At 66.9% G+C, this 57,671-nt stretch carries 44 protein-coding genes, 1 pseudogene and 1 riboswitch (1 of these 46 running past the window's edge); of the genes and pseudogenes, 28 read left to right on the top strand and 17 right to left on the bottom strand.

From position 1 onward, the window contains the following. Nucleotides 1-2,007: the 3' portion of an ATP-binding protein gene (locus N5J73_RS12135; RefSeq protein ID WP_049448740.1), read on the top strand. The gene continues 1,539 nt to the left of window position 1, outside the view; the window shows 2,007 of its 3,546 coding nt (coding positions 1,540-3,546); the start codon falls outside the window, past its left edge; it ends in the stop codon at nt 2,005-2,007. Between the two features lie 95 nt (nt 2,008-2,102). Continuing rightward, on the top strand, nt 2,103-5,630 hold the full coding sequence (locus N5J73_RS12130; protein WP_049448742.1) for a hybrid sensor histidine kinase/response regulator: 3,528 nt from the start codon (nt 2,103-2,105) through the stop codon (nt 5,628-5,630). Nucleotides 5,631-6,147: 517 nt separating this feature from the next. Here the strand turns inward: N5J73_RS12130 and mdtD are convergent. From mdtD to N5J73_RS12105, 5 genes are all read right to left on the bottom strand, one after another. Next, on the bottom strand, nt 6,148-7,557 hold the full coding sequence (mdtD, locus tag N5J73_RS12125) for a multidrug transporter subunit MdtD (RefSeq protein ID WP_049444752.1): 1,410 nt from the start codon (nt 7,555-7,557) through the stop codon (nt 6,148-6,150). A gap of 92 nt (nt 7,558-7,649) precedes the next feature. After that, complete coding sequence (gene hemE, locus N5J73_RS12120; RefSeq protein ID WP_049444750.1) at nt 7,650-8,732, bottom strand: uroporphyrinogen decarboxylase; 1,083 nt, start codon at nt 8,730-8,732, stop codon at nt 7,650-7,652. 26 nt (nt 8,733-8,758) lie between these two features. Continuing rightward, nucleotides 8,759-8,998 carry a WGR domain-containing protein gene (locus N5J73_RS12115; RefSeq protein WP_049444748.1) on the bottom strand — a complete coding sequence of 80 codons (240 nt, stop codon included), beginning with the start codon at nt 8,996-8,998 and terminating at the stop codon, nt 8,759-8,761. Between the two features lie 67 nt (nt 8,999-9,065). Beyond that, the gene (aroB, locus tag N5J73_RS12110) at nt 9,066-10,178 is read right to left on the bottom strand and encodes a 3-dehydroquinate synthase (protein WP_049444746.1); all 1,113 of its coding nucleotides are present in this window, start codon (nt 10,176-10,178) and stop codon (nt 9,066-9,068) included. Then, the gene (locus N5J73_RS12105) at nt 10,175-10,717 is read right to left on the bottom strand and encodes a shikimate kinase (RefSeq protein WP_049444744.1); all 543 of its coding nucleotides are present in this window, start codon (nt 10,715-10,717) and stop codon (nt 10,175-10,177) included. Before N5J73_RS12105 ends, aroB begins: the two co-directional genes overlap by 4 nt. Before the next feature lie 98 nt (nt 10,718-10,815). Here N5J73_RS12105 and N5J73_RS12100 point away from each other — a divergent pair, with 98 nt between their 5' ends. Then, complete coding sequence (locus N5J73_RS12100; protein WP_005410663.1) at nt 10,816-11,019, top strand: dodecin family protein; 204 nt, start codon at nt 10,816-10,818, stop codon at nt 11,017-11,019. Between the two features lie 6 nt (nt 11,020-11,025). Here N5J73_RS12100 and N5J73_RS12095 read toward each other — a convergent pair whose 3' ends face one another. Next, complete coding sequence (locus tag N5J73_RS12095) at nt 11,026-11,853, bottom strand: kinase (protein ID WP_049444742.1); 828 nt, start codon at nt 11,851-11,853, stop codon at nt 11,026-11,028. 40 nt (nt 11,854-11,893) lie between these two features. On the opposite strand from N5J73_RS12095, the gene pdxH reads away from it, so the two are divergent. The 3 genes from pdxH (at nt 11,894) to N5J73_RS12080 (ending at nt 13,485) form a co-directional block, all read left to right on the top strand. Next, nucleotides 11,894-12,493, top strand: coding sequence for a pyridoxamine 5'-phosphate oxidase (pdxH, locus tag N5J73_RS12090; protein WP_049444740.1), 600 nt, complete (start codon nt 11,894-11,896; stop codon nt 12,491-12,493). A gap of 9 nt (nt 12,494-12,502) precedes the next feature. Next, nucleotides 12,503-12,862: a hypothetical protein gene (locus tag N5J73_RS12085; protein ID WP_049444738.1), complete on the top strand. Its 360-nt coding sequence runs from the start codon at nt 12,503-12,505 to the stop codon at nt 12,860-12,862. Nucleotides 12,863-13,023: 161 nt separating this feature from the next. After that, nucleotides 13,024-13,485, top strand: coding sequence for a DoxX family protein (locus tag N5J73_RS12080; protein WP_049444736.1), 462 nt, complete (start codon nt 13,024-13,026; stop codon nt 13,483-13,485). Between the two features lie 74 nt (nt 13,486-13,559). On the opposite strand, the gene prpR is transcribed toward N5J73_RS12080, so the two are convergent. Beyond that, complete coding sequence (prpR, locus tag N5J73_RS12075) at nt 13,560-15,143, bottom strand: propionate catabolism operon regulatory protein PrpR (protein WP_049444734.1); 1,584 nt, start codon at nt 15,141-15,143, stop codon at nt 13,560-13,562. 154 nt (nt 15,144-15,297) lie between these two features. Between prpR and prpB the strand changes: the two genes are divergently transcribed. The 9 genes from prpB (at nt 15,298) to pbpC (ending at nt 31,072) form a co-directional block, all read left to right on the top strand. Next, nucleotides 15,298-16,191 (top strand): methylisocitrate lyase, encoded by an 894-nt coding sequence (gene prpB, locus N5J73_RS12070; RefSeq protein ID WP_049444756.1) that lies wholly within the window; start codon nt 15,298-15,300, stop codon nt 16,189-16,191. 36 nt (nt 16,192-16,227) lie between these two features. Next, nucleotides 16,228-17,385, top strand: coding sequence for a 2-methylcitrate synthase (prpC, locus tag N5J73_RS12065; protein ID WP_049444732.1), 1,158 nt, complete (start codon nt 16,228-16,230; stop codon nt 17,383-17,385). Between the two features lie 97 nt (nt 17,386-17,482). Beyond that, nucleotides 17,483-20,101 (top strand): Fe/S-dependent 2-methylisocitrate dehydratase AcnD, encoded by a 2,619-nt coding sequence (gene acnD / locus N5J73_RS12060; RefSeq protein WP_049444730.1) that lies wholly within the window; start codon nt 17,483-17,485, stop codon nt 20,099-20,101. A gap of 100 nt (nt 20,102-20,201) precedes the next feature. Continuing rightward, nucleotides 20,202-20,444, top strand: coding sequence for a type II toxin-antitoxin system ParD family antitoxin (locus tag N5J73_RS12055; protein ID WP_005410653.1), 243 nt, complete (start codon nt 20,202-20,204; stop codon nt 20,442-20,444). Beyond that, nucleotides 20,441-20,803: a type II toxin-antitoxin system RelE/ParE family toxin gene (locus tag N5J73_RS12050; protein WP_049444728.1), complete on the top strand. Its 363-nt coding sequence runs from the start codon at nt 20,441-20,443 to the stop codon at nt 20,801-20,803. Before N5J73_RS12055 ends, N5J73_RS12050 begins: the two co-directional genes overlap by 4 nt. A gap of 3 nt (nt 20,804-20,806) precedes the next feature. Next, the gene (gene prpF / locus N5J73_RS12045) at nt 20,807-21,985 is read left to right on the top strand and encodes a 2-methylaconitate cis-trans isomerase PrpF (protein ID WP_049444726.1); all 1,179 of its coding nucleotides are present in this window, start codon (nt 20,807-20,809) and stop codon (nt 21,983-21,985) included. Nucleotides 21,986-22,109: 124 nt separating this feature from the next. Then, a complete protein-coding gene (locus tag N5J73_RS12040) occupies nt 22,110-23,570 on the top strand; it encodes a bifunctional 2-methylcitrate dehydratase/aconitate hydratase (protein ID WP_049444724.1) in 1,461 nt (486 codons plus the stop codon). Between the two features lie 163 nt (nt 23,571-23,733). Continuing rightward, nucleotides 23,734-28,641 (top strand): alpha-2-macroglobulin, encoded by a 4,908-nt coding sequence (locus N5J73_RS12035; protein WP_049444723.1) that lies wholly within the window; start codon nt 23,734-23,736, stop codon nt 28,639-28,641. A 49-nt stretch (nt 28,642-28,690) separates the two neighbouring features. After that, nucleotides 28,691-31,072 carry a penicillin-binding protein 1C gene (pbpC, locus tag N5J73_RS12030; RefSeq protein ID WP_049444721.1) on the top strand — a complete coding sequence of 794 codons (2,382 nt, stop codon included), beginning with the start codon at nt 28,691-28,693 and terminating at the stop codon, nt 31,070-31,072. A 57-nt stretch (nt 31,073-31,129) separates the two neighbouring features. On the opposite strand, the gene N5J73_RS12025 is transcribed toward pbpC, so the two are convergent. Both N5J73_RS12025 and N5J73_RS12020 read right to left on the bottom strand, forming a co-directional pair. Continuing rightward, nucleotides 31,130-31,705 carry a ferritin-like domain-containing protein gene (locus N5J73_RS12025; protein WP_049444719.1) on the bottom strand — a complete coding sequence of 192 codons (576 nt, stop codon included), beginning with the start codon at nt 31,703-31,705 and terminating at the stop codon, nt 31,130-31,132. A 29-nt stretch (nt 31,706-31,734) separates the two neighbouring features. Continuing rightward, nucleotides 31,735-32,217: a peroxiredoxin gene (locus N5J73_RS12020; protein WP_049444717.1), complete on the bottom strand. Its 483-nt coding sequence runs from the start codon at nt 32,215-32,217 to the stop codon at nt 31,735-31,737. A gap of 261 nt (nt 32,218-32,478) precedes the next feature. Here N5J73_RS12020 and N5J73_RS12015 point away from each other — a divergent pair, with 261 nt between their 5' ends. Further along, on the top strand, nt 32,479-33,372 hold the full coding sequence (locus N5J73_RS12015) for a DnaJ C-terminal domain-containing protein (protein ID WP_049444715.1): 894 nt from the start codon (nt 32,479-32,481) through the stop codon (nt 33,370-33,372). A 115-nt stretch (nt 33,373-33,487) separates the two neighbouring features. Here the strand turns inward: N5J73_RS12015 and pilH are convergent, their stop codons facing one another. Then, the gene (gene pilH / locus N5J73_RS12010; RefSeq protein ID WP_005410644.1) at nt 33,488-33,859 is read right to left on the bottom strand and encodes a twitching motility response regulator PilH; all 372 of its coding nucleotides are present in this window, start codon (nt 33,857-33,859) and stop codon (nt 33,488-33,490) included. 88 nt (nt 33,860-33,947) lie between these two features. Beyond that, nucleotides 33,948-34,943, bottom strand: a complete 996-nt coding sequence (locus N5J73_RS12005) for a YhdH/YhfP family quinone oxidoreductase (protein ID WP_049444713.1) — start codon at nt 34,941-34,943, stop codon at nt 33,948-33,950. Between the two features lie 153 nt (nt 34,944-35,096). Between N5J73_RS12005 and hflK the strand changes: the two genes are divergently transcribed. The 5 genes from hflK (at nt 35,097) to N5J73_RS11980 (ending at nt 39,752) form a co-directional block, all read left to right on the top strand. Beyond that, nucleotides 35,097-36,230 (top strand): FtsH protease activity modulator HflK, encoded by a 1,134-nt coding sequence (gene hflK / locus N5J73_RS12000; RefSeq protein WP_049444711.1) that lies wholly within the window; start codon nt 35,097-35,099, stop codon nt 36,228-36,230. Continuing rightward, entirely contained in the window at nt 36,227-37,090 is an 864-nt protein-coding gene (locus tag N5J73_RS11995) for a protease modulator HflC (RefSeq protein ID WP_164078688.1), read from the top strand. The genes hflK and N5J73_RS11995 overlap by 4 nt, the downstream gene beginning before the upstream one ends. Before the next feature lie 66 nt (nt 37,091-37,156). Continuing rightward, complete coding sequence (locus tag N5J73_RS11990) at nt 37,157-37,342, top strand: DUF2065 family protein (RefSeq protein WP_049444709.1); 186 nt, start codon at nt 37,157-37,159, stop codon at nt 37,340-37,342. A 325-nt stretch (nt 37,343-37,667) separates the two neighbouring features. Next, nucleotides 37,668-38,960, top strand: a complete 1,293-nt coding sequence (locus N5J73_RS11985; protein ID WP_049444708.1) for an adenylosuccinate synthase — start codon at nt 37,668-37,670, stop codon at nt 38,958-38,960. Nucleotides 38,961-39,083: 123 nt separating this feature from the next. Continuing rightward, nucleotides 39,084-39,752: a hypothetical protein gene (locus N5J73_RS11980; RefSeq protein WP_049444707.1), complete on the top strand. Its 669-nt coding sequence runs from the start codon at nt 39,084-39,086 to the stop codon at nt 39,750-39,752. Here the strand turns inward: N5J73_RS11980 and N5J73_RS11975 are convergent. Continuing rightward, nucleotides 39,688-40,344 (bottom strand): M23 family metallopeptidase, encoded by a 657-nt coding sequence (locus tag N5J73_RS11975; protein ID WP_049444706.1) that lies wholly within the window; start codon nt 40,342-40,344, stop codon nt 39,688-39,690. The genes N5J73_RS11980 and N5J73_RS11975 overlap by 65 nt on opposite strands. Nucleotides 40,345-40,348: 4 nt before the next feature. Further along, nucleotides 40,349-41,311 carry a L,D-transpeptidase family protein gene (locus N5J73_RS11970; protein ID WP_049444704.1) on the bottom strand — a complete coding sequence of 321 codons (963 nt, stop codon included), beginning with the start codon at nt 41,309-41,311 and terminating at the stop codon, nt 40,349-40,351. Between the two features lie 235 nt (nt 41,312-41,546). Between N5J73_RS11970 and N5J73_RS11965 the strand changes: the two genes are divergently transcribed. Beyond that, on the top strand, nt 41,547-43,670 hold the full coding sequence (locus N5J73_RS11965) for a methyl-accepting chemotaxis protein (protein WP_049444702.1): 2,124 nt from the start codon (nt 41,547-41,549) through the stop codon (nt 43,668-43,670). Between the two features lie 151 nt (nt 43,671-43,821). Here N5J73_RS11965 and N5J73_RS11960 read toward each other — a convergent pair whose 3' ends face one another. Then, the gene (locus tag N5J73_RS11960; protein WP_049444699.1) at nt 43,822-44,301 is read right to left on the bottom strand and encodes a hypothetical protein; all 480 of its coding nucleotides are present in this window, start codon (nt 44,299-44,301) and stop codon (nt 43,822-43,824) included. A 22-nt stretch (nt 44,302-44,323) separates the two neighbouring features. Further along, nucleotides 44,324-46,413, bottom strand: a pseudogene (locus N5J73_RS11955) (catalase). 115 nt (nt 46,414-46,528) lie between these two features. Between N5J73_RS11955 and N5J73_RS11950 the strand changes: the two are divergent. From N5J73_RS11950 to N5J73_RS11940, 3 genes are all read left to right on the top strand, one after another. Further along, a complete protein-coding gene (locus N5J73_RS11950) occupies nt 46,529-47,251 on the top strand; it encodes an AraC family transcriptional regulator (protein WP_032127825.1) in 723 nt (240 codons plus the stop codon). 82 nt (nt 47,252-47,333) lie between these two features. Further along, the gene (locus N5J73_RS11945) at nt 47,334-48,701 is read left to right on the top strand and encodes an amino acid permease (RefSeq protein ID WP_049444694.1); all 1,368 of its coding nucleotides are present in this window, start codon (nt 47,334-47,336) and stop codon (nt 48,699-48,701) included. Between the two features lie 138 nt (nt 48,702-48,839). Beyond that, nucleotides 48,840-49,250 (top strand): VOC family protein, encoded by a 411-nt coding sequence (locus N5J73_RS11940; RefSeq protein WP_005410627.1) that lies wholly within the window; start codon nt 48,840-48,842, stop codon nt 49,248-49,250. A gap of 91 nt (nt 49,251-49,341) precedes the next feature. Here N5J73_RS11940 and gcvP read toward each other — a convergent pair whose 3' ends face one another. Beyond that, nucleotides 49,342-52,209, bottom strand: coding sequence for an aminomethyl-transferring glycine dehydrogenase (gene gcvP / locus N5J73_RS11935; RefSeq protein WP_049444692.1), 2,868 nt, complete (start codon nt 52,207-52,209; stop codon nt 49,342-49,344). Between the two features lie 62 nt (nt 52,210-52,271). Continuing rightward, nucleotides 52,272-52,374, bottom strand: a riboswitch (glycine riboswitch). A gap of 299 nt (nt 52,375-52,673) precedes the next feature. On the opposite strand from gcvP, the gene N5J73_RS11930 reads away from it, so the two are divergent. From N5J73_RS11930 to N5J73_RS11920, 3 genes are all read left to right on the top strand, one after another. Continuing rightward, the gene (locus N5J73_RS11930; RefSeq protein ID WP_049444754.1) at nt 52,674-53,900 is read left to right on the top strand and encodes a multidrug effflux MFS transporter; all 1,227 of its coding nucleotides are present in this window, start codon (nt 52,674-52,676) and stop codon (nt 53,898-53,900) included. A 141-nt stretch (nt 53,901-54,041) separates the two neighbouring features. Then, a complete protein-coding gene (locus N5J73_RS11925; protein ID WP_049444691.1) occupies nt 54,042-54,938 on the top strand; it encodes a siderophore-interacting protein in 897 nt (298 codons plus the stop codon). Nucleotides 54,939-55,021: 83 nt separating this feature from the next. Further along, a complete protein-coding gene (locus N5J73_RS11920) occupies nt 55,022-55,414 on the top strand; it encodes a hypothetical protein (protein ID WP_049444689.1) in 393 nt (130 codons plus the stop codon). A gap of 127 nt (nt 55,415-55,541) precedes the next feature. Here the strand turns inward: N5J73_RS11920 and N5J73_RS11915 are convergent, their stop codons facing one another. Next, nucleotides 55,542-57,506, bottom strand: a complete 1,965-nt coding sequence (locus N5J73_RS11915) for a M2 family metallopeptidase (RefSeq protein WP_049444687.1) — start codon at nt 57,504-57,506, stop codon at nt 55,542-55,544. Nucleotides 57,507-57,671: the final 165 nt, after the last annotated feature.

The following is a 57,671-nucleotide window of genomic DNA, read 5'->3' as shown; positions in this document are numbered from 1 at the left end:
GCCGGACGCTTCGAGCCGGTGCCGGGGGTCTCCCGTGGTCTGATCTACGATCTGGTGTGGATTGATCCGCAACAACTGTGGCTGGCCCGCCAGGGCGCGCTCGAGCGCTACCAGTGGGATGGCATGAGCCTGCGCCTGATCCAGCGCGTCGATGGAAGCGCCGGCGTGCCGCCAGTCAGCATGGGGGGCCTGGCGCTGGCCGACAACGGCCGCCTGTGGGCGACCACGCCGCGCGGTCTGCTGCGCTGGGATCCCAAGGCACGACGCCTGCAGTTGTTCAATGAACGCGATGGCCTTTCCGATGCCGAATTCACCAGCCGACCACCGGCGGTGAATGCCGATGGACGTGTGCTTGCGGTTGCCCAGACCGGCCTGGTGGCCTTCGACGTGAATGCCTCCGACGTTGTGTTGCCGGAATCATCGCTGGTGATCGCCGAGGTCCGCGTGCGCCGCGACGATGCGCGTGGCTGGCAGCCGCTGCCGAACACCGGCACGTTGCTGTTGGGACCGGATGATCGTGATCTGCAGATCGACGCCCGACTCCTGTCGTACGCCAACCCGCAGGGCAACCGCTACCGCTTCCAGGTACGCGGTTACGACCAGAACTGGGTGGAGCAGGGCGGTGACGGCCAGCGCACGCTTTCCCGGTTGCCCACCGGCAGCTATCTCATCGAAGTGCAGGCAGCCACCTCCAGTGGCGCATGGACGCCATCGCAGCAACTTCAGGTGAAGGTGCTTCCGCCCTGGTGGCGCAGCGGCATGGCGATCTTCGGCTACATTTTGATCGGCTCGCTGCTGCTGCTTATCCTGGTGTGGTCGATCCGGGCGCGCCTGCGTCGCCGCCAGCAATGGCAGTTGACCGTGCACAAGCAGGAATTGGCCGAACAGGCCTCGCAGGCCAAGAGCCGGTTCCTTGCCACGCTGGGCCATGAGGTGCGCACGCCGATGACCGGCGTACTTGGCATGAGCGAGCTGCTGCTGGCCACGCCGCTGGACCCGGTGCAGCGCAGCTACGCCGGTTCGATCCAGCAGGCCGGCAGCCATCTGCTGCGCCTGGTGAACGATGCGCTGGACCTCGCGCGCATCGAGGCCGGTCGATTGGAGCTGGACCTGCACCCGTTCGACCTGGTGGGCCTGCTCGACCAGGTACAGGCACTGATGCAGCCGATGGCGACGCAGCGCAAGCTGGAGTTCCAGCGTGGCGAAGATCCGCCTGGACCGATCAGTGTCAGCGGTGATGAGATGCGCGTGCGGCAGATCCTGCTCAATCTGCTGGGCAACGCGATCAAGTTCACCGAGCGCGGCCATGTTGGCCTGGCAGTGCGCCTGGAGGAGAACGGCGGTGGCCTTTGCTTCGAGGTGCATGACAGTGGCCCAGGCATCAATGCCGAGCAGCAGGATCGCCTGTTCCACCGCTTCGAACAGGCCGATGGCCCTCGTACGGCATCGCGCTACGGCGGCAGCGGGCTGGGCCTGGCGATCTGCCAGGAGCTGGCCGTGGCGATGGGCGGGCGCATCGAAGTGGACAGCCAACCGGGCAAGGGCGCGCGCTTCCGGGTACGGTTGCCGCTGCCCTGGACACGGCAGCCCGCCGTCGCAGCGGGCGATGTTCCGGCGCAGCCGAACCTGCCGCCGCTGCGCATCCTGCTGGTCGAGGACGATGTCACCGTGGCCGAGGTCATCGCGGGCCTGTTGCGCGGCCGCGGTCATGACGTGGTACACGTTCTGCATGGCCTGGGCGCGCTGTCGGAGATCGCCACCGATGGCTTCGACGTGGGCCTGCTCGATCTCGATCTGCCGGCGCTGGACGGCACCGCCATTGCCCGCCAACTGCGTGCCCTGGGGTACGAGCTGCCGTTGGTCGCGGTGACTGCCCGTTCCGATGCCTATGCCGAATCGCAGGTTCTGGCTGCCGGCTTCGATGGCTTCCTGCGCAAACCGGTTACCGGCGACATGCTGGTAGCGGCAATCGTCCAGGCCCGTGCAAAGCGACAGACGGCAACGTGAAAGCGTCGGCGCCTGGCGTGAACGGCGCTACTTTCGGTTTACCATGCCGACGCCCGCAGCGCGGGAATCATCAGGGCAGCGTGAGGAGGCAATCGGTGGTGTATCTGCGGGCGGCGATGCTGCTGCTGGTCCTGCTGTGCTGCCTGTCACCCGCTGCCGCGCAGCCGGTGCCGCCAAGCCCGCGCCAGGTGACGGTGTTCGACGGCCTGCCGTCCAACACTGTCAATCGGATGGCCGAAGATCGCTACGGCTACCTGTGGATCGCTACCAACGATGGCCTGGCCCGCTACGACGGGCGCAACTACCGGATCTGGCGTTCGGAGGACGGTCTGCGCGACAACCGCATCTGGACGGTACTGGTCGATGCGCGCAACCAGCTCTGGATCGGCACAGAGAATGCAGGCCTGGTGCGGATGTCGGCCGATCGCCGCCAACTGCATTTCTACGATCGCAGCAGCCAGCCGTTGATGGGCACCAACACGGTCTGGAGCCTGGCGACCACGCCGGACGGTTCGATCTGGTTCGGCACCCACGAGGGCGGGTTGTACCGCCTGGACAACCAGGACCGCCTGCAGCGTTTCCTGCCGGAAGCCAACAATCCGCGCAGTCTGCCGGCGGCATCGGTTCCGTATCTGGCGACACTGGCTGACGGCAGTCTGTGGGTTGGAACCAAGCACGGCGTTGCGCGCTGGACCGGCACCGATTTCGAGCGCATCGGCACCGACCTCATCCCCAGCCTCCTGATCAATGGCCTGACCGCCGAGCCCGACGGCAGCCTGTGGATCAGTACGATGGCCGGAGCCATCGTGCGCCGCCCCGATGGTCGCTTCGAAGCGCCGCCGTGGAAGCTGCCCGAGGGCGAGCAGGTGCTGGGCATGATGCTGCGCGATGAACAGGCCGGGTACTGGCTGGACACCCGCACAGGCCTCGGCCGTGCAGTCGACGGCCAGTACCAGACCGTCCCGTTGTACAGCGCGGTGGCACGCGGCCCGGTGCGACCGAACTGGACTGGCGCCTACGAGGACCGTGAAGGCGGCATCTGGTTGGCCAGCACCAATGCCGGGCTGTGGCACCTGCTGCCCCGCTGGTGGCAGTTCTCGGTGCTGTCGCGGCTGGAGGACGACCCCCGCTCGCTGCGCAACGCTTTCGTGCTGGGCACCAGCCCATCCAGCAATGGCGGCATCTGGACAGTAGGCAGCCATGGTGCGCTGGACCGCTTCGACCCGAACACCGGCAAGGTCGAGCAGCACCGTACCTGGGTGAACGGAATGCACTGGCTGACGTCGGTGCGCGAGGACCGCCGCGGACAGGTCTGGATCGGCTCGAATGACGCCCTGCTGCGTTACGACCCGAAGCGGCGCGATCTGCGACGCTGGGGCCGTGATGCCGGTGCCGACGCAACCATGGAAGGCGTCATCGAATCGATGACGACCTGTGACGGCGACAGCCTCTGGCTGATGCTGTCGTCGGGCCTGCAGCAGCGCGACCTCGATGGGCGCCTGCGTCGCCAGCTCAACAATGGCCAGCGTGGTCTGCAGCAGGGGCAGCTCAATCTTGATGTGGAATGCGGGCCGCAGGACCATGTGTGGCTGGCCAGCAGCCGCGGCCTGCTGCAGTGGTTGCCGGAAAGCGAGCGCTTCCAGCCGGTGCCGGGGGCTCCGGCGACCGCGATCCATGCCTTGCACGTCGGTCGTGATGGCCAGGTCTGGCTGTCCGAAGATGGGCGCCTGTCGCGCTATCGCTGGAGCCAGGGGCGGCTGGAACGGCAGACCGTGGTCGGCGCCGAGCAGGGCTACCCGGCGATCTCGGCGTCCGGGCTGGTGGTCGACGCGCAGGGCGTGGCCTGGGCGACCAGCGCGCGCGGCCTGGTGCGGGTCGGTGCCGATGGCCAGAGCGTGCGCCTGTATGGTGTGCACGATGGCCTGCCCAGCCAGGAGTTCCGCGAGCACACGCTGGTGATGTCGGGGGACGGCCATCTGGTAGCCGGCACGCCGGCTGGCGTGGTGGTGTTCGACCCGGAACAGGTGCGGCCCTCGGTACGGCGCGCGCCGCTGGTGATCGAACGGGTCGAAGTCCGCCGCAACGAGCAGGTGCTGGACCTGACCCATGACACGCCGTTGCAGATCGCCGATGGCGACCGTGACCTGCGCATCGTCGCGCGGCTGCTGTCGTTCGCCGATTCTGCCTCCAACAGCTACCGCTACCGGCTGGCCGGCTATGACCCCGATTGGGTGGAAGTGGGGCCCGCCGGCGAGCGTCTTTTCTCGCGCCTGGCCCCGGGCAGCTATCGCCTGGAAGTCCAGGCGCGCTCGGCCGACCACGTCTGGTCGCGGGTGCAGAGCCTGGAGTTCCGCGTGCAGCCGCCGTGGTGGCGCAGCCTGTCCGGGTTGCTGGTACTGGCTTCCATCGCACTGCTGCTGACCAGTTGGTTTGCCTGGCTGTACCGCCGCCGCCTGCAGCGTCGCCACGCCTATCAACTGGCATTGCACAAGCAGGAACTGGCCGAGCAGGCATCGGCGGCCAAGACCCGTTTCCTCGCCAATCTTGGCCACGAGATACGTACGCCGATGACCGGTGTGCTCGGCATGAGCGAACTGTTGTTGGCCTCGCCGCTGGATCCACAGCAGCGCGGTTATACGCAGTCGATCCGTCACGCTGGCGAACATCTGCTGCACCTGGTCAACGATGCGCTGGACCTGGCACGTATCGAGTCCGGGCGACTGGAACTGCAGTCCAAGCCGTTCGCGCTGAGCTGCCTGCTGCAGGATCTGGCGGCGCTGATGGGGCCGCTGGCCGCACAGAAGGGCCTGCGCTTCACCCTCGACAACCAGCTGCCGCCTGGCCTGCAGGCCACGGGAGACTCGATGCGGGTGCGGCAGATCCTGCTCAACCTGCTCTCGAATGCGGTGAAGTTCACCAGCCGCGGCACCATCACCCTGCATGCGCGCAGCGACGCTGAGCTGCGCGCGCTGCATTTCGAAGTGCGTGACACCGGTCCGGGCATCAGTCAGGAACAGCAGCAGCGTCTGTTCCGCCGTTTCGAGCAGGCCGACGGCGCCCGCACTGCCGCGCAGTACGGCGGCAGCGGTCTGGGCCTGGCGATCTGCCGCGAACTGGCACAGGCAATGCAGGGGCGTATCCAGGTGGAGAGCCAGCTGGGCCGAGGCACCTGCTTCGGCGTGACGCTGCCGTTGCCGCTGGTGGTCGATGCCAATGCCGAAGCGGATGGCGAAACGCACCGCGAGGACGCGGCCAACATGCCGCCACTGCGGGTGCTGCTGGTCGAGGATGACGCGACCGTGGCCGACGTGGTGCGCGGCCTGCTGAGTGCGCGTGGGCATGAGGTGGTGCATGCGGGCCATGCGCTGGCGGCGCTGCGTGAAATCAGTGCCGGCGATTTCGACGTCGGCCTGCTGGACCTGGACCTGCCCGGCCTGAGCGGTTTCGAACTGGCCCAGCACCTGCGCAACCAGGGCTACATGCTGCCGCTGCTGGCAGTGACCGCGCGGACCGATCCGGACCTGCAGCAGCAGGTGGAAGCGGCAGGCATCGGTGGCTTCCTGCGCAAGCCGGTGACCGGTGAGCTGCTGGTGGAAGCGATCGCCCGGGTGATGGGCAGGTAGGGGTTCGGCAGGGCCTGCGGCCCTGCACCCGCTACACGCAACGGCAACAGCTGAAGCAACAGCCGAAGCAAAAGCTGGCTTCCTGTGGGATGGCGGGGTGGATCCGGTGGCGGGAGACGCCGTAAACCCATCCATGGGGGCTTGGCCGCGGCATCCATGCCGCGGACACTCCCGCCACCGGACCCACCCCGCCTTCGACAGAATCCTGCGATCTGCGGTAGATCCACGCCATGCGTGGATGCGTTTCGATTTCAATTCGAAATATTCGATCTCGATGGAGATTCATCCATGCATGGCGTGGATCTACAGGCCACCGGGAAACTGTCGAAGGCGGGGTGCTGTGGGTTTGCGGGGTGTGAGCCGCATGGATGCGGCGACCAAGCCCCCATGGACGGGTTCACGGCGGCCCCGCAAACCCACGGTACCCCGCCATCCCACGGAATTCTGCTTTGGCTGTTGCTTCAGCTGTTGCCGTTGCGTGTAGCGGGTGCAGGGCCGCAGGCCCTGCCGAACCCCCTTATTCCGCTACGTGCTCGACCTGCCGTGGCTCCGGCTTGGTATCGGGCAGCTGCCAGAAGATCATCGTCGAGGTCAGGGTAATCGCGCCCACGCACAGGAACGTCGCATGCAGCGCCGCGGTCGCGCTGTTGCTGTCCAGGTGATTGCCGAACGCGGCCAGCAGGCTGCCGGCTGCAGCTGCACCGAAACCGGCGGCGAGCATCATCACCATCGACAGCAGGCTGTTGCCGGAACTGGCGAACTCGCGGTCCAGGTCACGCAGGGTCACCGTGTTCATCACAGTGAACTGCAGCGAATTGACCGCACCGAAGAAGGCCAGCTGCAGCAGGCGCCAGGCCAGGTGCTGGCCGGGTGTCATCAGGATGAAGCTGGCCATCGCCAGGCCCACCAGCACGGTGTTGACCATCAGCACGCGGCGGTAGCCGTAGTGCTCCACCAGCTTCACTGCCAGCTTCTTCGATACCATGCCGGCGGCTGCCACCGGCACCATCATCAGGCCGGCGTTCATCGGGCCCAGGCCCAGGCCGACCTGCAGCAGCAACGGGATCAGCATTGGCATGGCGCTGCTGCCGATGCGCGAGAACAGGTTGCCGAGGATGCCAATGCGGTAGCTGGGTACGCGGAACAGTGCCAGCGAGAACAACGGCGCCGTCGAATTGGCCGCGTGCAGCCAGTAACCCACCAGCGCCGCCAGGCCGGCCACGGTCATCAGCATCACCAGCGCATGTGGCGTTCCGAGCCCGGAGATGCCGTCCAGTGCCAACGACAGCACCACCATCGCGAAGGCCAGCATGATGTAGCCACGCAGGTCGAAACGGGTGCGATGGCTGGCGTAGTGGTCGGGCATGATCTTCATCGCGGCGATGAAACCGATCACGCCGATCGGCAGGTTGATCAGGAACACCCAGTGCCACGACGCGATTTCGACCAGCCAGCCGCCCAGCGTCGGGCCGATCAGCGGGCCGACCAGGGCCGGGATGGCGATGAAGCTCATCGCGCGCAGGAAATCTTCGCGCGGTACCGAGCGCATCACCGCCAGCCGACCGACCGGCAGCAGCATGGCACCGCCGATGCCCTGTAGCACGCGCGCACCAACCAGCTGGTGCAGGTGCTGGGCCAGTGCGCAGGCCAGCGAGCCAAGCGTGAACAGGATGATCGCCACCAGGAAGGTGCGACGGGTGCCGTAGCGGTCTGCGATCCAGCCGGAGGCGGGAATGAAGGTGGCCACCGCCAGCGCGTAGCTGAACACCACCGACTGCATCTGCAGCGGGCTTTCGCCCAGGCTGGCGGCCATCGCCGGCAAGGCCGTGTTGACGATGGTCGAGTCCAGCATCTGCATGAAGATCGCCAACGAAACCAGCCACAGCAGAGGGCGCTGGCGGTTGTAGGTCGATGGCGATGTGGACATGGGGTGCGGCCGGTGCAGCGTGGGGGCCACCATGATCGCGCACTGCGGGTCACGGCGCGATCAACATCGCGCCGCAACCGCGTGCGCAGTGTTCAGCGCTGGCTGTGCGCGTGCACCGCGTCGACCAGCACCTGCACATGTGCCGGGTCCATGTCCGGCGACATGCCGTGGCCGAGATTGAACACATGGCCCTCGCGCGAGCCGCCGTTGCCGGCAGCATAGGTGTCGAGCACGCGCGCGGCGGCTGCGGCGATTGCATCCGGCGAGGCGTACAGCGTGGTCGGGTCAAGGTTGCCCTGCAGGGCGACGCGGCCACCGGTACGGCGCATCGCCTCGTCCAGGTCCAGCGTCCAGTCCAGGCCGAGCGCATCGGCGCCGGTCTGCGACAGCGCTTCCAGGTGCAGGCCGGTGCCCTTGCCGAACAGGATCAGCGGCGTGCGCTCGCTGCCTTCGCCGCGCTCCAGGCCCTCGGCGATACGCTGCAGGTAACGCAGCGAGAACTCGCGGTACATCGCCGGCGACAGCACGCCGCCCCAGGTGTCGAACACCTGCAGCGCCTGCGCGCCGGCCGCGCGCTGCGCGCCCAGGTACGCAATCACCGCGTCGGTGGTGACCTCCAGCAGGCGGTGCAGGGCCTGCGGGTGGTTCAGTGCCATCGCCTTGATGCGCGCGAAGTCCTTGCTGCCGCCGCCTTCCACCATGTAGCAGGCCAGTGTCCACGGGCTGCCGGAGAAGCCGATCAGCGGCACCTGGCCGTCCAGCTCGCGGCGGATCAGGCGCACCGCGTCCATCACATAGCGCAGGTCCTGTTCCATGTCCGGCACCGCCAGCTTGGCGATGGCCGCTTCATCACGTACCGGGTGACGGAACTTCGGGCCTTCGCCTTCGACGAAGTACAGCTCCAGGCCCATCGCATCGGGAATGGTGAGGATGTCCGAGAACAGAATGGCCGCGTCCAAGGGGAACCGGCGCAGCGGCTGCAGGGTGACCTCGCAGGCAATCTCCGGATTCTTGGCCATGGCCAGGAAGCTGCCGGCCTTGGCCCGGGTCGCGCGGTACTCCGGCAGGTAGCGTCCGGCCTGGCGCATCAGCCAGACGGGGGTGCAGTCCACCGGTTCGCGGCGCAGGGCGCGCAGCAGGCGATCATTGCGGAGAGGGCTGGTCACGATGGGCATTCCTTGGACGAAAGTTGGCAGCGGCGTCAGTCGCCGTGCGAAAGGATCTGGAAGCCGCGATGCAGTTCGGCATCGCGGGCTTTCTCGAAAGCATGGTGGGCTTCGTCGGCCTGCAGGAACAGCTCGCGCCGCAGCTGCGAGCGGGCACCGACGCGGCCGCTCTCGCGCAGCAGCTGCCAGCCGCCGAACAGATCCGGCTGCAGGCTCAGGCGCAGGAAGCGCGGTGCCTGCGCACCGGCGTCGGAATGTTGCAGGTAGACGTGCATGGCGCCGATTGTAGCGGGGCCAGGGTGACCCCGGCCGCAACGCGGTCGTGCCGGCGGCTGGCCGGCACTACCGGGACGACAGCACCTTCAGCACCACCGCCTCATCCACATCCGGCACCACTTCGGCGCGGCCCATGCCGCGCCACAGCACCAGGCGCAGGCGGCCGGCCACGTTCTTCTTGTCCAGCCGCATGCGGCCGAGCAGGGCCTGCGGGTCCAGCCCGGCCGGGATCGCCACCGGCAGGCCGAGGTGTTCCAGCAGCGCCTGCAGGCGGGCGCGGTCGGCATCCTCGGCCAGGCCGAGCTCGGTGGACAGCCTTGCGGCCAGCACCATGCCGACCGCTACGGCTTCGCCATGGTTCAGCGCGTCGCGGCCCGGGGCCGCGTAGCCCTGCTCGGTCTCGATGGCATGGCCGAAGGTATGGCCGAGGTTGAGCAGGGCGCGCTCGCCCTTCTCGAACGGATCGCGCTCGACGATGGCGGCCTTGTGCCGGCAGCTGCGCGCGATGGCTTCCGAAAGCACGTTGTCTTCGCCGGCCAGCAGCGCATCGGCATGCTGCTGCAGCCATTCGAAGAACACGGCATCACCCAGCGCGCCGTACTTCACCACTTCGGCCAGGCCAGCACGCAGCTCGCGCGGCGGCAGGGTGGCCAGCACGCGGGTATCGGCGATGACCGCGCGCGGTGGATGGAACGCGCCAACCAGGTTCTTGCCGGCCGGAATGTCGACCGCGGTCTTGCCGCCTACCGACGAATCGACCATCGCCAACAAGGTGGTCGGCAGTTGCACGCAGTCCACGCCGCGCATCCAGCAGGCGGCGGCAAAACCGGCGAGGTCACCGACCACGCCGCCACCGAGGGCGAACACGCAGGCGTCGCGGGTGGCGCCGAGTGCGGCCAGCGCTTCGATCGCGCGGCCGAATTCAGCCAGGGTCTTGGAGGCTTCGCCGGCGGCCAGCACGTGCTCGCCGACGATCAGGTCGGGGCGGGCAGCCAACAGCGTCTGCTTGACCGACGCCAGATAGCGCGGGGCCACTTCGCTGTCGCTGAGCAGCAGCACGTGGCGGCCGCGAACATGCGAGGCCAGTGCAGCACCATCGGCCTGGGCTCCGGCGCCGATGGTGATGGAGTAGGGGCGGTCGCCGCCAACGGCGACCTGCAGCAGGGCGGGGGAAGTCATGCGGTCAGGTCCTGGCGCTGCCATTGCGTGGCCAGCTTGACCACCAGGTGGGCGGTCGCGTCGGCAGCGGTATACGGGTCGGTATCAAGGGTGAGGTCGGCCAGTTCGCGGTACAGCGGGTCGCGGTGTGCGGCAAGATCGTGCAGCACCTGCTCGCGGTCCGGGCGCTGCAGCAGCGGCCGGCCCTTGTCGCGGGCCAGGCGTTCCAGCTGCGCGGCCACGCTGACCCGCAGGTAGACCACGAAGCCGCGTTGGGCGATCAGTGCACGGTTGTCCGGATCCAGCACCGCGCCGCCACCGGTGGAGACCAGCTGGCCGCGACCTCCCAGCACGCGGGCAAGCGCCTCGCGTTCATGGCTGCGGAAGCCGGCTTCGCCGGAGTGCTCGAAAATGGCCGGAATGCTGGCGCCGGTGGCATCGACGATGGCCTGGTCGACATCGACGAAGTCCAGCGTGAAGCGCTCGGCCAGGCGGCGGCCGATGCAGGTTTTGCCGGCGCCCATCGGGCCGATCAGGATCAGGTTCGGAGCAGGATTCATGCCCTGTGATGCTAACACCTCCGTGCCCTGGCCTTTACGTCCTTCACGTCAGGGTAGGCGTTCCTGCGGGGTTTCCCGCGCCAACCGGAGTACAGGCCATGACGGTCGCCAAGGTTATCGAAATCACCGCCTCCTCGCCGAAGAGCGTGGAGGACGCCGTGCGCAGCGGTCTGAAGAAGGTCTCCGAGACGGTCAAGGGCATCCAGGGCGCCTGGGTGAACGAGACCAAGGTGGTCACCAATGGCAGCGGCGAAATCACCGAATGGCGGGTCAACCTGCGGGTAACCTTCCTGGTGGAATAGGCGCGCTCAGCGCACGTCCTGCACCTGTCGCTGGCCGTCCAGCATCACTACGTGGTCGGCCAGGGCGGGCAGGGTAGCCAGCGCCTGCCGGCTGACCCGTTCGTAGTACTGCACGAAGCGCTCCAGCTGCGGCCGGCTCATGCCGTGCCGGCCCGGCTGCGCGGCCTGCAGGTTCTGCTCCTGCTGCCACCGCCAGCGCGGTACCACCGAGAAATCCGGTGGCTGCAGGAACCACAGGCGGTCGCAGCGCTGCCACAGCGCCGGGTAGTCGCGGGCCAGCGCCTGGTTGCACCAGCGCCGCCAGCGACCATCGGCGTCGGCTTCGCGCTCCAGTGCGTTCAACGGGCTGTCCAGCGCGTCGTCATCCTGCGCAGGCGTGCCCAGGAACCAGCCTTCGAAGACCAGCAGGTCCAGCGGTTGCTGCAGCTGCGGCCAGTGGGCTTGCGGCAGGCGTTCATCGGCCAGCTTGTCGAAGCGCGGCATCGCGAACGGCTGGCGTGCGGCCACCGCGTCCAGCACTGCGTGGGCCAGCGGCAGGTCATGGGTGCCCGGCGGGCCGCGGGTGATCAGCAGCGGGTGCACCTGGCGGGCCAGTCGTTGGCGCTGTGCGCGGGTCAGGTAGACATCATCGATGGACAGCGTGGCCGCGTTCAGGCCGCGCGACTGGGCGCGCGCCACCACCTGTGCGGCCAGCGTCGATTTGCCGCTCCCCTGCAGGCCGCTGATCGCCAATACTGGAACCGCTGCACCGCTGCCCAGTGCATCGTCCAGCACCTGTTCGGCCAATGTTTCGGGGAATCCTTTCACCTGGGGCATATACGCAGCAGCGGCCATGCAGCCACAATAGCCCAATCCGTGTGAGAAGAACGCAATCATGAGCGACCTGTACGCCGAAGCCCTGTCCACGTTTGCCGACCTGTTCGAAGAAGCCAAACAGAGCCGCGAGGTCGAGCCGAACGCGATGACCGTGGCCACTGCCGATACGCACGGCCGTCCCTCGGCACGTACGGTGCTGCTGAAGGCGTTCGACGAGCGTGGTTTCGTGTTCTACACCCACCTGGACAGCCATAAGGGCCAGGAGCTGCAGGCCAATCCGCAGGCCGCGCTGTTGTTCCTGTGGCGCAGCCTGCGCGAGGCCGGTATCCAGGTGCGCATTGAAGGCCGTGTCGAGCAGGTCGCCGATGCCGAAGCCGATGCCTATTTCGCCAGCCGCCCGCGCATGAGCCAGATCGGCGCGTGGGCCTCGCAGCAGTCGAAGACGCTGGCAACGCGCGAGGAATTCGATGCGCGCGTGGCCGAGGTCGAAGCCCGCTTCGAGGGCAAGGACGTGCCGCGCCCGGAGGGCTGGAGCGGCCTGCGCGTAGTGCCCGACCGCATCGAGTTCTGGTACGGCGCGCAGTTCCGGCTGCATGAGCGCTGGTGCTATGAAGCCGGCGCCGAAGGGCGCTGGAGCAAGCGCCTGCTGTACCCGTAAGGCTGCCCGATGCAACGCCTGCCGCTGTACCGCGTGGTGGTGTTCGTGCCGTCGGCAGCACTGGATGCGGTGAAGCAGGGCATCCTGGCGGTGGACGCGCTGGCGGCCGGCGACTACGAACACGGTATGTGGTGGTCGGCGCCGGGGTTCGAGCAGTTCCGCCCGCGCGTGGGTGCGTCGCCCGTACGGGGTGAGGCGGGTTGCACCGAAGTGGTCGCCAGCGTGCGCTTGGAGTTCTGCCTGCCGCGTGATCCGCAGCGGCTGCAGCGCATCTTCGAACAGGGCATCGTGCCGCATCATCCGTGGCAGGTGCCTGTCGTGCAGGTGGAGGAGATCGAGCTTCTGCTTACCGACGCACGCTTTTTGTAGAGTCGAGCCATGCTCGACTGCTGTTGCTCTGGCGCGTAAAGCAGTCGAGCATGGCTCGACTCTACAAGAGCGGATTGTCGCATTCGGACCCATGCGCTTCATCTGCGGGCAATCAACCAACCGGCACACTCCAACGAATGTCCTCGACTTCCGGAGTTGCCATGCCCTCCTGGCGTTGCCTGTTTGCGGTGCCGCCGCCGCGTCACGGCGTGGAAGCGTTCCTGCTGTTGATCGCCCGCATCGTGGCCGGGGTGATGTTCTGCGTGTCCGGCTGGAACAAGGTGTTCACCGATGCGGGCCGAGAACGCATGGTGCATACGCTGGTCGATGCGGGGATCCCGTTCCCGGTATTCAGTGCGCCGGTGCTCGGCGGCATTGAATGGATTGCGGGCGGCCTGCTGGTGCTGGGCCTGCTCAGCCGGCCTTCGGCCCTGCTGCTGGCGGCGATCTGTGCGGTGGCGGCGCTTACCGATGGCATCGCGCGCATTCCTGCGGGGCTGAGCGTGCCGGATTGGCTGAGCTGGTTCTTCTACCTGAGCGAAGTGCCGCTGGGCGTACTGCTGCTATGGGTTGCGGCAGTGGGCAGCGGCCGGTTTGCGATAGAGGCGCGCTGGGCACGCTGACGGCACGCACCCTGTAGAGCCGAGCCCATGCTCGGCTGCTTCTGCGGGAAGATCAGCCGAGCATGGGCTTGGCTCTACAGGCCTTCAGCGCGCAGCCAGCGCCACAGCGTGGTGCGTGATACGCCCAGCGCCTGTGCCATCCCCTCGCGGTCATTGCGGTGTTCCTGCAACAGCGTTTCCAACTGCGCACGCGGCGGGCGCTTGCCGTTGCTTTCCACTGGTAGCGCAGCGGCGCCCTCATTCACCAGCTCGGGTGCCAGCTGCAGCAGTCGCGCGGCATCAATCAGCCCTTCACCGGGTTGCCAATGGATGCGCAGCCGATCCACCAGATTACGCAATTCGCGCACATTTCCGGGCCACTCGGCGGTGGTCAGCACCGCCAGTGCCTCCGCATCCAGTGGCGCGTCGATACCACGCAGCTGGCGGAAGAAATGCTGCGTCAACAGCGGGATGTCGCCGCGCCGGGCACGCAGCGCGGGCAGGGCAATACGCAGCGCGGCCAGGCGGTAATACAGGTCGCGGCGGAAGCTGCCGGCCGCCACGCGCTGCTCGAGCGACTGCAGGGTCGCGGCCACCACGCGAAGATCGACCGGGGTCGGTTCGGTGGCACCGACACGCAGTACCTCGCGTTCTTCCAGCACGCGCAGCAGGCGGGTCTGCAGTGGCAGCGGCAGTTCGCCGATTTCATCCAGGAACAGGGTGCCGCCGTCTGCAGCTTCAACCAGGCCGACGCGTCCGCCACGACGCGCGCCGGTGAAGGCGCCATCGCTGTAGCCGAACAGCTCCGCTTCCAGCAGCGATTCGCTGATCGCGCCACAGTTCAGTGCCACGAAGCGGCCACGGCGGCCGCTGGCGGCGTGCAGCTGGCGCGCCACCAGTTCCTTGCCGGTGCCGGTTTCGCCCGTGATCAGTACGGTGCTGTCATGCGGGGCGTACAGCGCGATCTGCGCGCGCACCTGCGCCATCGCGTCGCTGTCGCCGAGCAGGTCGTGGGCATCGCTGCGCGGTGCGGCGCGGCGGCGCGGCGCGGGCCGGCTGCCGCCGGAGCGGGCCAGGGTCTGGGTCAGTTCCAACGCATGCTCGAACGCTTGCCGTACCGAATCTGCCGAGTACAGCAGCACACCGGGCAGGCCGGCCTGTTCGGCATGATCGATGGCCATGCCGCTGCCGACGATCACCTCGATGCCGTTGGCGCGCAGGTCGGCGATGCAGTCGCGGGCGTCCTCGCGGGTGACGAAGCGGCGATGCTCGATATCCAGGCCGAAACTCTGCTGGAAGTTGCTGAACACCGGCACGTCGCTGGCGTGGGTGACCAGGCCGATGCGGCTGGCGATTCGACGCGCCCGCGCCAGCGCTTCCATCAGGTCGAAGCCGTTGGCCTGGATCGGCACCAGCGGCAGCTCCAGCCGGCCGCGCAGCCAGGCCGCGTTGGAGCCGCCGGCGATGACCACGTCACAGTGCTCGCGGCGCAGACGCTGGCCGATCACGTCCACCGCTTCCTCGAAGCCGAGGTTGATCTGCTCGATGCGCGCGCGGCGGTCGAACTCGGGAATGACGTCGCCGAGCAGGCCGGTCAGCCGCGAGACGCTGACGGTCCAGATCACCGGGCGGCCGGGGTCGGCATCGGCGTGGCGCAGAGGCGAGCGGGGCAGGTACATGGCGGCGCGCGTTGGACGGGATGTTTCATGATACATCTGTTTCAATGTTTCATATGTTTCACTGTTGAGCGAGCGTCATTCCCGTGAAATCAAGGGCTTGCAGCTTGGCATGGTGCTTGCGCTCTCTATCCCGTACTTCAACCTGGATTGCCGCATGACCGCTTCCGCCCCTTTCTCCGCCGGTGCCCGCTTCCGTGAGGCGCTGGCTGCCGAATCGCCGCTGCAGGTGATCGGCGCGATCAACGCCAACCATGCACTGCTGGCCAAGCGCGCCGGCTTCCGCGCCATCTACCTGTCCGGCGGCGGTGTTGCTGCCGGCTCGCTGGGCCTGCCGGACCTGGGCATCAACACCTTGGAAGACGTGCTGGTGGACGTGCGCCGCATCACCGATGTCTGCGACCTGCCGTTGATGGTGGACATCGACACCGGCTTCGGCCCGAGTGCGTTCAACATCGCGCGCACCGTGAAGTCGCTGATCAAGGCCGGTGCGGCCGCCTGCCATATCGAAGACCAGGTCGGCGCCAAGCGCTGCGGTCACCGCCCCGGCAAGGAGATCGTCTCGCAGGGCGAAATGGTGGACCGCGTGAAGGCAGCCGCCGATGCCAAGACCGATCCGGACTTCTTCCTGATCGCGCGTACCGACGCCATCCAGGTGGACGGCGTGGACAAGGCCATCGAGCGCGCCATTGCCTGTGTCGAGGCCGGTGCCGACGGCATCTTCGCCGAGGCCGCCTACGATCTGGATACCTACCGCCGCTTCGTCGACGCGGTGAAGGTGCCGGTGCTGGCCAACATCACCGAATTCGGTGCCACTCCGCTGTTCAGCCGCGATGAACTGGCTTCGGCCGGCGTCGCCATCCAACTGTTCCCGCTGTCGGCCTTCCGTGCGGCCAACAAGGCCGCCGAGAACGTCTACCAGGCGGTGCGCCGCGATGGTCATCAGCGCAACGTGGTGGAAGTCATGCAGACCCGCGAAGAACTCTACGACCGCATCGGCTACCACGCCTTCGAGCAGCAGCTCGATGCACTGTTCGCCGCCAAGAAATAAGCAGTACCCTGCACCATCAAGTTTTCGGAGGGAAACATGAACGATACGACCGCAACCCCGACCTTCAAGCCGAAGAAGTCCGTCGCCCTGTCCGGCACCGCTGCCGGCAACACCGCGCTGTGCAGCGTGGGCCGTAGTGGCAACGACCTGCACTACCGTGGCTACGACATCCTGGACCTGGCCAACACCAGCGAGTTCGAGGAAATCGCCTACCTGCTGGTGCACGGCAAGCTGCCGACCCGCGCCGAGCTGGTTTCCTACAAGGCCAAGCTGAAGTCGCTGCGTGGCATCCCGGCCGCGGTGAAGGCGGCGCTGGAAGAACTGCCGCCGTCGGCGCACCCGATGGACGTGATGCGCACCGGCGTGTCCGTGCTCGGCTGCGTGGCGCCGGAGAAGGACGACCACAACCATCCGGGCGCGCGTGACATCGCCGACAAGCTGATGGCCTGCCTCGGTTCGATGCTGCTGTACTGGTACCACTGGAGCCACAACGGCCGTGCCATCGACGTGGAAACCGACGATGACTCGATCGGTGGCCACTTCCTGCACCTGCTGCACGGCGAGAAGCCGCAGGATTCGTGGGTGAAGGCAATGCACACCTCGCTGATCCTGTACGCGGAACACGAGTTCAACGCCTCGACGTTCACCTGCCGCGTCATCGCCGGCACCGGCAGCGACATGTACAGCGCGATCTGCGGTGGTATCGGTGCGCTGCGCGGCCCGAAGCACGGTGGTGCCAATGAAGTGGCGTTCGAAGTGCAGAAGCGCTACGACACCCCGGATGAGGCCGAGGAAGACATCAAGGCCCGCGTCGAGCGCAAGGAAGTGGTGATCGGTTTCGGCCACCCGGTCTACACCGTCTCCGATCCGCGCAACAAGGTGATCAAGGATGTGGCCCGCGAGCTGTCCGAAGAGCAGTCGAGCATGAAGATGTACAACATCGCCGAGCGCCTGGAATCGGTGATGTGGGACATCAAGAAGATGTTCCCGAACCTGGACTGGTTCAGCGCCGTCAGCTACCACATGATGGGCGTGCCGACCGCGATGTTCACTCCCCTGTTCGTGATCGCCCGCACCGCCGGCTGGAGCGCGCACATCGTCGAGCAGCGTATTGACGGCAAGATCATCCGCCCGAGCGCCAACTACATCGGTCCGGAAGACCGCGACTTCGTCGCCATCGACAAGCGCGTCTGATCCACCTGCTGTACCCATCCGGCCGGCCGCGTGCCGGCCGGATGCTATCGCCGCCGCACCGCCGGCACCCGGCCCGCCTCAAGCACTCCGCCAGCCCATGAATACCGATTACCGCAAGAACCTCCCCGGCAGCGCGCTGGATTATTTCGACGCGCGTGCCGCTGTCGATGCGATCCAGCCCGGCGCCTACGCCACCCTGCCGTACACCTCGCGCGTGCTGGCCGAGAACCTGGTGCGCCGCTGCGATCCGGCCACGCTCGGCGATTCGCTGAAGCAGCTGATCGAGCGCCGTCGCGACCTCGATTTCCCGTGGTTCCCGGCACGCGTTGTGTGCCACGACATCCTCGGCCAGACCGCGCTGGTCGATCTGGCCGGCCTGCGTGATGCGATCGCCGACAAGGGCGGCGACCCCGCCAAGGTCAACCCGGTGGTGCCGGTACAGCTGATCGTCGACCACTCGTTGGCAGTGGAATGTGGTGGCTTCGATCCGCAGGCGTTCGAGAAGAACCGCGCGATCGAAGATCGTCGCAATGAAGACCGTTTCCACTTCATCGACTGGACCAAGCTGGCCTTCGAGAACGTGGACGTGATTCCGCCAGGCAACGGCATCATGCACCAGATCAACCTGGAGAAGATGTCGCCGGTGGTCTACGTGCAGGACGGCGTGGCCTTCCCGGATACCTGTGTGGGCACCGACAGCCACACCCCGCACGTGGATGCGCTGGGCGTGATCGCCATCGGCGTGGGCGGCCTGGAAGCCGAGAACGTGATGCTGGGTCGCGCGTCGTGGATGCGCCTGCCCGACACCGTCGGTGTCGAACTGAGTGGTCGCCCGCAGCCGGGCATCACCGCCACCGACGTGGTACTGGCCCTGACCGAGTTCCTGCGCAAGGAGCGCGTGGTCGGCGCCTGGCTTGAATTCTTCGGCGAGGGTGCTGCGGCACTGACCATCGGTGACCGCGCCACCATCTCCAACATGTGCCCCGAATACGGTGCCACCGCCGCGATGTTCTACATCGACGGGCAGACCATCGACTACCTGCGCCTGACCGGGCGCGAGGAATCGCAGGTAGCGCTGGTGGAGAACTACGCGCGTACCACCGGCCTGTGGGCCGATGACCTGGCCACCGCGCAGTACGAGCGCGTGCTGCGCTTTGACCTGTCCAGCGTGGTGCGCAACATGGCTGGCCCGTCCAACCCGCACAAGCGAGTGGCCACTGCCGAACTGGCCGAGCGCGGCATCGCCGACGAAGCCAAGCTGGAAGCCGGCAAGGCCGAGCAGGCGCAGGGCCTGATGCCCGATGGCGCGGTGATCATCGCCGCCATCACCAGCTGCACCAACACCTCCAACCCGCGCAACGTGATTGCCGCTGCACTGCTGGCGCGCAACGCCAACGCGCGTGGCCTGCAGCGCAAGCCGTGGGTGAAGTCGTCGCTGGCGCCGGGTTCCAAGGCCGTGCAGCTGTACCTGGAAGAATCCGGTCTGCTACCCGACCTGGAACAGCTCGGCTTCGGCATCGTCGCCTTCGCCTGCACTACGTGCAACGGCATGAGCGGTGCGCTGGACCCGAAGATCCAGCAGGAAATCATCGACCGTGACCTGTACGCAACGGCTGTGCTGTCGGGTAACCGCAACTTCGATGGCCGCATTCATCCGTACGCCAAGCAGGCCTTCCTGGCCTCGCCGCCGCTGGTGATCGCCTATGCCATCGCCGGCACCGTCCGCTTCGATATCGAGAAGGACGTGCTGGGCGTGGATGCCGAGGGCAACGAGGTGCGCCTGAAGGACATCTGGCCGAGCGACGCCGAGATCGACGCGGTGGTGAAGGCCTCGGTGAAGCCCGAGCAGTTCCGCAAGGTCTACAACCCGATGTTCAACGTGCGCGTGGAGCATGGCGCCGCGGTCAGCCCGCTGTACGACTGGCGCCCGCAGAGCACCTACATCCGTCGTCCTCCGTACTGGGAGGGCGCACTGGCCGGCGAGCGTACGTTGGCAGGCATGCGCGCGCTGGCGGTGCTGCCGGACAACATCACCACCGACCACCTGTCGCCGTCCAACGCGATCCTGGCCTCCAGTGCCGCCGGTGAATACCTGGCGAAAATGGGCCTGCCGGAAGAGGACTTCAATTCCTACGCCACCCACCGCGGCGACCACCTGACCGCGCAGCGCGCCACCTTCGCCAACCCGAAGCTGTTCAACGAGATGGTGCGCAACGACGACGGCAGCGTGAAGCAGGGCTCGCTGGCGCGGGTGGAGCCGGAAGGCAAGGTCATGCGCATGTGGGAAGCGATCGAGACCTACATGGACCGCAAGCAGCCGCTGATCATCATCGCCGGCGCCGACTACGGCCAGGGCAGCTCGCGTGACTGGGCCGCCAAGGGCGTGCGCCTGGCCGGTGTGGAAGCGATCGTGGCCGAAGGCTTCGAACGCATCCACCGCACCAACCTGATCGGCATGGGCGTGCTGCCGCTGGAGTTCAAGCCGGGCACTACCCGCCTGACTCTGGGCATCGATGGCACCGAGACCTTTGACGTGATCGGCGAGCGCACCCCGCGTGCCGAGCTGACCCTGGTCATCCACCGCCGCGACGGCCAGGACGTGATCGTGCCAGTGACCTGCCGCCTGGACAGCGACGAGGAAGTGGCGATCTACGAAGCCGGTGGCGTGCTGCAGCGCTTCGCCCAGGACTTCCTGGAAGGCGCCAAGGTGGCGTGATACCGGCCTGAATGCCTGCCCCCGGAGGCCGGGGGCGGGCTTGTCCGACACCCGGGCAGGGCGCACACTGACTTGGCAAAAACTGCCAAAGGAGAGTTTCATGGCCACCATGAACATTTCGCTGACCGACCCGCTCAAGCAGTTCGTGGACGAGGAAGTGCGCGAAGGCGGCTACTCCAGTACGTCGGACTATGTGCGTGACCTGATCCGCCAGCGCCAGCGCAGCAAGGCCGAAGAACTGCTCAAGCAGCTGATTGCCGAGGGGCTGGCTTCTGGTCCTTCGGCACCTCTGGCGCCGGATCACTTTGACAAGCTCCGTGAGCGTGCACGGAACCGCAAGTGAAACCTTCGCACTGGTCCCCTGCAGCGGTTCAAGATCTTGACCAGGCCGCAACCTGGTGTGGGGATCGTGGCGGAGAGGCATTGGAAATCGGCTTCATCGATGCGGTGGAATCCGTTGTGAAGCTTCTGGAAGCGCACCCTGGTGCCGGTTCCGCACTGCATGCGGACTTGTTGCCATCCCTCGCTGCCCCGTTGCGCTTTCATCCGGTTCGTCGCTTCGACGGCTACCTGATCTACTACGTTGAGCTACCTGCGCACATTTCCATTGTGCGCGTCTGGAATGCTTCGCGGGGCATGGAAGCATTGTTCGAAGACGAGGGACTCAACCCCGATATTGGTTCGTCGCATCCAGGATATTGATCCATGACCTTCCTCCCGCAACTCCGTATTCCCGCCACCTACATGCGCGGCGGCACCAGCAAGGGCGTGTTCTTCCGCCTGCAGGATCTTCCCGAGGCCGCGCAGGTGCCGGGCGCCGCGCGCGATGCGCTGCTGATGCGCGTGATCGGCTCGCCCGATCCGTATGGCAAGCAGACCGACGGCATGGGCGGCGCCACCTCCAGCACCAGCAAGTGCGTGATCATTTCCACCGCCTCGGTGCCTGACCACGATGTGGACTACCTGTACGGGCAGGTCTCGATCGACACCGCCTTCGTCGATTGGAGCGGCAACTGCGGCAACCTCAGTACTGCAGTAGGTCCGTTCGCGATCGCCAATGGGCTGATCGATCCGGCCCGCGTACCGCGCGATGGCCTGTGCACCGTGCGCATCTGGCAGGCCAACATCGGCAAGACCATCATCGCCCACGTGCCGATGCGCGATGGCGAAGTGCAGGAGATCGGCGATTTCGAGCTGGATGGCGTGACCTTCCCGGCGGCCGAGATCCAGCTGGAATTCATCGATCCGTCCGATGACGGCGATGCAGGCGCGATGTTCCCGACCGGCAACCTGGTCGATACCCTGGAGGTGCCCGGCGTCGGCGCCTTCGAGGTAACCATGATCACCGCCGGCATTCCGACGATCTTCCTCAACGCCGCCGACCTGGGCTACACCGGTATCGAGCTGCAACCGGCGATCAACGAGGACAAGGGAGCGCTGGAGCGCTTCGAGAAGATTCGCGCCTATGGCGCCTTGCGCATGGGTCTGATCAGGAACCTGGAAGACGCGGCGACACGCCAGCACACGCCCAAGGTGGCGTTCGTTGCACCGGCACAGGACTACGTCTCGTCCAGTGGCAAGGCGATTCCGGCATCGGCCATCGATCTGCACGCGCGTGCGTTGTCGATGGGTAAGCTGCATCACGCGATGATGGGTACCGCAGCCGTGGCGATCGGTACCGCGGCGGCGATCCCGGGCACGCTGGTCAATCGCGCCGCCGGCGGCGGCGAACGCGAAGCAGTAACCTTCGGTCATCCCTCGGGCACGTTGCGCGTGGGTGCGCAGGCCGGTCTCGTTGACGGCCAGTGGACGGTGACCAAGGCCATCATGAGCCGTAGCGCCCGTGTGCTGATGGAAGGCAGGGTGCGGGTGCCGGCCGAGTGATGCGTTGGTAAACGCCAACCAAGGTTGGCGACTACCGGGCCGCAGAGACCGATTGCTTTGGTAGATGCCAACCTTGGTTGGCAGGGTGCACGGGCAACCGTGCACCGCAACGAGGAGATCGACGATGTCCGACAGCCACACCCCATCCAACGAGCGTGCAGCGTGGGATGCGCTGCTGGTTGACATCGTCGATTACGTACGCGACGCCCGCATCGACTCACCGCTGGCGTTCCAGACCGCACACCACTGCCTGCTCGATACCCTGGGCTGCGGCCTGGAGGCACTGTCTTTCCCGGCCTGCAGCAAGCTGCTTGGGCCACTGGTGCCGGGCATCAGCGTGGTCAACGGGGCGCGCGTGCCGGGTACGCACTACGTGCTGGATCCGGTGCAGGCGGCCTTCAACCTGGGCGCAATGGTGCGCTGGCTGGATTTCAACGACACCTGGCTGGCCGCCGAATGGGGCCATCCTTCCGACAATCTCGGCGGCATCCTCGCCGTCTGCGATTGGCTGGGCCGCAATGCGCAGGCCCTGCGTCGTCCGCCGCCGACCATGCACGATGTTCTGCTGGCGATGATCAAGGCGCACGAGATCCAGGGCGTGCTGGCCCTTCAGAATTCCTTCAACCGGGTTGGGCTGGACCACGTGGTGCTGGTCAAGGTCGCCACCACTGCGGTGGTCGCCCAACTGCTCGGGCTGGACCGCGAGCGCATGCTCAATGCGCTGTCGTTGGCCTGGGTCGATGGCCAGTCGCTGCGCACCTACCGGCACGCACCCAACACCGGCTCGCGCAAGAGCTGGGCGGCCGGCGACGCGACCAGCCGTGGCGTGCGCCTGGCGCTGATGGCGGCCAGTGGCGAGATGGGTTACCCGAGCGTGCTCAGCGCACCGACCTGGGGATTTGAAGCGGTGTCGATGCATGGCAAGGCACTGACGCTGGGGCGACCGCTCGGCAGCTATGTGATGGAGAACGTGCTGTTCAAGATCAGCTACCCGGCCGAGTTCCACGGCCAGACCGCGGTGGAGGCGGCGGTCACGCTGCACCAGCAGTTGCGTGCGATGGGGCGGCGGGTCGAGGACATCGCGCATATCGCGATCCGGACCCAGGAAGCCTGCATCCGCATCATCGACAAGCAGGGCCCGCTGCATAATCCCGCCGACCGCGATCACTGCGTGCAGTACATGGTCGCCATCGCGTTGCTGCACGGGCGGCTGGTGGCCGAGGACTATGAGGACGACGTTGCCGCCGATCCGCGTATCGATGCGCTGCGTGCGAAGATGGCTTGTCACGAGGATCCACGGCTCAGCGCCGATTATCTGGACCCGGACAAGCGCAGCATCGCCAACGGCCTGCGCGTGCGCTTCACCGATGGCAGCGAACTGCCGGAGGTGCTTGTGGAGTACCCGCTCGGCCACGCCCGGCGCCGCGAGGAAGGCATTCCGCTGCTGATGGACAAGTTCCGCCGGCACCTGGCCCATCGCTTCCCGACCGCCCAGCAGCAGCGCATCCTCGCGGCATCGCTGGACCCGGTGGCGCTGGCGGCAATGCCGGTGACCGACTACGTGGACCTGTACCTGCCGGGGTAGGGCGATCGGTAGTGCCGGCCGCTGGCCGCCAATTCCATCCAACCTGCCATGCCGGTTGCCGGCCAGCGGCCGGCACTACCCGCACCCGCGGGAATTGCCGAATTCGCGTCAACACCTTGACGCGGCCTGCCTATAATGGCCGCCTCGATCAAGGAGTGACGACATGAGCGGTCCGGCACGGCGGAAGCGGTGGGGATGGGCGGCGGCGGTACTGGCAGGAGGCCTGTTGCTGGGCCTGGCCGGCTGCCGCAACGACAGCGGGCAGCTGCCCAAGGCCAGCGGTGAAGCGATCACCACCAAAGCCGAGCAGGTGAAGGAATTCACCCTGCTGCGCGCCTACCCGGACCAGAAGAATGACGGCCTGTCGCTGGCGCTGGAGTTCTCGCGCCCACTGGTCGGCACCCAGGATTTCGACAAGCTGGTGCGTTTCGAAGAGAAGGTCGGCACCGACGACAGCAGCTGGACGCTGTCCGATGACGGCCTGACCCTGCGTTACCCGTTCGTCGAGGCCGGCAAGGAGTTCAGCCTTGTGGTCTCGGCCGATCTGCTCGCCGCCGATGGCAGCCGCCTGGGCAAGGAGCTGAAGCAGAAGGTGTTCAGCGGCGAGCTGAAGCCGGTGGTTGGCTTCGCCTCGCAGGGCAGCGTGCTACCGGCCAAGGACAGCCGCGGCCTGCCGGTGGTCTCGGTGAACGTGCCGGAGGTCGATGTCGAGTTCCTGCGCGTACGCGAGAAGGACCTGCCGACCTTCTTCAGCCAGTACCAGCGCGGCGGCCGCCGTGGCAGCTGGGAGCTGAGCAGCGACTACGATCGCAGCCCGATCAACAAGCTGGCCGAGCCGGTCTACGTCAACCGCTTCATCCTGGGCGGCAAGAAGAACGAGCGGGTGCTGACCTACCTGCCGACACAGGACATCAAGGAACTGCAGGAGCCGGGCCTGTACTTCGCCCTGCTCAAGCGCACCGGTGACTACGAGGGCGAGTTCGATACCGCGTTCTTCTCGGTCAGCGACATCGGCCTGCATACCCGTGCCTACAAGGACAAGCTGTTCGTGCACACCGCCGGCCTCAAGGACGGCGCGCCGCTGAAGGGCATCGATCTGCGCGTGCTCGATGCCAAGGGCGAGGTGGTGCTGAAGGGCAGCACCGACGGCAACGGCAATGCGCTGCTGAACTACACCCTGGACGCCACCCACGTGCTGGTCGCCAGCAGTGGCAAGGACACCAGCTTCCTGCCGTTCAACCAGCCGGCGCTGGACCTGAGCGAGTTCGCCGTGGCTGGCCGTGACAACGCCTGGTTCGATGTCTACGCCTGGTCCGGCCGCGACCTGTACCGACCGGGCGAGACCGTGCGCCTGTCCGCGCTGCTGCGCGACAACGACGGCAAGCCGGTCAAGGCACAGCCGGTGTTCCTGCGCCTGAAGCAGCCCGACGGCAAGACCTTCCGCGAGACACGCCTGCAGCCGGGCGACCAGGGCTACATCAACTTCGAGCAGGTCATTCCTGCCGAGGCGCCGACCGGGCGCTGGCAGGTCGAGTTCCGCACCGACCCTGCCAGCAAGGAAGCGATCCAGGGCATGACCCTGCGCATCGAGGAGTTCCTGCCCGAGCGCATGAAGCTGGACCTGGACAGCGCGCAGAAGACGCTGAAGCCGGGCGAGGATCTGCGCCTGCAGGCCAATGGTGCCTACCTGTATGGTGCGCCGGCCGATGGCAACCGCTTCACCGCACGCATGGCGGTCGCCGCCGAACAGAAGCCGGTGGAGGGGCTGCCAGGCTATTTCTTTGGTGACCCGACCCTGCAGCTGCCGCGCGAGGCCAAGGACGTGATCGACACCACGCTGCCGGGCAATGGCCAGCTGCGTGAGGATGTGGCGTTGCCGGAAGAGGCAGCCAAGGCCAAGGCACCAATCGCCGTGGTGCTGTCCGGCAGCCTGTATGAAACCGGTGGCCGAACGGTCACCCGTACCCTGAAGCGGGTGATGTGGCCGGCCAACGCCCTGGTCGGTGTACGCCCGCTGTTCAACCCCGAGGACGGTGCCGATTCCAACGGCAATGCGCGCTTCGAGCTGATGCGCGTGGATGCCGCCGGCACGCCGCAGCCGGCCAAGGGCCTGAAGATCACCCTGGTGCGCGAACTGCGCGACTACCACTGGACCTTCAACGACAACCGCTGGGACTATGACTTCACCCGCCGCTTCGAGAACAAGGAAACGCGCACCGTCGATGCCGGCAGCAGCGCGGTCGCCTTCGATTTCCCGGTGGAGTGGGGCGAGTACCGGGTGGACGTGTTCGATCCGTCCACCGGCCTGACCAGCCGTTACCCGTTCCGCGCCGGCTGGAGTTGGGGCGATGACAACCGCGGCCTGGACGCGCGTCCTGACAAGGTCAAGCTGGGCCTGGACAAGACCGGCTACAAGGCCGGTGACACCCTGGAAGTGACGGTGACCCCGCCGCACGCCGGCAAGGGCATCCTGATGGTCGAGACCGACCGCATGCTGTACGTGCAGGACATCGAGGCCAAGCCGGGTTCGACCTTCAGGATCCCGGTCACCGCTGACTGGGAGCGCCACGACGTCTACATCACCGCGCTGGTGTTCCGTGGCGGTAGTGCGCCGAGCAAGATCACCCCGGCCCGTGCCGTGGGCGTGGTGCACGTGCCGATGGACCGCAAGGGCCGCACCGTGGCTGTCGGCCTGGCAGCGCCCAAGCAGATGCGACCGGAACAGGACCTGCCGGTGACGGTCAGCGCACCGCAGCTGGCCGGCAAGGTGGCGCACGTCACCGTCTCGGCGGTGGACGTGGGCATCCTCAACATCACCCGTTTCCCGGTGCCCGACGCCGGTGCGCACTTCTTCGCCCAGCGTCGCCTCGGCATCGATGCCTACGACATCTACAGCCGGGTGATCGAGAGCTTTGACGGCGGTGCCGGCAAGCTGAAGTTCGGTGGCGACATGGCGCTGCAGGCGTTGCCACAGGCCAAGCGCCCGACTGCGCGCGTGCAGACCGTGGACCTGTTCTCCGGCCCGGTGCAGCTCGATGCCAAGGGCACCGCCCGCATCCGCCTGAAGGTGCCGGACTTCAACGGCACCCTGCGCGTATCGGCGCTGGTCTACAGCGATGACCAGTACGGCAAGCGCGACGTGGAAACCATTGTGCGCGCGCCGATCCTGGCCGAAGCCAGCATGCCGCGCGTGCTGGCCCCGGGCGACCGCAGCACCGTGACCCTGGACGTGCAGAACTTCACCGGCAAGCCGGGCCAGTTCAACGTGAAGGTGGAAAGCGAGGGCCCGTTGAACCTGGGTGAGGGCAGCCGCAGCGTGCAGTTGAATGCCGATGCCAAGACCACGCTGAGCTTCCCCTTGTCGGCACGCGAAGGCCACAGCGTGGCCAAGGTGCGGGTGCGGGTGGACGGCAACGGCTTCAAGGCCGATCGCCGCTACGAGCTGCCGGTGCGTGCGGCGTGGCCGCAGGTGCTGCGTTCGCAGGTGCGCACGCTGGATCCGTTGGCGGCGGTCAGCCTCGACAACAGCCTGACCGATGGCTTGATGTCCGAGTCGGTCAATGCCCGCCTGCTGGTCAGCCCGCTGCCGCCGATCCCGTTCGCCAGTGCGCTGCAGGGCGCGTTGAACTACCCGTACGGCTGTGCCGAGCAGACCACCAGCAAGGGCTATGCGGCGCTGATCCTGGACCAGGCGACATCGTCGATGCTCGGTGCCGACGGCCTGGATGCCAAGACCCGCCGCGAGCGCATGGAAGGCGCGTTCGGCCGCCTGGCGTCGATGCAGGTGGCCAACGGCAACTTCTCGATGTGGGGTGACGACGGCTATGTGAACCCGTGGCTGACCCCGTACATCACCGAGTTCCTGCTCGACGCCAAGGACGCCGGCTTCGCGGTGCCCGACAACGTGCTGCAGAAGGCACTGAACCGGCTCAGCGAGGACCTGCTGTCCGGTGGCAACCAGTTCTACGGCCAGGAGGATCGCGAGAAGCTGAAGTTCGCCAATCAGGCGTACTCGGGTTACGTGCTGGCCCGGGTCAACCGTGCGCCGCTGGGTACGCTGCGTACGCTGTACGACAACGAGCGCAGCAAGGCGGTGGGTGGTCTGTCGCTGGTCCACCTGGGCGTGGCGCTGTCGCTGCAGGGCGATGCCAAGCGCGGCCAGGCGGCACTGGCTGCGGCCTTCGCCAAGTCCAGCAGCGAACGCCCGTCGTACTTCGGCGACTACGGCAGCGCCATCCGCGATGACGCGCTGATGATCGCGCTGACTCACGAAAACAAGCTGGCCAAGCCGGCGTGGGATGCGCGTGCGGTGGATCTGGGCCGTGGCCTGGATGCGCGCCGCACTGCCGGCTGGATGTGGCTGAGCACGCAGGAACAGGTGGCGATTGCCCGCCTCGGCAAGGCGCTTGCTGCCAACCAGAAGGCGCTGGTGGCCGGTGAACTGGTGATCGGCGGCAACACCGAAGCCATCGGCGAGCGCAAGCTGTTCGGCCGCAACTTCAGCGCCAGTGAGCTGGCCAGTGGCGTGCGCTTCACTCCGCAGGGCCAGCCGCCGATGTTCGCCAGCATCGACGTGGCTGGCATCCCGCGCAGCGCACCGGCGCCGGACAACAGCGTGCTGGGCGTCGAGCGCAGCTACTACGGCACCGATGGCAAGCCGTGGTCGCCGCGCCCGCTGAAGGAAGGCGAAGCACTGATCGTGCGGGTCACCGTCACCGCTGACACCACGATGCCGGATGCACTGCTGACCGACCTGCTGCCGGCGGGCCTGGAGATCGAGAACTTCAACCTGGGCGATGCCAAGCAGTGGGCCGACGTGGTGGTCGATGGCATCACCATCAGCGATCGCGGTGAAGCGGCCGATACCAAGCACGAAGAGTTCCGCGACGACCGCTACGTGGCCGCGCTGAAGCTCTCGCGTGGCAGCAAGGCCAACGTGTTCTACCTGGTACGCGCGGTGACCCCGGGAACCTACTCGGTGCCGCCGCCGCTGGTGGAGGACATGTACCGGCCGCAGCTGCGTGGCGTTGGCCGCAGCAACCCGACCACGATCACGGTAGTACAGCCGTGACCGCGCGGACGGGCCGCGACGGCGCGGCCCGTCCTGATGGCAATTCGCAATGAAAGACGCAATGAAGACCCGGCTGGCGGCCCTGCGCCGCCGGCTGCGGCCGCTGTGGCCGTGGTTGCGCTGGGGTTCGGCCGCCACGCTGGCGCTGCTGCTGGTGCTGGATTTCGCCTTCCCGCCGCCGCTGCCGAAGCAGCGTGATACCAGCACCCTGGTAGTGGCCGCCGACGGCACGCCGCTGCGTGCATTCGCCGATGCCGAGGGCGTGTGGCGCTATCCGGCTTCGATCGACAGCGTCTCGCCGTTGTACCTGCAGGCGTTGCTGACCTACGAAGACCGCTGGTTCTGGCGTCATCCGGGCATCAACCCGCTGGCGATCCTGCGTGCCAGCGGCCAGCTGCTGCGCGGCGGTCGCATCGTTTCCGGTGGCTCGACCCTGACCATGCAGGTCGCACGCATCCTCGATCCGCATACGCGTACGCCCTGGGGAAAGCTCAAGCAGATGCTGCGCGCGGTGCAGCTGGAAGTGCATCTGAGCAAGCAGCAGATCCTGGCGCTGTACCTGGAGCGCGCGCCCTACGGCGGCACCATCGAGGGCGTGGAAGCGGCCAGCTGGGCCTACCTGGGCAAGCCGGCGGCGCAGCTGTCGCATGCCGAGGCCGCGTTGCTGGCGGTGCTGCCGCAGGCGCCGAGCCGGCTGCGTCCGGACCGCCATCCGGAAGCGGCACAGAAGGCGCGTGACAAGGTGCTGTCACGCATGGCCGAACTGGGGGCGTGGACAGCGGAAGAAGTGGAAGACGCCCGCATCGAGAACGTGGTGGCACGCTCGCTGCGGCCGCCGCTGCACGCCGCACTGCTGGCGCAGCGCCTGCATTCGGCGCATCCGGGCCAGGCACGCATCCGGAGCAGCATCGACATCGGCCTGCAGCGCACGCTGGAAGAACGCGTGGCCAGCTATTTCTCGACGCTGCCCGAGCGCACCTCGGCCGCCCTGCTGGTGGTCGACAACCAGACCCTGCAGGCGCGCGCCTATGTGGGCACGCTGGCGTTCGGTGATCGCCAGCGGCTTGGCCACGTGGACATGGTGCAGGCCTGGCGTTCGCCGGGCTCCACGCTCAAGCCGTTCCTGTATGCAATGGCGCTGGACGATGGCCTGATCCATTCGGAAAGCCTATTGGTCGATGCGCCGCAGAGTTTCGGCAGCTACCGCCCCGGCAACTTCGACATGGCCTTCAATGGACCGATCGGCGCCTCCAGCGCATTGCGCCTGTCGCTCAACGTGCCCTCGGTGGATCTGCTGCAGCGTGTCGGGGCCGCGCGCTTCGCTGCACGCTTGTCTCACTCCGGCATCCAGTTGCGCTTCCCGCCGGGCAGCACGCCCAACCTGTCGCTGATCCTGGGCGGCACTGGCGCGCGGCTGGAAGACCTGGTAGGCGCGTTCGCTGCGCTGAACCGCAACGGCATCGCCGGCCGCGTGCGTTACACCGACGACGAGCCGATGATCGAGCGGCGCTTGGCCTCGCCAGGCGCCAGCTGGATCGTGCGCGAGATGCTGGAGTCGAACCCGCGCCCGGGGTACAGCGTTGGTACGTTCGATGTCGGTGGCCGCCCGCGCGTGGCGTGGAAGACCGGCACCAGTTATGGATATCGCGATGCGTGGGCCATCGGCAGTACCCGCCACTACACCGTGGGCGTGTGGGTGGGGCGGCCAGATGGCACGCCGTTGCCGGGCCAGTACGGCGCGGTCACTGCGCTGCCGCTGATGTTTGAAGTGGTGGACAGCCTGCCGCGACAGCGCGGTGACTCGGCCGCTGCGCCGATGCCGGCCAGCGTCAGCCAGGAGGATGTCTGCTGGCCCACCGGCGAACGTGCCGAGGGTCTGCCTGCGGCACTGTGCCAGCGGCTGATGCCCGCCTATCTGCTGGAAGGGGCGGCACCACCGACCTTCCCCGAACGCGAAGCACGGCGTTGGCAGCCGGGTCGGCAGCGCTACCTTGCCGACGCGCGTACCGGTCTGCGCGTGTCAGCCGATTGCCGCTTGCCGCACGAAGAAGTCGCGCGCGAGATCGCGCGCTGGCCGGCATTGTTGTCGCCGTGGCTGTCCAAGGCCACGCGCGAAGCCTCGCAGCTGCCGGCGCTGTCGCCGGACTGCCGTGATGATGGCCGCGAGGCCAGCGTCGCGCTGCACATCGACGGGCTCAACGATGGCGCCACGCTGGCGCGTGCGCCAAATTCGGAACATGGCGTACGCCTGCAGCTGCGCGCGCTGGGCAGCGAGCAGACGGTGGACTGGTTGCTGGATGGACGCTGGATCGCACAGACGCGCGGTGCGCAGCTGATGCAGCGGGAATTCGCCGAGCCGGGCGCGCACACCCTGACCGCGCTGGCGGCCGATGGCGCGTGGACGCAGGTAAGGTTCAACGTCCTCCGGTAGGTGCCAACCTTGGTTGTCACGCAATGAATGCGCCCACCAGGGTGGGCATCGACCGGATCATTCCCCGATCCACCCATCCAGCAGGTCGGCGAACTCGTCGGCGTGTTCCTCTTCCTGTGCGAGGATCTCTTCAAGAATGCGCTTGGTGGTGGTATCGCGGTCGCCGATGAAGTTGATCATCTCGCGGTAGCTGTCGATGGCGATGCGTTCGGCCACCAGGTTCTCGCGGACCATGTCGCGCAGGTCGCTGCCTTCCTTGTATTCGGCATGCGAGCGCGCTGTCAGCGTATCCGGGTTGAAGTCCGGCTCGCCGCCGAGCTGGACGATGCGCTCGGCCAGCTTGCCGGCGTGCGCCTGTTCCTGCTGTGCATGCTCGAGGAATTCGGCCTTGACCGCGTCGGCCAGCATGCCCTTGGCCATGAAGTAGTGCCGGTAGTAGCGAAGCACGCACACGTACTCGGTAGCCAGGGCGTCGTTGAGCAGCTTGATCACCACCTTGCGGTCGGCGCTGTAGCTGTCGGTGATCGCGCCGTCTTCGATGTTGCGCCGGGCGCGCTCGCGCAGCGTCTCGCGGTCGCTGATGCCGGGAACGTTTGCGGCGGGCTTGCTGGCTTTGGCTGGCTTGTTGGACATGGCTGGCCGTTTCCTTCTGCAGTGGGGAATCAGGTGGGGAGATGCTCCAGCACGTACTCGGCCGAAGACACTTCGAACTGGCCGGGCTGTTCAACCCAGGCCTCTCGGACTACGCCGTCGTCGACATACAGGGCGAAGCGGCGCGAACGGACGCCCATGCCCGAGGCGCTGGCATCAAGCTCCAAACCCAAGGCGCGCGTCAGCTCGGCGTTGCCGTCGGACAGCATCAGCAGGCCGTCGGGCACGCTCTGGTCGGCGGCCCAGGCCTTCATCACGAACGGGTCGTTGACGGCCATGCAGTAGACGTCAATGCCGCGCTGGCGGAATGCCTGGAATTTCTCGACGTAGCCGGGCAGGTGGCGCGCCGAGCAGGTTGGGGTGAACGCGCCGGGCACGGCGAACAGCACCACCTTGCGCGCATCGAACAGCGAATGCGTATCGAGTGTTTCGATGCCCTCGCGGATGCGCTTGAGGGTCACTTCCGGAATGCGGTCGCCGACATGGATGGTCATGGGGAACTCCTTGCTGGGGCAGGCTAGTGGGCCGGATGGGACAGGGACGTCAAGACATTGGAAACCCGGTGTGCAGGCCCCATCTTCAGGCGTTGTGGCAGGGGCTTCCAGCCACAGCGTGGGGCACGGGGATGGCAGCCGCATTGCGCAGGATCAGTCGGCCTCACCGGGGCCGCACGAGGGGCGGCGTAGCCTCGCAGGCGCGTAGAATGAACCCAGGGCGGCGCCACCGGCGCAGCCGAAGCGAATCGAGGTAGCTGGATGGAATTCAAGGATTACTACGCCACCCTGGGGGTGGAACCGAGCGCGGGCGAGGCGGAGATCAAGACCGCCTACCGCCGGCTGGCACGCAAGTACCACCCGGACGTCAGCAAGGAGGCCGGGGCCGAAGACAAGTTCAAGGCGGTCAACGAGGCCTACGAGGCGCTGCGCGACCCGGAGAAGCGCGCTGCCTACGACCAGCTGCGCGCACAGGGCTACCGCCCTGGCGAGGAATTCAACGTGCCGCCGAACTACGGCGGTGCCGGTGGCTTCAACTTCGAGGAAGTGTTTGGCGGCGGTGGCCCCAATGGCGGCTTCAGCGACTTCTTCGAGAGTCTGTTCGCGCGCCAGCGTGGCGGTGGCGGCGCTGGCCCGGGTCCGGGCTTCAGCAGCCAGGGCCACGCCCCCAACCGCGACACCCGCGCCAAGCTGTCGGTACCGCTGGAAGCGGCCTACAGCGGCGACAGCCTGCGCATCACCGTCAACGGCAAGCAGCTGGACGTGCGCGTGCCCAAGGGCATCCGTCCGGGCCAGGTGATCCGCCTGGCAGGGCAGGGCAACCATGGCGGCAACCTGCTGCTGGAAGTGGAATACGCCGCCCACCCACAGTTCGAGGTCGATGGCCGCAACATCCTCTATACGCTGCCGCTCACGCCGTGGCAGGCCGCGCTGGGCACCAGCATCAGCGTGCCGACCCTGGGCGGTGCGGTGGAGCTGAAGATTCCGGCCGATTCCGATGCCGGCCGCAAGCTGCGCCTGCGCGGCCGTGGCCTGCCGGGCAACCCGGATGGCGACCAGATCGTTGAAATCGAGATCGTGGCCCCGGCCGCGACCGACGAGGCGCAGAAGAAGGCCTACCGCAATCTGGCCAAGGCGTTCGGCGAGACGATCTGAGGCTTTGGTTATGTGGAGTCGAGCATGGCTCGACTCTACAAAAGCGTGCCAACCAAGGTTGGCACCTACCAAACAAGAGCGTGCCGACCAGGGGCGGCACCCATCCGCGCGCGGCTCAGCCCTGCCCGGCGAACACCCGCTCCAGCACCTCGGACAGTTCGTCTTCCGAGAACGGCTTGGTGATGTAGGCCTTGGCGCCCTGGCGCATGCCCCACATGCGGTCGGTGTCCTGGTCCTTGGTGGTCACCAGGATCACCGGAATGTGCCGGGTGGCCTCGTCGCGGGCGAGGGTGCGGGTGGCCTGGAAGCCATTGAGGTTCGGCATCACCACGTCCATCAGGACCAGGTCGGGCAGCTCGGCCTTGGCGGTTTCGACCCCGGCAGCGCCATCGGTGGCGGTCAGGATCTGGTGCCCGAGCTTCTCGACGATGCGCTGTATCCCCAACAGCTGCGACGGTGAGTCGTCGACGATCAGAATGCGTGCCATGTTGTTCCCCATGTAATGCCCGCAGTGTAGTGCGGGCCCATTACCGGCGGGAGGGCCGCGTCTGCCGTCCGTCGCCTGCCTGCGACGTTCAGTCGATCCGCACCACGGTGCGTCCCAGTGAACCACCGGCCAGCATCCGCTCGAATACGGCGGGAAGACCATCGAGACCGACTTCGGCGGTGCAGATGCGTTCCAGGTGCTGCGGCTTCCAGTCACTGCCCAGCCGCGCCCAGACTTCCTCACGCAGTCCGCGTGGCGCATTGGCCGAAGACACGCCGAGCAGTGAGACGCCGCGCAGGATGAACGGCATCACCGTCATGTCCAGCGTCGGGCTGGCTGCCAGGCCAGCACTGACCACGCTGCCGTAGGGCACGGTCTGCGCCAGCAGGCTGGCCAGCATGTCGCCTCCGGCATTGTCGAGGCCCCCACCGAAGCGGGCCGACTGCAGCGGGGCGCTATCGGAGAGCGCCTCGCGCGGCAGCACCTCGGCGGCGCCGATGGCGTGCAGGAAGTCGGTCTGGTCGGGCTTGCCGCTGACCGCGTGCACGGTGTAGCCGGCCCGGCTGAAGATCGACAGCGCGAGCGCGCCGACACCACCGCTGGCACCGGTGACCGCCAGCGGGCCGAGATCCGGGGTCTGCCGGTTGTCCTGCATGCGCAGCAGGGCAAGCGCCGCGGTGAAGCCGGCGGTGCCCAGCACCATCGCTTCGCGCGGGCTCAGCCCTGCCGGCTGGGCGATCACCGCGCGGGATTCCAGCCGCACGTACTGGCTGTAGCCGCCGTCACGGGTCTCGCTGAGGCCACAGCCGGTGGCCAGCACGGCGTCGCCTTCACGCCACTCCGGGTCGGTGCTGGCGACCACGGTACCGGCCACGTCGATGCCGCCCACCAGCGGGAAACGGCGCAGGATCTTGCCTTTGCCGGTGCCGGCCAGGGCATCCTTGTAGTTGACCGAGGACCAGTGGGCGCGGATCAGCACCTGGCCGGGGTTGAGGTCTTCGATCTTGAGCTGGGCCAGGCCACTGCGGTAGCCGGCGTCGTCATTGTTGATGCGGAAGGCGGTGAACGGGGTGGTGGGGGCCATCGGCGTTGCCTGACTTCGAGGAAAACGCCACCTTACCCCGTCGCCCCCCTTTCGATCCTGCCGATCCGCCCCATCTTGTATGATCGGTGATGGTTTCACGGCTGGTGGTGCGGGAAGGGCCCGCGCCGCAGCCCAAATCTTGATGGAGCGTGCATGGCCTGGAATACACCCGGCGGCAACAAGGGCGGACAAGGCCCCGAGGACAATCGACGCGGGCCCTTCGGGTCGCGCGGCGGTGGCAATGGTGGTGGCTGGGGCGGACTGCCCGGGCCGCTGAAGGACCTGTTCGACGGTGGCATCGTGCGTTGGGTGGTGGCAGCGGTGGTATTGCTGGTGCTGTTCTCCAGCTTCCAGCTGATCGGCGAACAGCAGCGTGGCGTGGTGCTGCGCTTCGGCCAGTTCTCGCGCATCCTGCAGCCCGGCCCGAACTTCAAGCTGCCGTGGCCGATCGAATCGGTCACCAAGGTCAACGCCACCGAGATCAAGACCTTCTCGATCCAGGTGCCGGTGCTGACCCGTGACGAGAACATCGTCAACGTCTCGCTGAACGTCCAGTACCGCATCGACGATCCGCAGCAGTACCTGTTCGGCACCGTTGATGCCAACCAGGTGCTGGAGCAGTCGGCGCAGAGCGCGGTGCGCGAGGAAGTCGGCCGTGCCGACCTCAACGCCGTACTGAACAACCGTGGCCCGCTGGCCGTGGCCGCCGAGGAGCGCCTGCAGGCACTGCTGAAGGCGTTCAAGACCGGCCTGACCGTGACCGGCCTGACCCTGCAGGACGCCCGTCCGCCGGAAGAAGTGAAGCCGGCCTTCGACGAGGTCAACGGTGCCCAGCAGGTCAAGGAACGCCTGATCAACGAAGCCCAGGCCTACGCCGCCAAGGTCGTGCCGGAAGCCCGAGGCCAGGCCTCGCGTGCCCGTACCACCGCCGAAGGCTACAAGCAGGCCGTGGTGTCCAAGGCCGAGGGTGACGCGCAGCGCTTCAGCCTGTTGCAGGCCCAGTACAAGGACGCCCCGGAAGTGACCCGCAAGCGCCTGTGGCTGGAGACCGTGCAGCAGGTGCTGAGCGAGAACCGCAAGGTGATTGGTGGCGATGGCCGCCAGCTGATCTACGTGCCGATGACCGGCGACACCCGTCCCAGCACGTCGGCCCCGGCCGCAGTGGCCAACCCGGACGTGGTGATGCCGTCGCTGCCGGGTGCAGCGGTGGAAGCTTCCCGTGATCCGGGCCGGCCGGTGGGCCGCCCGACCGGGCGACCGAGTGGCCGTGAGGAGGGCACCCGATGAAGAGTCCTATCTGGATCGCCGTGATCGTGGCGGTGGTGCTGGGCCTGCTCGGCTCGGTGTACGTGGTCCGTGAGGACCAGACCGCCATGGTCCTGAACCTGGGCAAGGTGGTGCGTTCGGACATCAAGCCGGGCCTGCACTTCAAGGTGCCGGTGGTGGAAATGGTGAAGGTCTTCGACCGCCGCTTCCAGGTGCTCGACACCGCGCCGGCGCGCTACTTCACCGCCGAGCAGAAGGACGTCAGCGTCGACTTCTTCGCCATCGGCTACATCTCCAACGTAGGTGACTACTTCCGTGCCACCGGCGGCGATCCGCGCATTGCCAACGCCCGCCTGGCACCGATCATCACCGACTCGCTGCGCAACCAGATCAACTCGCGCACGCTGCAGCAGCTGGTGTCCGGCGACCGCAGCGAGCTGATCGCCGAGCAGCTGAAGGGGATCAACGAAGCGGTGGCCGGCCTCGGCATGCAGATGATCGACCTGCGCATCAAGCAGGTGGACCTGCCGACCGACAGCCAGGTGATCAACGACGTGTACGAGCGCATGCGCGCCCAGCGCAAGCAGGAAGCCGCCAAGCTGCGCGCCGAAGGCGAGGAGCAGTCGCTGACCATCCGCGCCCAGGCCGACCGTGACAGCACCGTGCTGATCGCCGAGGCCGAGCGCGATGCCCAGCGCCTGCGCGGTGAAGGCGATGCCGATGCGGCCCGCATCTACGGCAAGGCCGGCTCGGCCGATCCGTCGTTCTATGCGTTCTACCGCAGCCTGGAGGCCTACCGTGGCTCCATGACCGACGGCAACGGCGTGATCGTGCTCGACAAGAATGACCCGTTCCTGCAGTACCTGAAGAACGACCGCTGAGGTCGCAGGGCAGTACCCCACGGGGCCCGGCCAAATGCCGGGCCCCGTGCTTTTTCCGGAGTCCCCATGAAAGATCTGTTTGCCGCCGTCTGCCTGGTGGCGGTGCTGGAAGGCCTGTTCCTGTTCGTCGCGCCGTTCGCCTGGAAGCGCATGGCCGAGCGCCTGCTGGACCTGCCCAGCCCGGTCCTGCGCAGCTTCGGCGGGCTGGTGCTGCTGGCCGGCCTGAGCCTGCTGTGGTGGGTGCGGCACTGAAGGCCCGGCGCGGCCGCCTGCGTTCACATGCGTGACCCGGCTCTGGTAGATGCCAACCTGGGTTGGCATTGCCGGCCAGCGGCCGGCACGACCGGGCGGGGCGGCTGACCGGCCGGTGAAGCCGTCCGTCGGAAAGGTGGCACCCGACCCTGGAAACCCGGATAATGCACAAAAGCCGGACGGGCCTCCCCGTTCGGCTTTTTCTGTGTCTGGGCCTTCCATCGCCGGCTGCTCCCCGTTTGGAGCCGCCCTCCAGGTGCTGGCCAGCCCCGCCACGGTTTACCCGTCCGCGGCCCCGATGGCCGCAACATATGAGGAGCCCGTCATGGGTCAGTCTGTCGTAGTGCTTGGTGCCCAGTGGGGCGATGAAGGCAAGGGCAAGATCGTCGATCTGCTCACTGAGGAAATCGGCGCCGTCGTGCGCTTCCAGGGCGGCCACAATGCCGGCCACACCCTGGTCATCAACGGTAAGAAGACCGTCCTGCACCTGATCCCGTCGGGCATCCTGCGTGACGATGCGCTGTGCCTGATCGGCAACGGCGTGGTGATCTCGCCGGCCGCGCTGCAGAAGGAAATCGCCGAGCTGGAAGCCTCCGGCGTGGAAGTGCGTTCGCGCCTGAAGATCTCCCCGGCCGCGCCGCTGATCATGCCGTACCACATCGCCCTGGACCAGGCGCGCGAGCGCGCTGCCGGTGGCAAGGCAATCGGCACCACCGGCCGTGGCATCGGCCCGGCCTACGAAGACAAGGTGGCGCGCCGCGGCATCCGCATCGCCGACCTGCATTACCCGAAGCAGCTGGAAGAGCTGCTGCGCACCGCGCTGGATTACCACAACTTCGTGCTGACCAAGTATCTGAACACCGATGCGGTCGACTTCCAGAAGACCTTCGACGAAGCGCTGGCCTTCGGCGAGTACGTGCAGCCGATGAAGTCCGACGTGGCTGGCATCCTGCATGACCTGCGCAAGCAGGGTAAGCGCGTGCTGTTCGAAGGTGCGCAGGGCGCACTGCTGGACATCGACCACGGCACCTACCCGTACGTCACCAGCTCCAACACCACCGTCGGTGGCGCGCTGGCCGGTGCCGGCGTCGGCGCCGATGCGATCGACTACGTGCTGGGCATCGCCAAGGCCTACGCGACCCGCGTCGGCGGCGGCCCGTTCCCGACCGAACTGGACGATGAAATCGGCCAGGGCATCCGTGACCGCGGCGCCGAGTACGGCGCTTCGACCGGTCGTCCGCGTCGCTGCGGCTGGATGGACATCGTCGCGCTCAAGCGTGCCGTGGCCATCAACGGCATCAGCGGCCTGTGCATCACCAAGCTGGACGTGCTGGACGGCATGGAAAAGCTGAAGGTCTGCATCGCGTACGAATACAACGGCAAGCGCACCGAGTACGCGCCGCTGGATGCGCAGGGCTGGGAAGAGTGCACCCCGGTGTACCTGGAGTTCCCGGGCTGGACCGAGAACACTCACGGCATCACCAACTGGGATGACCTGCCGCCGGCCGCACGTGCCTACCTGCGTTCGCTGGAAGAACTGGCCGGTTGCCCGATCAGCATCGTCTCCACCGGCCCGGACCGCGACCACACCATGGTCCTGCAGGATCCGTTCGCCTGAGGTAGCGCCGGGCGCTGCCCGGCGTAGGTGACAGGAAGAGCCCCGCGAAAGCGGGGCTTTTTCGTTTTCGATACTGTGGCGGCACAGCCGGCGGGGAAGCGCAGCGATGACGGAGACTTCGGCATGAAGGGCGAGACGGTCGTACGGGTGACCCTGTGGCTGCTGTGGAGCCTGTGGACGCTGGCCTGCATCGTGCTGGTGCTGGGCGCGCTCGCCAATTACCTGGCTTCGCGCACGCAGACCCTGCCGTTGGTGCTGCAGCCGGGCGCGGCCGCCGAGATCACGGTGTACCGCTTCATCGACGACCCGCTGCGACTGCGCCTGCGCTATGCGGATGACAGCGCCGATCCGGCGGTCGATCCCGAGCTTCGCCTGCGCGCGGACACCCCGACCGATCGCACCGAGTTCCGCGCGGACAGCCGCTCGGCGACGACCGGTCCAGAGATCCACCGCGCACTGGAATCGGTCGAGCGAGACAGGTTCGCCGCGTCGTACTTCGGCTACGGCCGCGGTGATGCACTGCCGCGTGGCCGTTCCTCGCTGCGGCTGACCGTGCTGGAGGTCGACCCGGCGCTGGCCGGCCGTGCGGCCTCGGTGGACCTGCTGCCGCCGATGGACGTGCTGAAGCTGACCGACCTGGACTACCTGTGGCTGTGGCCGTTCTTCTTCTGGAAGGTGGCGGCGTTGTTCCTGCTGATTCCGGGGGCTGCCTTGGCCGCATTCACCATCACTCTGCGACGCTGGCAGCGTCGGGAGTCGAAGCCGCCTGTTTCAACAGCGGATACGGGTTGATCGACTCTCCCTTCCACCACTGCTTCTCCGGCCCCAGCACGTGCACTTCAAAGTGCAGATGCGGAGCCTCGGCACTGGCGTTGCCGGTGCTGCCAACATAGCCGAGGACGTCTCCGCGCTTGATCACCTGCTTCTCCGCCAAGCCATCGGCGTAGCGCTGCAGATGCGCGTAGTAGTAGCACCAGCGGCCACTGGGCTCGAACTGGTAGATCGTCAGCCCGCCACGCTCGCTGTTGAACAGTTTTTCCACGGTGCCATCGGCCACCGCCAGCACCGGCGTGCCGGCGGTGGCCATGATGTCGATGGCATCGTGCACGCGGCCCTCGCTGCGTGCATCGGTGAACGTGTCGCGCAGCTGGGACGCCTGGATGCCCTGCACCGGCAGCAGCAGACCGGCTGGCGCATCGGTGGCGTTGGACGGCGGCGCGGCCGTGGGAGCCGGGCCGTCCACGCGCGGCGTTGCAGCCGCAGCCACCGCAGGTTGCACTGCGGGCTGGGCAACCGCCACCGGCTCACCTGCATCGCGGTGCAGCCACCAGCCTGCACTCAGCCCCAGCAGAACGCCCACTACGATCAGCTGCGAAAGACGCATCGGCTCACTCCTGCATCACCACGGGTACCGAGGTATCCACCGCATCGGCCACACGCAGCGCATCCCAGTTGGTCATGCGCACGCAGCCATGCGACTCGGTCTTGCCGACATGGCCGGGCTCGGGCGTGCCATGCAGGCCGTAGTGTGGCTTGGACAGGTCGATCCAGACCCGGCCGACCGGATTGTTCGGGCCCGGCGCCAGTGTCGCCTTCTTTTCACCTTTTCGGGCATCCCAGAACAGCTTCGGGTTGTAGTGGAACGGCGGGTCGCGGTAAACACCCAGGATCTTCCATTCGCCGATCGGCAACGGGTCGTGCTGGCTGCCGGACGACACCGGCACCTGCGCGATCAACTTGCCCTGCGCATCCAGCAGCTGCAGGGTGGAGTCGGATTTATCGACCACGATCTTCGTCGCCTTCGGCAATGCCGCCGGTGCGATGTTGGGCACCTGGATGTGGCTGCCCGCCTTGGCCAGATCAATACCCGGATTGAGCACCTTCAGCAGCTCAGGGGAAGTATGGAAGCGCTCGCCCAGTGCTTCTTCAACATTGCCGTAGCCCAGCGATTTCAGCTTGGCCTGGGCAGCGGGCCCTTTGGGAATTGCCTCGAACGGACCGGCGACATCCTCGGCGGTCAGCGTGTAACCGACCAGCGGCCCGACCGTCTCGGCCTGCAGGGCCTTCCACGTGGCGTCATCCAGTTCACCTGTTACCGTCAGCCCACGCGCCGCCTGGAAACCCGACACTGCGCGCCGCTGGTTGCTGCCCACTTCGCCGTCGATCTGGCCGGGCGAGAAATTCGCGCGATCCAGCAGCACCTGGGCGTGCAGGGCAGATCGTGGTGCGGTGTCCGGTCCTGCCTTCTCGGCAATGGGGGCAGGCAGTCCAGGCGGCGGCGCCTGCGCGAACGCAGGCGATGCCAGGAGCGACAAAGCGAGCAGGGCGGATCGGGACACAAGTAAAGGCATTGGGATCTCCAGAAGATGGCGCCACAACCTTGCCTGCAGCCCGCGCAGAGCCACCGTGAAAGCGATCTGACGCCCGCATGAGCAGCCATGCCCGTAGCAGACCGATCCCGGGCGTAGATGCCGCCGGGCCGGAGTCTCACCAAGGTGAACGGTGCCCGACGCCATCGATGAGCGGCGATCAAGATTGCCTGCCAGGCCGCCGATAAGGGCGCATCCCCCCGTTTTGGATACCCCCATGAACTACTTGAGGAACGTCAGGGTTGCCTGGCGTCTTGGGCTGGGCTTTGGCCTGTTGCTGCTGCTGGTTGCCGCTGTGGTGGCCACCGGTGCCACCGCCAGTGTCGTGCAGAAGCGCGCGATGCAGCAGGTGGTCGATGTCAGCGTGGCCAAGGTGCGCCTGTTGTCGCAGATGCTCGATGCCAACAACCAGATGATGGTGGTGCGCCGCGAAATGCTGATCCGCCAGGGCGAAGACCGTGGCAGCGACGAGAAGCGCATCGCCGACCTGGTCAAGCGCTATGAGGCCAGCTGGACTGCCTACCAGGCGTTGCCCAGCGACGCCCAGGGCAAGGCCATTGCCGAAACCATCGCGGCCAAGCGTGCCATCGCGCGTCCGCTCAACAAGCAGACCAGCGAGCTGATGGAGCAGGGCGACTATCCGGGCGCCGTCGCGCTGACCCTGGGCCCGGTGCAGGACGCGGCCAACGGCTGGAACAAGGCGTTGTCGGACGGCGTGGACTTCGAGGAAAAGGAAAGCCGCAAGGCTGCTGCCGAAGCGATCCGCCTGGGCGAGCGCAGCCTGTTGCAGCTGCTGGTGTTGGGCGGCGTCGCGCTGCTGGCGGGCATCGCCGCCTCGGTGATGATCGGCCGCAGCCTGACCGGCCCGCTGGCGCGCGCGGTGAATCTGGCCGAGCGGCTGTCCAAGGGCCAGCTGGACCAGGAGTTCCGCCTCGGTGGCCGCGACGAGCTGACCCAGCTGGGCGAGGCCATGGCCAGCGTCCGCCAGAGCGTGCAGGCGGCGATCGGCGCGCAGCTGCAGATGGCCGAACAGCACGAAGCCGGCGCAATCCGTTATCGCATGGATGCCAGTGCCTTCCCCGGCGATTTCGGCCGCATGGTGCAGGCCACCAACAGCCTGGTCGAATCGCACGTGCAGGTGGAACTGCTGATGGCTGAAGTGATGCAGCGTTACGCCATCGGTGACCTCAGCCGCGACCTGCCGGACTACCCGGGCGAAAAGGGCACGTTGACCCGCACCCTGGCGGCGGTGAAGCAGAGCCTGATGGCGATCAACGCGCAGATCGATGAGCTGGCCCGCGCTGCACGCGCCGGTGACTTCACCATGCGCGGCGACGCCGCCGCGTTCCAGTACCAGTTCAAGGCGATGGTCGAGCACCTCAACGGCATGATGGCCAGTTCGCAGGCCAGCATCGCCGATGTTTCCGACGTGCTGCGCGCGATCTCGCACGGCGACCTGACCGCACGCATGGATGGCGAGTACGACGGCGTGTTCGCGCGCATGCGCGACGACGCCAACACCACCACCGCCCAGCTGACCGGCATCGTGCGTGGCATCCAGGTAGCCGCCGACAGCATCAACAACGCGGCGCAGGAACTGGCGGCCGGCAACAACGACCTGTCGCGCCGTACCGAGCAGCAGGCGGCCAATCTGGAAGAAGCCGCCGCATCGATGGAGGAACTGACCTCCACCGTGCGTCAGAACGCCGAGCTGGCGCGCCAGGCTGACAGTGAAGCGCATGCCGCCGGTGCCGCCGTGCGCGAGACCGAACAGGCGATGGCACAGATGGCGTCGGTCATGGGTGAGATCGATCAGTCCTCGGCACGCATCTCGGAAATCTCCACGGTGATCGACGGCATCGCGTTCCAGACCAACATCCTGGCGCTGAATGCTGCGGTGGAAGCCGCACGTGCAGGCGAGCAGGGGCGCGGTTTCGCCGTGGTCGCCAGCGAGGTACGCACGCTCGCACAGCGTGCCGGTGTCGCCGCCAAGGAGATCAAGGAGCTGATCGAAGACGCTGCTGCCAAGGTGAAGAGTGGCCTGGCGGTGACCGTTGAATCGGAAGCGGCGATCGCGCGCGTGGCCCAGGCCAGTTCGCGCACCACTCAGCTGATGAGCGACATCGCAGCGGCCAGCAAGGAACAGGCCGCCGGCATCGAGCAGGTCAACCAGGTGGTGGTGCAGATGGACCAAGTGACCCAGCAGAACGCCGCCCTGGTGGAAGAAGCCACCGCGGCCAGCCGCGCGCTGGAAGAGCAGGCGCATGCGCTGACCACGTCGGTGTCGGTGTTCAAGGTGGAAGGTGCATCGGTTCCGGCTGTGCCGCGTCGCGCAGCCTGACCCAAGCCACGAACGTTGCTGCACGAATGCGGCCGCGCTCAGCGGCTGCATTTCGCTGGAAGGGCTGCGTCCATGACTGCAAGCACGCACTCGTGCAGCGACAACCGAAGTTGCCGCGTGGATGAGGACGCTGTCGCCCTGATCGAAGGGCTCAGCCGCGCGCGCGGGTACGCGCGGCTTTCTTGGCCGCCACCTTGCGCACTGCCTTCTTCGCCGCACGGGTCTTCGCCGCCTTCTTCGCTGCAGCACTACGCGAGGCGGCCGTACCGGCCTTCTTGACCGCTGTCTTCTTTGCGGCTGTCTTGCGGGCCGGTGCCTTCTTTGCCGCCGCCTTCCTGGCTGTCGCCTTCTTCGCAGGTGCTTTTTTCGCTGCCGTTGTCTTGGTTGTGGCCTTCTTTGTGGGCGACTTCCTGGCAGGCGCCTTCTTGGCAGCCTTCTTGCTGGTCGCCTTCTTGGTGCCCTTGCGTGCGCTGCCGGCGCGCTTACCGCCGCCGTCCTGCTTGTTCACGGTGGCCCAGGCAATGCGTTCGGCCGTTCCTTCGCTGGCGCCGCGATCACGCTCGCTTTCCTCGATGTGCTCGGCCTGTCGCTTCTGTTTCTCGGTATATGCGGATTTGTCACCACGGGGCATGACAGTTCTCCTGTTGTTGTAGTCAGGCCAGCAGGCGCAGCTTGGGTTCACGCGCCCATTGGCGGGTGGCGGCGACTGCCAGGAAGGCCTTGGCGTCTTCCGCTTCGACGATGCCGGCATCGTTGCCGACCCGTGCCGTCTTCAGCAGCGCCTGACCACCGGCATCGCTGGCGATGGCCTTCAGGTGCGCCCACGCCTGGCTGACGAATTCGACGGCTGCACTCTCTTTCGACAAGGCCTTCGCGGCTTCAAGGCTGAGCACCACGGCGACCGCATCGAATACGGCCGACGGGGTGCCCGCCAGCTGCCCATCCGCCGCCTGCAGCGCGCCATCGCTGAGCGTGGCACCCCCCACTTTGGGGGCGACCAGCTTCACGTCTGCACCTGCTTTCCTGGCTGCCTTGCTCAGGTTGGCAATGATGCGGGCGTCGGAGCCTTCATCGAACAGGATGCCGATGCAGCGACCCTGCAGGGTGGGCTTGTTACGCCCGATCACGCGCACCTCGGGAGCGGGCGGCATGTCCCGCACCGGGGTAGCGGTTGGCGCGGGGTCGGGCAGTGCGGGCAGGGCCAGACCATCGGCCACGCGCTGCGCCAGTGAGTCATCGATGTTGCGCAGGTGGCTGACGGTGCGTACCCGCACCTTCAGCGTTTCCACCTTGGACAACTCGAACACCAGCGCCGAGGCAAGGTGCGCCTGCTCCGCTTTTCAAGGCTGCGGAAGAACATGCGGGCCTGGCTGTAGTGGTCGGCAAAACTCTCCGCACGGGTGCGGCCCTTGCGGCCGTCGTCGGCACTGGCGTGACTGCGGAAGCCGCTGGGTGCCTCGCGCGGTGTGTCTTCCTGCAGCGAACTGGGGTCGTAGGCCACCCGGCCCTTGGGGACCTGCATCTGCATATGCCCGTCGCGCTGGTGATTGGCAAACGGGCACTTGGGTGCATTCACCGGGATCTGGTGGAAGTTGGGGCCGCCGAGGCGCAGCAGCTGTGTATCCAGGTAGGAGAACAGGCGCCCCTGCAGCAGCGGGTCGTTGCTGAAGTCGATACCCGGTGGCACGTTGGCCGGGCAGAAGGCCACCTGCTCCGTTTCGGCGAAGAAGTTATCCGGCCAGCGGTCCAGCACCATGCGCCCGATGACCTGCAACGGTACCAGCGATTCGGGAATGATCTTGGTCGGGTCCAGGTGATCGAACGGGAACGCGTCAGCCTCATCTTCGGTGAACAGCTGCACCGCCAGTTCCCATTCGGGGAAATCGCCGCGCTGGATCGCCTCGAACAGGTCACGGCGATGGAAGTCGTTGTCGGCCGACTGCAGCTTCAGCGCTTCGTCCCAGACCGTTGACTGGATACCCAGCTTCGGCCGCCAGTGGAACTTGACGAAGGTCGATTCGCCCGCCTCGTTCAGCAGGCGGAAACTGTGCACGCCGAAGCCTTCGATCATGCGCAGCGAGCGCGGGATGGCGCGGTCACTCATTGCCCACATGATCATGTGCATTGATTCGGGCATGAGCGAAATGAAGTCCCAGAACGTGTCGTGGGCCGACGCGGCCTGCGGAAAGGCGCGGTCCGGTTCCATCTTCACCGCGTGCACCAGGTCCGGGAACTTCATCGCGTCCTGGATGAAGAATACCGGGATGTTGTTGCCGACCAGGTCCCAGTTGCCCTCCTTGGTATAGAACTTGACCGCAAAGCCGCGCACGTCGCGCGGGGTGTCCACCGAGCCTGCGCCACCGGCTACCGTCGAGAAGCGGGTGAACACGGGTGTCTTCACGCCTACCTCGGTCAGGACGCGAGCGCGGGTGTGCGCCTTCAGCGATCGGGTCAGCTCGAAGTAGCCATGTGCTGCGCTGCCACGTGCGTGCACGATGCGCTCGGGAATGCGTTCGTGATCGAAGTGGGTGATCTTCTCGCGGAGGATGAAGTCCTCCAGCAGCGTCGGCCCCCGAGGTCCCTGCCGCAGGGAGTTCTGGTTGTCCGCCACCGGGATGCCCTGGTCGGTGGTCATCGCCGGATGGCTGCCCCCAGCCTGCTGGTGGAGTTCATCGCCATCGCCCCGGCGGTGGTTTTCGGCAGGGGTGGTTGCGCGCTTGCCGGTCGGCTTGCTGGCGGCCATTGACGTTGGCTCCGGATCATCAAAAAGGAACCACGACACTGGAACCAGCCCCGTTAAACCCAGGTCCGGCAAAGGTGAACGTACAGGCAAAAGCGGGCTCGGGTATGCTTGCGGCATGCGAGTCGAGCCTGCCGACATCGAAGCCCTGTTCGACGCCATCCCGGATGTGCTGTTCTTCATCAAGGACCTTCAGGGGCGTTACACCCACGTCAACCAGACCATGCTGCGGCGGCTGGGCCTGCGCGCCCGCAAGGACGTGATCGGGCGTACCGCGGCGGAGATCTACCCGACCGGGCTGAGCGCCGACTACGTCGATCAGGACGCCCGCGTGCTGTCCGGTGAGGTGATCGAGAACCTGATGGAGCTGCACCTGTTCGCCAACCGCGAACCGGGCTGGTGCCTGACCTGCAAGCGCCCACTGGTGGTCGATGGGGCCATCGAGGGGCTGATCGGCATTTCCCGCGACCTTGGCCAGAAGGACAGCCTGGGCACCCAGTACGAGCAGTTGCGGCTGGCCCTGGCCCACCTCAATGCGCACTACGCCGAGAACGTGCGCATGCAGACCCTGCTGGACATCACCGGCTTCTCGCTGTCCAAGCTGGAGCGCAGTTTCCGCAAGGTGTTCCAGATGACCCCGCAGCAGGTGCTGACCCGGCTGCGGATCCAGATGGCCATGCACCTGCTGCATGGCGACGACAGCATCGCCTGCATCGGCCAGGCCTGCGGTTTCAGCGACCAGAGCGCCTTCACCCGCAAGTTCAAGGCTGAAACCGGTTTCTCGCCGCGTGCCTATCGTGCCCGTATCGGTGGCAACGTCGGCGAGCCGGCGCTGGCCTGAGCCGCCTGCTGCGCTGTGCCTATCCCCGCGGGCATGGGACAGGGTAAGGTGTCGCCCCTGTAGCCCGCCGCCAGCCCTGCCGATGCCCAACTCGATTCCGACTGCTTCGCCGTCCCGCCTCGGACATTCGCTCAAGCCCCGCCAGCTGATCATGATGGGCCTGGGCAGCGCCATCGGCGCCGGCCTGTTCCTCGGCTCGGGCGTGGGTGTGCAGGCGGCCGGTCCGGCGGTGCTGGTGTCGTACCTGGTGGCCGGTGCGCTGGTGATCATCGTGATGAACGCACTGGGCGAGATGGCGGCGGCCAAACCGACCAGCGGCGCGTTCTCGGTGTATGCGGCCGACGCCATGGGCGCCACCGCCGGTGCCACCGTAGGCTGGCTGTGGTGGGTGCAGCTGGTGATCGTGATCGCCGCCGAAGCGGTAGGCGCGGCCGGGCTGTTGGCCACGGTCTGGCCTGCGGTGCCGGTGCCGATGGCAGCGTTGGCCTTCATGCTGTTCTTCACCGCGATCAACCTGCTTGGGGTGAAGAACTTCGGCGAGTTCGAATTCTGGTTCGCCATCCTTAAAGTGGCGGCGATCCTGGCGTTCATCGCCATCGGTGTGGCGCTGCTGATGGGTTGGCTCCCGCAGGTGACCTCGCCGGGGCTGAGCAACTTCACCGAGCATGGTGGCTTCGCCCCGAAGGGCCTGGCGGGTATTGGCGCTGCGCTGCTGGTTGTCGTTTTTGCCTTCGGTGGCACCGAGATCGTGGCCGTTGCGGCGGCGGAGACCGAAGACCCGGAACGCAGCATCGCCCGTGCCATCCGCACCGTGGCGTGGCGTATCCTGGTGTTCTACATCGGCTCGCTGAGCGTGATCATCGCCGTGGTGCCGTGGACCAGCGAAGCGCTGAAGTCGCCATTCGCCGCCGTGCTGGACATCGCGCGCATTCCGGGCGCCGGCACCGCCATCACCCTGATCGCGGTAATCGCGCTGCTGTCGGCGCTCAATGCCAACCTCTACGGCGCCTCACGCATGATGTATTCGCTGGCGCAGCGACGTGAAGCCCCGGCCGTGCTGGGCTGGACCGATCCGCGCCAGGTACCGGTGATCGCCGTGCTGGCCAGCGTCCTGTTCGGTTTCGCTGCCACCGTGATGGAACTGCTGTTCCCGGACCGGGTGCTGCCGGTGCTGCTGAACATCGTCGGTTCCACCTGCCTGCTGGTGTGGACGCTGTCGCTGGTCTCGCAGCTGGTACTGCGCCGCCGCGCGGATCGCCTGGGCACCCGCCTGCCGTTCCGCATGGCGGGCTTCCCGTGGCTGACCTGCTGCGCGCTGGGCATCCTGGCGCTGATCTTCGGCCTGCTGCTGAGCGAGTCGCACACCCGCCTGCAGTTCCTGTCGATGGTGGCGCTGACGGCCACTATCGCCGCCAGCAGCGCCATCGCAAGGCGCATGCGCGAGGCGTAATTCTGTAGAGCCGACCCTACGGTCGGCTGCTGTTTGCGCGGTCGCCAGCCGAGCATGGGCTCGGCTCTACAACAGGCACACACTCCGCGTGGCACTGTGCAGGCAGGCCGTCATCGGCCCGTCGACCAGGAGTACCGCATGCTGCGCAGTCGCCCTTTCCTGATGTTCACCGGCCAGGCCGAAGCCGCGCTGGCCCTGTACGCCGAGGCCTTCGCCGATTTCCGCCTGCTGGCAATGCAGCGCCATCCGGATGGCGCCGGTGCCGGCGTGCCCGGGCAGGTCCGCCAGGCCATCTTCCTGCTGGGTGGCACCCACTACCTGTGCTTCGACAGCCTGGACGTGCACGACTTCACCTTCAGCCCGTCGATCTCGCTGTTCGTGGAGTGTTCCGGCGCCGAACAGTTCGAGCGTGCCGCGCGTGTGCTGGGCGAGGGCGGCCACTGGCTGATGCCGGTGGGCGACTACGACTTCAGCAACCGCTACGGCTGGGTGCAGGATCGCTTCGGGGTGTCGTGGCAGTTGAGCCTGGGGCAGATGCCGGACCCGTGACCGGATTGTTGTGGGTGTGGCCTTGGTCCGCACACCCTCATGAAAACGGCCCGCTTGCGCGGGCCGTTCTCTTTACCGATGCAGCGAGGAATCAAGCCTCGACTTCATCATCCTTGTAGGCATCGACCGGGATGCAGGCGCACATCACGTTCTTGTCGCCGTACACGTTGTCGACACGCGCCACCGGCGGCCAGTACTTGCTCTGCTTCAGGCTGGCCAGCGGGAAGGCGGCCAGTTCACGCGGGTAGGCGTGGGTCCACTCGCTGGCGGTCACCGCAGTGGCGGTATGCGGCGCGTTCTTCAGCGGGTTGTCCTCGCGGTCCAGGCGCCCGTCTTCGATCGCGGTGATCTCCTCGCGGATCTGGATCATCGCGTCGATGAAGCGATCCAGCTCGTGCAGCGATTCGCTCTCGGTCGGTTCGACCATCAGCGTGCCGGCCACCGGGAAGCTCAGGGTCGGGGCATGGAAGCCGAAGTCGATCAGGCGCTTGGCCACGTCCTCGGCGCCGATGCCGCTGGTCTTCTCCAGCGGGCGCACGTCGAGGATGCACTCGTGCGCCACCAGACCGTTGCGGCCGGTGTACAGGGTCTTGAAGTGCGGGGCCAGGCGCTTGGCGATGTAGTTGGCGTTGAGCTGCGCGACCTGGGTGGCCTTGCGCAGGCCGTCGCGGCCCATCATCGCGATGTACATCCAGCTGATCGGCAGGATCGAGGCGCTGCCGAAGCTGGCCGCGCTGACCATGCCGACCGGGCCGTTGTCCCCCAGCTTGCCCGGCAGGAACGGCGCCAGGTGCTCCTTGACCGCGCACGGACCGACGCCCGGGCCGCCACCGCCGTGCGGGATGCAGAAGGTCTTGTGCAGGTTCAGGTGCGAAACGTCCGAACCCCACTTGCCCGGCTTGGCCACGCCGACCAGGGCGTTCATGTTGGCGCCGTCGGTGTACACCTGGCCACCGTGCTTGTGGATGATCTCGCAGATCTCGACCACCTCTTCCTCGAACACGCCGTGCGTGGACGGGTAGGTCATCATGATCGCGGCCAGGCGATCGCTGTACTTCTCGGCGTTGAGGCGGATGTCCTCGACGTCGACGTTGCCGTTGGCATCGGTCTTGGTCACCACCACCCTCATGCCGCACATCTGTGCCGAGGCCGGGTTGGTGCCGTGCGCCGAGTCCGGGATCAGGCAGATGTCGCGATGATCTTCGCCGCGCGAACGATGGTAGGCACGGATCGCCAGCAGGCCGGCGTACTCGCCCTGCGCGCCGGAGTTCGGCTGCAGGCTGACCGCGTCGTAGCCGGTGCATTCGACCAGCATCGCTTCCAGCGTGTCGATCAGTTCCTTGTAGCCCAGCGCCTGGTCGGCTGGCACCAGCGGGTGGATCTGCGAGAACTCCGGCCAGGTCACCGGGATCATCTCGGCGGTGGCGTTGAGCTTCATGGTGCACGAGCCCAGCGGGATCATCGTGCGGTCCATCGCCAGGTCCTTGTCGGCCAGCGAGCGCAGGTAGCGCAGCAGCTCGTGCTCGCTGTGGTGGGTGTTGAACACGGGGTGGGTGAGGAACGCGGACTGGCGCAGCAGGCCGGCCGGCAGCGCGTCGGCGGTGCTTGCATCCAGCGCGTCGACGTCGGCCTGCGCGCCGAACACGGCAGCCAGCGCGACCACGTCGGCGCGGGTGGCGGTCTCGTCCAGGCTGATGCCGACCGAGTCGCTGTCGATCGCGCGCAGGTTGTAACCGGCGGCGCGCGCCTTGGCATGGATTTCATCGGCATGCACGCCGGTGACGTGCAGGGTGTCGAAGAAGTCGCCACCGACCTGCACGCCGGCGTTGCGCAGCGCGGCGGCCAGGATCGAGGCCAGGCGGTGGGTGCGGCGGGCGATGCGGGTCAGGCCTTCCGGGCCGTGGTACACGGCGTACATCGAGGCCATCACGGCCAGCAGTACCTGCGCGGTACAGATGTTGGAGGTGGCCTTCTCGCGGCGGATGTGCTGCTCGCGGGTCTGCAGGGTGAGGCGGTAGGCCGGGTTGCCCTGGGCGTCGATCGAGACGCCGATCAGGCGGCCCGGCATCGAGCGCTTGTAGGCGTCACGGCAGGCCATGAAGGCCGCGTGCGGGCCGCCGAAGCCGAACGGCACGCCGAAACGCTGGCTGTTGCCGACCACGATGTCCGCGCCCCATTCGCCTGGGGCGGCCAGCAGGGTCAGTGCCAGCAGGTCGGTGGCCACGGCCACCAGGCCGCCACGTGCGTGCACGGCATCGACCAGTGCCCTGTAGTCGCCCACCTGGCCAAAGGTATCCGGGTACTGCAGCAGCAGGCCGAAGGCTTCCGCTTCCAGTGCTTCAGCCGGGGTGCCGACGCGCAGCACGATGCCCATGGGCTCGGCGCGCGTGCGCAGCAGCTCCAGGGTCTGCGGGTGCACGGCGTCGTGCACGAAGAAGGTGTCCGATTTCGACTTGGCCGAACGCTTGGCCAGGGTCATCGCTTCAGCGGCGGCAGTGGCTTCGTCCAGCAGCGAGGCGTTGGCGATTTCCATGCCGGTCAGGTCGGCGCACAGGGTCTGGAAGTTGATCAGCGCTTCCATGCGGCCCTGCGAGATTTCCGCCTGGTACGGCGTGTAGGCGGTGTACCAGGCCGGGTTTTCCAGGATGTTGCGCAGGATCACGTTCGGCGTGTGGGTGCCGTAGTAGCCCTGGCCGATGAAACTGCGCAGCACGGTGTTCTTGTCGGCGATTGCACGGATCTTCGCCAGCGCCTGTACTTCGGTCATAGACTCCGGCAGCGCCAGCGGCGCCGGCGACTTGATCTTGGCCGGTACGATGGCATCGGTCATGCCATCCAGCGACGCGTGGCCGACGACATCGAGCATCTGCGCGATCTCGGCGTCGTTGGGGCCGATGTGGCGCTCGACGAACGCGTTGTGGTGCTCGAGCTCACGCAGGGAAGGGGTGTTCTGGGACATGGCGAAGGATCCGTCAGGAAAGGGCACACGCACGGGCACAAGCCGCCGGTCGGCGGTCTGCGGGGCGCCCCTCTGTCCTTTTGCCTGAGAGTTTAAAAGTGCGGCGGACCGCAGCTTCGTGCCCCTTCGGCGCCGGATCGAACCGGTCTCTCCAGAGTTCTGTTACGGGTGGTATCGGGCCTGAGCGATTACGGGCGTTGCGCCTTCGGCAGCGGTGTTCCGCTTCTCCCACCGTGTTGCCTGCTGATTATAGCCCGTTGCGGGCCCGCCGGCCGCCTCCAGCCATGGCCGCCGCGCCTGAATGGACGGTGGCCCGGCCGTGCGTTTTGTGCAGTGCTGCATGGCATCGCGCGCAATCCCCACCTATCATGGGCGGATACCCGAATTCATCTGGCGCCGTCCCTGCAGAAGGGGACCGGCGCCCGCCGTGCGTGCCGCGCATGGCCCTGCCGGACGCCTTCCCCATGACCGCCGCTGTTGCTCCTTCCACCCGCCGCATGGCCCTGCTGCTCGCTGGCCTGGCCATGTTCGGTCCGTTCTCGATCGACACCATCTTCCCGGCGTTCCCGCAGCTGGCCCAGCGCCTGGCGGTGGACGAGGTGGCGGTGCAGCAGACCATCAGCGTGTACCTGCTGTTCTACGGCCTGATGAGTCTGGCGCACGGTCCGCTGTCCGATGCCTGGGGCCGCAAGCGGGTGATCCTCGGCGGCCTGGTGGTGTTCGTCGGCGCCTCGGTCGGCTGCGCGCTGTCCACCGACCTGACCACGCTGCTGGCGTTCCGTGCGGTGCAGGGCCTGTCGGCGGGTGTCGGCATGATCGTCGGCCGCGCGGTGATCCGCGATCTCTACCACGGTCACGACGCGCAGCGCCTGATGAGCCAAGTGTCGATGCTGTTCGGCATCGCCCCGGCCATCGCACCGATCATCGGTGGCTGGATCCTGCTCAGCGGCGCCGGCTGGCCGCTGATTTTCTGGTTCCTGGTGGTGTTCGCGCTGGTCCTGCTCGCAGCCACCGCGCGCTATCTGCCGGAGACCCATCCGGTCGAAGCACGCGTGCCGTTGTCGCCGCGCACGTTGATGCGTGATTACGTGCGCATCGGCTTCAACCCGCGTTTCCTGCGTCTGGCGCTGGCCGGCAGCATCGGCTTCGGTGGAATCTTCCTGTACATCTCCTCGGCGCCGGTGTTCGTGATGCAGCACCTGCATCTGGGCGAGGGCGGCTTCGCCTGGCTGTTCATTCCCACCATCGGCGGCATGACCACCGGCTCGTTCCTGTCCGGGCGCATGGCCGGCCACACCACGCCGACGCGGCAGGTCGCCATCGGTTTCGGCCTGTGTGCGCTGTCGGTGCTGCTGAATGTCGGCTATGTGGCGCTGTCGCCGCAGTTCGTGCTGCCGTGGGCGGTGCTGCCGATCTTCCTGGGCGGCATGGGCATGGCACTGATCTTCCCGATCCTGGCGCTGGCGGTGCTGGACATGTACCCGCACCAGCGCGGCCTGGCCTCGTCGCTGCAGGCCTTCGTGCAGCTGATGATCAGCACGGTGGTGGCCGGCGTGGTGTCGCCGCTGCTGAGCGCGAGCCCGCTGCACCTGGCGCTGGGCCAGGCTGCGTTCTTCGGCGCCGGCTTCGTGTTCTGGTACTGGGAACACCAGCGTGAACGCGCGGCGCAGGCGGCCTGCACGGGCCATTGAGCAGCGCGCAGGGGTAGAGCCGGCCGCAATGCCCGCAACGCTTGCGACGAGGAACGACCGGACTAGGCTGGGCACTCCAGCCAGCCGGTGCGTGGATGCACGACAGCCAGCCAATCCGATGCCGTTGCATGAGGTTTCCCCATGGCTGCGCAGCAGACCTACCGCCTGTTCGAGGTGGCGCTGAAGGAGCGCCGCGTTCTTTCCCCTTCCCTGGACCGCATGGTGTTCACCGGTGCCGACGTGGCGCGGATGAAGACTGAAGGCCCGGACCAGCGCATCAAGGTGTTCTTCCCCTTGCCCGGCCAGGAGGTGCCGCAGGTCCCCAGCGGTGACGACTGGTACCCACGCTACCGGGCCCTGCCGGACGACCAGCGCCCGCCGATGCGTACCTACACCATCCGCCAGTTGCGGGCCGAGCAGGGCGAGGTCGACGTCGATTTCGTGCTGCATGGCGAGACCGGGCCGGCCTCGCGCTGGGCCATCCACGCGCGGCCGGGCGACCGCGTCGTGCTGCTGGCGCCTGACGCCGATTGTTCCGGGAGCAGCGAGGGCTGGGAGTGGAAGCCACCGGCCGGTGTCGGCCAGGTGCTGCTGGTGGCCGATGAAACCGCGTTGCCTGCGGTGGCCGGCATCCTTGAGGAACTGTCAGCCATGGTCGACCCACCGCGCACGCTGGCGCTGCTGGAGGTGGCGCAGGCCGGTGATGCGGTGCACCTGAAGGCGCCCTCCAGCGCCGAGCTGGTCTGGCTGCCGCGCGGGCAGGCCGCCCACGGGCAGCGGTTGCTGCAGGCAGCCCAGGCGCGGTTGGCAGCGGCCTCGGGCGTGGCTGCCGGCGATGCGCTGGAGGAGATCGACGTCGATACGCAGATCCTCTGGGAACAGGCCGATACCCGCGTGGCCGGGCCGCTGTATGCCTGGGTGGCGGGCGAAGCGGGGGCGGTGATGGCGATCCGCCGCCACCTGGTGCGCGATTGCGGGCTGGACCGCCGCGCGATCACCTTCATGGGCTACTGGCGGCAGGGCAAGGTGCTGGACTGACCGGACTGGATCGAGCACGCGTGAAGCAGCGCTGCGGGCGGGGTGCGCTATCCTTGCGCCCCCCTTCGCAGCGGTACCGCACCATGTCCACCAGCTCCAAGACCCGCCGCGACCAGCGCCGTCGCCAGGAAAAGCAGGCCGCCAACAAGGCCGCTGCGCAGGCTTCGCCGGTGGAACCGCATGCCGAACTGCGCGACGCGCAGCGCACCCTGCTGGCTGGTGTCGTGCGCCGCGACGGCGAATGGGTGCTGGGCATGGACGGCCGCATCGCGGGCCACAGCGAGAGCGCTGCGCAGGTGCTGGCGCTGATCATGCAGGCCGGTGAGCTGCACGAACGCAAGGGCACGCCGGTGCGCCTGATGTACTCCGATGCACTGCGTGATGCCGCACAGGCCGAAGCAAAGGAGAAGGGCCAGACCTTCGAGGAGTTCAAGGCCGAGCTGGCCTCGGCGATGGCGGCGAAGAAGAACAGCTGATCGCGCCCAATATGTAGAGCCGAGCCATGCTCGGCTTGCCGTACGCAGCACGGTGGAAATGCAGCCGAGCATGGCTCGGCTCTACAACAAGGAGAAGGGGCGGATCCTCGCGGACCCGCCCCTTTTCTCATTTCGCCGCCGGGGCCGCGTTGGCCTGCCAGCCGCACATCTGGCCTTCGTTCTGCTGCTTCAGCCACTCGTTGACCGGCGTGAAGTACTCGATCATCGGGCCGGCATCGAGCTTGTCGGTGCCGGTCAGCTCCTTCAGCGTGGCCTGCCACGGCTGGCTGGCACCCTTGCTCAGCATCGCCCAGTACTTCTGGCCGGCTTCCTTGTTGCCGTAGAAGGTGCACTCATGCAGCGGGCCCTTGTAGCCGGAGGCATCGCACAGGCCCTTGTAGAACTGGAACTGCAGGATGCGCGCCAGGAAGTAGCGGGTGTACGGGGTGTTGCCCGGCACGTGGTACTTCGCGCCCGGATCGAAGAACTCTTCACCACGGGTGCTGGCCGGGGCTACGCCCTGGTACTTGGCCTTCAGGTCCCACCACGCCTTGTTGTAGTTGTCGGCGGTGATCGAGCCATCGAACACGCCCCAGCGCCAGCGGTCGATCATCAGCCCGAACGGCAGGAACGACACGCCCGACAGCGCCATGCGCATCTGGTTGTTGATGACTGCTTCGCGGCTTTCGGTCGGCGCATCGACCAGGCCGATCGAGCTGAGGTACTTGGGCGTCATCGCCAGCACGATGGTGTCGCCGATCGCTTCATGGAAGCCATCGTTGGCACCCCCCTGGAACAGCGGCGGCAGCGGGTTGTAGGCCAGGTCGTAATAGATGTGGCCCAGCTCGTGGTAGATGGTGGTGAAGTTTTCTTCGTTCGGCTTGATGCACATCTTGGTGCGCACGTCGCCTTCCATGTTCATGTCCCAGGCGCTGGCGTGGCAGACCACGTCGCGGTCGTCAGGCTTGATGAACTGGGTTTTTTCCCAATACGACTGCGGCAGCGACGGCATGCCCAGCGACATGTAGAAGTCCTGCGCGCGTTCGGTCATCTGCCTGGCGGTACGCAGTTCGGCCTCGCGCTGCGCCTTGTACTGGGCGGCGACGTTGGCGTCCTTGCCGGCCTTGGCCAGCGCCGCGCTCAGGTTGGTCTGGTACTGCTTTTCCAGCGCCGCGGTGATGTCCAGGCTGCCGGCGCCCGGATACGGTTCCAGCTGGTCCCACAGATTCGACCAGTCCTGCTGCCACATGTTGCCCAGCAGGTGCGCGGCGATCAGGCCGTTGCCCACTTCGGCCTTGTCCTTGCCGTAGGTCTTGTCCAGCTTGCCGCGTGCGTAACAGTGCAGCTGCTCGTACATCGGCTTGACCTGTTCCCACAGGCGGTCGGTTTCCGGGCCGATCTGCTCCGGCGGCATGTCGTAGCCGCTGCGCCACATCTGGCCGGCATCGGTGAAGCCCATGCCCTTGGCGCCTTCGTTCACCAGGCCGACGAACTTCTGGTAGTCGCCGCGCATGCTCTTGGTGGTGCTGTGCCAGCCCTGCCAGGCATCGAGCTGCTTGTCGTAATCGCGGCTGCGCGCCAGTACCTGTTCCAGCTCGCCCAGCTGGCGGCAGGAGTTGGGATCATTGGCGTCGGTGCAGTACTTGCCGGCGCCGTAGCTGCCTTCCATGCGGGTGGCGATCTGGGTCAGCTCGGCCAGCTTGGCCGGGTCGCGCGGTGCCGGCATCGATGACATCAGCTTCAGCAGGTGGATCGCGCGCTTGCTGTCCTCGCTCATCGGCTTGCCGTCGAACTTGGCGGCCTGTTCGATCCAGCTGTTGAGCTGGGTCAACGAGCGTTCGTTGGCTTTGGCTGCGATACGTTCGGAATCACTGTTGATGTAGGTGGAGGACAGCCACTGCGCTGACGTCATCTCCGGGTAGGCGGCCTTGAATTCGGCATTGATGCGGGCCACGAACTGGTCGGCGGTTTCGCCGGCCGGGGCGCTGCTGCTGGCGGTATCGGTGCCTGGCGCAGCTTCCTTCTTGCAGGCGGCCAGGGCCAGCGTGGCGACGGCGATTGCCGAGGCCAGCAGGAGATGACGGTGTTTCACGGGCGGTCCTTGGGTGGTGAACGACGGCCGAAGGCTAGTGGGCCGTCGCCGCCACCGCAAGTGGCGGAAGTCGGCCGGGCGGCGCCCGGCACCCGCAGAGGCCTTCAAGCAAGGGCAAAGGCAGAAGCAACAGCGGACTATCCGTGGTTTGGCGGGGCGGTGTCG

The sequence above is a fragment of the Stenotrophomonas sp. GD03654 genome, assembly GCF_029845105.1.
Classification (GTDB): domain Bacteria; phylum Pseudomonadota; class Gammaproteobacteria; order Xanthomonadales; family Xanthomonadaceae; genus Stenotrophomonas; species Stenotrophomonas africana.
This window is presented reverse-complemented; position numbering and strand designations above follow the sequence as displayed.

Coding starts and splice junctions, on each gene's coding strand:
- mdtD (WP_049444752.1), bottom strand. CDS start 7,557: ATGTCCACATCGCCATCGACCTACAACCGCCAGCGCCCTCTGCTGTGG.
- hemE (WP_049444750.1), bottom strand. CDS start 8,732: ATGCCCATCGTGACCAGCCCTCTCCGCAATGATCGCCTGCTGCGCGCC.
- N5J73_RS12115 (WP_049444748.1), bottom strand. CDS start 8,998: ATGCACGTCTACCTGCAACATTCCGACGCCGGTGCGCAGGCACCGCGC.
- aroB (WP_049444746.1), bottom strand. CDS start 10,178: ATGACTTCCCCCGCCCTGCTGCAGGTCGCCGTTGGCGGCGACCGCCCC.
- N5J73_RS12105 (WP_049444744.1), bottom strand. CDS start 10,717: ATGAATCCTGCTCCGAACCTGATCCTGATCGGCCCGATGGGCGCCGGC.
- N5J73_RS12100 (WP_005410663.1), top strand. CDS start 10,816: ATGACGGTCGCCAAGGTTATCGAAATCACCGCCTCCTCGCCGAAGAGC.
- N5J73_RS12095 (WP_049444742.1), bottom strand. CDS start 11,853: ATGGCCGCTGCTGCGTATATGCCCCAGGTGAAAGGATTCCCCGAAACA.
- pdxH (WP_049444740.1), top strand. CDS start 11,894: ATGAGCGACCTGTACGCCGAAGCCCTGTCCACGTTTGCCGACCTGTTC.
- N5J73_RS12085 (WP_049444738.1), top strand. CDS start 12,503: ATGCAACGCCTGCCGCTGTACCGCGTGGTGGTGTTCGTGCCGTCGGCA.
- N5J73_RS12080 (WP_049444736.1), top strand. CDS start 13,024: ATGCCCTCCTGGCGTTGCCTGTTTGCGGTGCCGCCGCCGCGTCACGGC.
- prpR (WP_049444734.1), bottom strand. CDS start 15,143: ATGTACCTGCCCCGCTCGCCTCTGCGCCACGCCGATGCCGACCCCGGC.
- prpB (WP_049444756.1), top strand. CDS start 15,298: ATGACCGCTTCCGCCCCTTTCTCCGCCGGTGCCCGCTTCCGTGAGGCG.
- prpC (WP_049444732.1), top strand. CDS start 16,228: ATGAACGATACGACCGCAACCCCGACCTTCAAGCCGAAGAAGTCCGTC.
- acnD (WP_049444730.1), top strand. CDS start 17,483: ATGAATACCGATTACCGCAAGAACCTCCCCGGCAGCGCGCTGGATTAT.
- N5J73_RS12055 (WP_005410653.1), top strand. CDS start 20,202: ATGGCCACCATGAACATTTCGCTGACCGACCCGCTCAAGCAGTTCGTG.
- prpF (WP_049444726.1), top strand. CDS start 20,807: ATGACCTTCCTCCCGCAACTCCGTATTCCCGCCACCTACATGCGCGGC.
- N5J73_RS12040 (WP_049444724.1), top strand. CDS start 22,110: ATGTCCGACAGCCACACCCCATCCAACGAGCGTGCAGCGTGGGATGCG.
- N5J73_RS12035 (WP_049444723.1), top strand. CDS start 23,734: ATGAGCGGTCCGGCACGGCGGAAGCGGTGGGGATGGGCGGCGGCGGTA.
- pbpC (WP_049444721.1), top strand. CDS start 28,691: ATGAAAGACGCAATGAAGACCCGGCTGGCGGCCCTGCGCCGCCGGCTG.
- N5J73_RS12025 (WP_049444719.1), bottom strand. CDS start 31,705: ATGTCCAACAAGCCAGCCAAAGCCAGCAAGCCCGCCGCAAACGTTCCC.
- N5J73_RS12020 (WP_049444717.1), bottom strand. CDS start 32,217: ATGACCATCCATGTCGGCGACCGCATTCCGGAAGTGACCCTCAAGCGC.
- N5J73_RS12015 (WP_049444715.1), top strand. CDS start 32,479: ATGGAATTCAAGGATTACTACGCCACCCTGGGGGTGGAACCGAGCGCG.
- pilH (WP_005410644.1), bottom strand. CDS start 33,859: ATGGCACGCATTCTGATCGTCGACGACTCACCGTCGCAGCTGTTGGGG.
- N5J73_RS12005 (WP_049444713.1), bottom strand. CDS start 34,943: ATGGCCCCCACCACCCCGTTCACCGCCTTCCGCATCAACAATGACGAC.
- hflK (WP_049444711.1), top strand. CDS start 35,097: ATGGCCTGGAATACACCCGGCGGCAACAAGGGCGGACAAGGCCCCGAG.
- N5J73_RS11995 (WP_164078688.1), top strand. CDS start 36,227: ATGAAGAGTCCTATCTGGATCGCCGTGATCGTGGCGGTGGTGCTGGGC.
- N5J73_RS11990 (WP_049444709.1), top strand. CDS start 37,157: ATGAAAGATCTGTTTGCCGCCGTCTGCCTGGTGGCGGTGCTGGAAGGC.
- N5J73_RS11985 (WP_049444708.1), top strand. CDS start 37,668: ATGGGTCAGTCTGTCGTAGTGCTTGGTGCCCAGTGGGGCGATGAAGGC.
- N5J73_RS11980 (WP_049444707.1), top strand. CDS start 39,084: ATGAAGGGCGAGACGGTCGTACGGGTGACCCTGTGGCTGCTGTGGAGC.
- N5J73_RS11975 (WP_049444706.1), bottom strand. CDS start 40,344: ATGCGTCTTTCGCAGCTGATCGTAGTGGGCGTTCTGCTGGGGCTGAGT.
- N5J73_RS11970 (WP_049444704.1), bottom strand. CDS start 41,311: ATGCCTTTACTTGTGTCCCGATCCGCCCTGCTCGCTTTGTCGCTCCTG.
- N5J73_RS11965 (WP_049444702.1), top strand. CDS start 41,547: ATGAACTACTTGAGGAACGTCAGGGTTGCCTGGCGTCTTGGGCTGGGC.
- N5J73_RS11960 (WP_049444699.1), bottom strand. CDS start 44,301: ATGCCCCGTGGTGACAAATCCGCATATACCGAGAAACAGAAGCGACAG.
- N5J73_RS11950 (WP_032127825.1), top strand. CDS start 46,529: ATGCGAGTCGAGCCTGCCGACATCGAAGCCCTGTTCGACGCCATCCCG.
- N5J73_RS11945 (WP_049444694.1), top strand. CDS start 47,334: ATGCCCAACTCGATTCCGACTGCTTCGCCGTCCCGCCTCGGACATTCG.
- N5J73_RS11940 (WP_005410627.1), top strand. CDS start 48,840: ATGCTGCGCAGTCGCCCTTTCCTGATGTTCACCGGCCAGGCCGAAGCC.
- gcvP (WP_049444692.1), bottom strand. CDS start 52,209: ATGTCCCAGAACACCCCTTCCCTGCGTGAGCTCGAGCACCACAACGCG.
- N5J73_RS11930 (WP_049444754.1), top strand. CDS start 52,674: ATGACCGCCGCTGTTGCTCCTTCCACCCGCCGCATGGCCCTGCTGCTC.
- N5J73_RS11925 (WP_049444691.1), top strand. CDS start 54,042: ATGGCTGCGCAGCAGACCTACCGCCTGTTCGAGGTGGCGCTGAAGGAG.
- N5J73_RS11920 (WP_049444689.1), top strand. CDS start 55,022: ATGTCCACCAGCTCCAAGACCCGCCGCGACCAGCGCCGTCGCCAGGAA.